The organism is Streptomyces sp. NPDC041124 (assembly GCF_055592385.1).
On record NZ_JBVIYR010000008.1, the window covers coordinates 57672 to 111498 of the forward strand.

56 protein-coding genes, 1 tRNA gene and 2 pseudogenes (2 of these 59 only partly in view) are annotated in these 53827 nt (G+C 73.4%); 29 read left to right on the forward strand and 30 right to left on the reverse strand.

The genetic code is table 11. From position 1 onward, the window contains the following. Together ACZ6A9_RS22095 and ACZ6A9_RS22100 are read left to right on the forward strand one after the other, a co-directional pair. Positions 1-298, forward strand: partial view of a MarR family winged helix-turn-helix transcriptional regulator gene (locus ACZ6A9_RS22095; protein WP_468987897.1) — the 3' portion only. Its footprint begins 149 nt before the window's first position; 298 of the gene's 447 nt are visible here — the last part of the coding sequence; its start codon lies beyond the left edge, outside the window; the stop codon is at positions 296-298. A 175-nt stretch (positions 299-473) separates the two neighbouring features. Next, on the forward strand, positions 474-1337 hold the full coding sequence (locus tag ACZ6A9_RS22100) for an esterase/lipase family protein (RefSeq protein WP_468987898.1): 864 nt from the start codon (positions 474-476) through the stop codon (positions 1335-1337). Between the two features lie 53 nt (positions 1338-1390). On the opposite strand, the gene ACZ6A9_RS22105 is transcribed toward ACZ6A9_RS22100, so the two are convergent. Then, positions 1391-2440, reverse strand: coding sequence for a lytic polysaccharide monooxygenase auxiliary activity family 9 protein (locus ACZ6A9_RS22105; RefSeq protein ID WP_468987899.1), 1050 nt, complete (start codon positions 2438-2440; stop codon positions 1391-1393). Between the two features lie 177 nt (positions 2441-2617). On the opposite strand from ACZ6A9_RS22105, the gene ACZ6A9_RS22110 reads away from it, so the two are divergent. After that, on the forward strand, positions 2618-3094 hold the full coding sequence (locus tag ACZ6A9_RS22110) for a GNAT family N-acetyltransferase (protein ID WP_468987901.1): 477 nt from the start codon (positions 2618-2620) through the stop codon (positions 3092-3094). Positions 3095-3114: 20 nt separating this feature from the next. Here the strand turns inward: ACZ6A9_RS22110 and ACZ6A9_RS22115 are convergent, their stop codons facing one another. After that, a complete protein-coding gene (locus ACZ6A9_RS22115; protein ID WP_468459744.1) occupies positions 3115-3249 on the reverse strand; it encodes a hypothetical protein in 135 nt (44 codons plus the stop codon). Positions 3250-3387: 138 nt separating this feature from the next. On the opposite strand from ACZ6A9_RS22115, the gene ACZ6A9_RS22120 reads away from it, so the two are divergent. Beyond that, complete coding sequence (locus ACZ6A9_RS22120) at positions 3388-4008, forward strand: class I SAM-dependent methyltransferase (protein ID WP_468987902.1); 621 nt, start codon at positions 3388-3390, stop codon at positions 4006-4008. A gap of 9 nt (positions 4009-4017) precedes the next feature. On the opposite strand, the gene ACZ6A9_RS22125 is transcribed toward ACZ6A9_RS22120, so the two are convergent. Both ACZ6A9_RS22125 and ACZ6A9_RS22130 read right to left on the reverse strand, forming a co-directional pair. Beyond that, the gene (locus tag ACZ6A9_RS22125) at positions 4018-4518 is read right to left on the reverse strand and encodes a ribonuclease FAU-1 family protein (protein ID WP_468987904.1); all 501 of its coding nucleotides are present in this window, start codon (positions 4516-4518) and stop codon (positions 4018-4020) included. Beyond that, positions 4499-5428: a GNAT family N-acetyltransferase gene (locus ACZ6A9_RS22130; protein WP_468987905.1), complete on the reverse strand. Its 930-nt coding sequence runs from the start codon at positions 5426-5428 to the stop codon at positions 4499-4501. The genes ACZ6A9_RS22125 and ACZ6A9_RS22130 overlap by 20 nt, the downstream gene beginning before the upstream one ends. On the opposite strand from ACZ6A9_RS22130, the gene ACZ6A9_RS22135 reads away from it, so the two are divergent. Together ACZ6A9_RS22135 and ACZ6A9_RS22140 are read left to right on the forward strand one after the other, a co-directional pair. Further along, positions 5331-5561, forward strand: coding sequence for a hypothetical protein (locus tag ACZ6A9_RS22135; protein ID WP_468987906.1), 231 nt, complete (start codon positions 5331-5333; stop codon positions 5559-5561). The two genes, ACZ6A9_RS22130 and ACZ6A9_RS22135, sit on opposite strands and share 98 nt — an antisense overlap. After that, a complete protein-coding gene (locus tag ACZ6A9_RS22140; protein WP_468987908.1) occupies positions 5536-5901 on the forward strand; it encodes a GntR family transcriptional regulator in 366 nt (121 codons plus the stop codon). The genes ACZ6A9_RS22135 and ACZ6A9_RS22140 overlap by 26 nt, the downstream gene beginning before the upstream one ends. A 103-nt stretch (positions 5902-6004) precedes the next feature. Here the strand turns inward: ACZ6A9_RS22140 and ACZ6A9_RS22145 are convergent, their stop codons facing one another. The 3 genes and pseudogenes from ACZ6A9_RS22145 to ACZ6A9_RS22155 form a co-directional block, all read right to left on the reverse strand. Then, the gene (locus ACZ6A9_RS22145) at positions 6005-6769 is read right to left on the reverse strand and encodes a DUF72 domain-containing protein (RefSeq protein WP_468987909.1); all 765 of its coding nucleotides are present in this window, start codon (positions 6767-6769) and stop codon (positions 6005-6007) included. 16 nt (positions 6770-6785) lie between these two features. Then, a complete protein-coding gene (locus tag ACZ6A9_RS22150; protein WP_468987911.1) occupies positions 6786-7880 on the reverse strand; it encodes a DUF5925 domain-containing protein in 1095 nt (364 codons plus the stop codon). A gap of 106 nt (positions 7881-7986) precedes the next feature. Further along, positions 7987-8420: pseudogene (locus tag ACZ6A9_RS22155) on the reverse strand (polysaccharide deacetylase family protein); the annotation flags it as partial. A gap of 190 nt (positions 8421-8610) precedes the next feature. On the opposite strand from ACZ6A9_RS22155, the gene ACZ6A9_RS22160 reads away from it, so the two are divergent. Next, entirely contained in the window at positions 8611-9414 is an 804-nt protein-coding gene (locus tag ACZ6A9_RS22160) for an SGNH/GDSL hydrolase family protein (protein ID WP_468987913.1), read from the forward strand. Positions 9415-9653: 239 nt separating this feature from the next. Here the strand turns inward: ACZ6A9_RS22160 and ACZ6A9_RS22165 are convergent, their stop codons facing one another. The 3 genes from ACZ6A9_RS22165 to ACZ6A9_RS22175 all read right to left on the reverse strand — a co-directional run bounded on the left by ACZ6A9_RS22165 (position 9654) and on the right by ACZ6A9_RS22175 (position 14356). Further along, complete coding sequence (locus tag ACZ6A9_RS22165) at positions 9654-11177, reverse strand: nickel transporter (protein ID WP_468987915.1); 1524 nt, start codon at positions 11175-11177, stop codon at positions 9654-9656. After that, positions 11174-12724 (reverse strand): tetratricopeptide repeat protein, encoded by a 1551-nt coding sequence (locus ACZ6A9_RS22170; RefSeq protein WP_468987916.1) that lies wholly within the window; start codon positions 12722-12724, stop codon positions 11174-11176. The genes ACZ6A9_RS22165 and ACZ6A9_RS22170 overlap by 4 nt, the downstream gene beginning before the upstream one ends. 99 nt (positions 12725-12823) lie before the next feature. After that, on the reverse strand, positions 12824-14356 hold the full coding sequence (locus tag ACZ6A9_RS22175; protein WP_468987918.1) for a DUF4331 domain-containing protein: 1533 nt from the start codon (positions 14354-14356) through the stop codon (positions 12824-12826). 117 nt (positions 14357-14473) lie between these two features. On the opposite strand from ACZ6A9_RS22175, the gene ACZ6A9_RS22180 reads away from it, so the two are divergent. The 3 genes from ACZ6A9_RS22180 (at position 14474) to ACZ6A9_RS22190 (ending at position 16359) form a co-directional block, all read left to right on the forward strand. Then, complete coding sequence (locus ACZ6A9_RS22180) at positions 14474-15142, forward strand: sigma-70 family RNA polymerase sigma factor (RefSeq protein WP_468987920.1); 669 nt, start codon at positions 14474-14476, stop codon at positions 15140-15142. Further along, the gene (locus tag ACZ6A9_RS22185; protein ID WP_468987922.1) at positions 15139-15957 is read left to right on the forward strand and encodes an anti-sigma factor; all 819 of its coding nucleotides are present in this window, start codon (positions 15139-15141) and stop codon (positions 15955-15957) included. Before ACZ6A9_RS22180 ends, ACZ6A9_RS22185 begins: the two co-directional genes overlap by 4 nt. A 126-nt stretch (positions 15958-16083) precedes the next feature. Then, positions 16084-16359 carry a hypothetical protein gene (locus ACZ6A9_RS22190; RefSeq protein ID WP_468987924.1) on the forward strand — a complete coding sequence of 92 codons (276 nt, stop codon included), beginning with the start codon at positions 16084-16086 and terminating at the stop codon, positions 16357-16359. A 177-nt stretch (positions 16360-16536) separates the two neighbouring features. Here the strand turns inward: ACZ6A9_RS22190 and ACZ6A9_RS22195 are convergent. The 4 genes and pseudogenes from ACZ6A9_RS22195 to hmgA all read right to left on the reverse strand — a co-directional run. Next, a pseudogene (locus ACZ6A9_RS22195) lies at positions 16537-16881 on the reverse strand (ABC transporter permease); the annotation flags it as partial. 10 nt (positions 16882-16891) lie between these two features. Then, a complete protein-coding gene (locus ACZ6A9_RS22200) occupies positions 16892-18094 on the reverse strand; it encodes a type ISP restriction/modification enzyme (RefSeq protein WP_468987925.1) in 1203 nt (400 codons plus the stop codon). Positions 18095-18157: 63 nt separating this feature from the next. Further along, complete coding sequence (locus ACZ6A9_RS22205; protein WP_468987926.1) at positions 18158-18907, reverse strand: GntR family transcriptional regulator; 750 nt, start codon at positions 18905-18907, stop codon at positions 18158-18160. 27 nt (positions 18908-18934) lie between these two features. Then, positions 18935-20287 (reverse strand): homogentisate 1,2-dioxygenase, encoded by a 1353-nt coding sequence (gene hmgA / locus ACZ6A9_RS22210; protein ID WP_468987928.1) that lies wholly within the window; start codon positions 20285-20287, stop codon positions 18935-18937. A gap of 176 nt (positions 20288-20463) precedes the next feature. Here hmgA and ACZ6A9_RS22215 point away from each other — a divergent pair, with 176 nt between their 5' ends. The 6 genes from ACZ6A9_RS22215 to ACZ6A9_RS22240 all read left to right on the forward strand — a co-directional run bounded on the left by ACZ6A9_RS22215 (position 20464) and on the right by ACZ6A9_RS22240 (position 28482). Then, a complete protein-coding gene (locus ACZ6A9_RS22215) occupies positions 20464-21099 on the forward strand; it encodes a hypothetical protein (RefSeq protein WP_468987930.1) in 636 nt (211 codons plus the stop codon). After that, on the forward strand, positions 21099-21716 hold the full coding sequence (locus ACZ6A9_RS22220) for a TetR/AcrR family transcriptional regulator (RefSeq protein WP_468988649.1): 618 nt from the start codon (positions 21099-21101) through the stop codon (positions 21714-21716). The genes ACZ6A9_RS22215 and ACZ6A9_RS22220 overlap by 1 nt, the downstream gene beginning before the upstream one ends. A gap of 88 nt (positions 21717-21804) precedes the next feature. Continuing rightward, positions 21805-24069: a molybdopterin oxidoreductase family protein gene (locus tag ACZ6A9_RS22225; protein WP_468987932.1), complete on the forward strand. Its 2265-nt coding sequence runs from the start codon at positions 21805-21807 to the stop codon at positions 24067-24069. Positions 24070-24522: 453 nt separating this feature from the next. Beyond that, a complete protein-coding gene (locus ACZ6A9_RS22230; RefSeq protein ID WP_468987934.1) occupies positions 24523-25884 on the forward strand; it encodes an ABC transporter ATP-binding protein in 1362 nt (453 codons plus the stop codon). Positions 25885-25991: 107 nt separating this feature from the next. Further along, positions 25992-27380: an aldehyde dehydrogenase family protein gene (locus tag ACZ6A9_RS22235; RefSeq protein ID WP_468987936.1), complete on the forward strand. Its 1389-nt coding sequence runs from the start codon at positions 25992-25994 to the stop codon at positions 27378-27380. A 16-nt stretch (positions 27381-27396) separates the two neighbouring features. Then, positions 27397-28482 carry a Zn-dependent alcohol dehydrogenase gene (locus tag ACZ6A9_RS22240; RefSeq protein WP_468987938.1) on the forward strand — a complete coding sequence of 362 codons (1086 nt, stop codon included), beginning with the start codon at positions 27397-27399 and terminating at the stop codon, positions 28480-28482. Between the two features lie 80 nt (positions 28483-28562). Here ACZ6A9_RS22240 and ACZ6A9_RS22245 read toward each other — a convergent pair whose 3' ends face one another. From ACZ6A9_RS22245 to ACZ6A9_RS22255, 3 genes are all read right to left on the reverse strand, one after another. After that, positions 28563-29519: a DMT family transporter gene (locus ACZ6A9_RS22245; RefSeq protein WP_468987940.1), complete on the reverse strand. Its 957-nt coding sequence runs from the start codon at positions 29517-29519 to the stop codon at positions 28563-28565. A 68-nt stretch (positions 29520-29587) separates the two neighbouring features. Then, positions 29588-30298 (reverse strand): ArsR/SmtB family transcription factor, encoded by a 711-nt coding sequence (locus ACZ6A9_RS22250; RefSeq protein WP_468987942.1) that lies wholly within the window; start codon positions 30296-30298, stop codon positions 29588-29590. A 158-nt stretch (positions 30299-30456) separates the two neighbouring features. Next, positions 30457-31098: a TetR/AcrR family transcriptional regulator gene (locus ACZ6A9_RS22255; RefSeq protein ID WP_190099375.1), complete on the reverse strand. Its 642-nt coding sequence runs from the start codon at positions 31096-31098 to the stop codon at positions 30457-30459. 103 nt (positions 31099-31201) lie between these two features. Between ACZ6A9_RS22255 and ACZ6A9_RS22260 the strand changes: the two genes are divergently transcribed. The 3 genes from ACZ6A9_RS22260 (at position 31202) to ACZ6A9_RS22270 (ending at position 33448) form a co-directional block, all read left to right on the forward strand. Next, positions 31202-32353 (forward strand): acyl-CoA dehydrogenase family protein, encoded by a 1152-nt coding sequence (locus ACZ6A9_RS22260; protein ID WP_468987943.1) that lies wholly within the window; start codon positions 31202-31204, stop codon positions 32351-32353. A 60-nt stretch (positions 32354-32413) separates the two neighbouring features. Then, complete coding sequence (locus tag ACZ6A9_RS22265; protein WP_189560488.1) at positions 32414-32701, forward strand: YiaA/YiaB family inner membrane protein; 288 nt, start codon at positions 32414-32416, stop codon at positions 32699-32701. 108 nt (positions 32702-32809) lie between these two features. Next, positions 32810-33448 (forward strand): TetR/AcrR family transcriptional regulator, encoded by a 639-nt coding sequence (locus tag ACZ6A9_RS22270; RefSeq protein WP_468987945.1) that lies wholly within the window; start codon positions 32810-32812, stop codon positions 33446-33448. On the opposite strand, the gene ACZ6A9_RS22275 is transcribed toward ACZ6A9_RS22270, so the two are convergent. Continuing rightward, a complete protein-coding gene (locus ACZ6A9_RS22275) occupies positions 33445-33906 on the reverse strand; it encodes a MaoC family dehydratase (protein ID WP_468987947.1) in 462 nt (153 codons plus the stop codon). The two genes, ACZ6A9_RS22270 and ACZ6A9_RS22275, sit on opposite strands and share 4 nt — an antisense overlap. Positions 33907-34039: 133 nt before the next feature. Here ACZ6A9_RS22275 and soxR point away from each other — a divergent pair, with 133 nt between their 5' ends. Next, on the forward strand, positions 34040-34516 hold the full coding sequence (gene soxR / locus ACZ6A9_RS22280; RefSeq protein WP_468987949.1) for a redox-sensitive transcriptional activator SoxR: 477 nt from the start codon (positions 34040-34042) through the stop codon (positions 34514-34516). 50 nt (positions 34517-34566) lie between these two features. Here soxR and ACZ6A9_RS22285 read toward each other — a convergent pair whose 3' ends face one another. The 3 genes from ACZ6A9_RS22285 to ACZ6A9_RS22295 form a co-directional block, all read right to left on the reverse strand. Then, positions 34567-35634, reverse strand: coding sequence for an RNA ligase (ATP) (locus ACZ6A9_RS22285; RefSeq protein ID WP_468987951.1), 1068 nt, complete (start codon positions 35632-35634; stop codon positions 34567-34569). A 157-nt stretch (positions 35635-35791) separates the two neighbouring features. Next, complete coding sequence (locus ACZ6A9_RS22290; protein ID WP_468987952.1) at positions 35792-36394, reverse strand: hypothetical protein; 603 nt, start codon at positions 36392-36394, stop codon at positions 35792-35794. A 442-nt stretch (positions 36395-36836) separates the two neighbouring features. Further along, a complete protein-coding gene (locus tag ACZ6A9_RS22295) occupies positions 36837-38090 on the reverse strand; it encodes an exo-beta-N-acetylmuramidase NamZ family protein (protein ID WP_468987953.1) in 1254 nt (417 codons plus the stop codon). A gap of 169 nt (positions 38091-38259) precedes the next feature. Between ACZ6A9_RS22295 and ACZ6A9_RS22300 the strand changes: the two genes are divergently transcribed. Both ACZ6A9_RS22300 and ACZ6A9_RS22305 read left to right on the forward strand, forming a co-directional pair. Next, a complete protein-coding gene (locus ACZ6A9_RS22300; protein ID WP_468987955.1) occupies positions 38260-39033 on the forward strand; it encodes an SDR family oxidoreductase in 774 nt (257 codons plus the stop codon). A 193-nt stretch (positions 39034-39226) separates the two neighbouring features. Then, complete coding sequence (locus ACZ6A9_RS22305) at positions 39227-39820, forward strand: TetR/AcrR family transcriptional regulator (protein ID WP_468988651.1); 594 nt, start codon at positions 39227-39229, stop codon at positions 39818-39820. 246 nt (positions 39821-40066) lie between these two features. Here ACZ6A9_RS22305 and ACZ6A9_RS22310 read toward each other — a convergent pair whose 3' ends face one another. Together ACZ6A9_RS22310 and ACZ6A9_RS22315 are read right to left on the reverse strand one after the other, a co-directional pair. Continuing rightward, complete coding sequence (locus tag ACZ6A9_RS22310; protein ID WP_468987957.1) at positions 40067-41281, reverse strand: acyl-CoA dehydrogenase family protein; 1215 nt, start codon at positions 41279-41281, stop codon at positions 40067-40069. A 6-nt stretch (positions 41282-41287) separates the two neighbouring features. Further along, entirely contained in the window at positions 41288-42310 is a 1023-nt protein-coding gene (locus tag ACZ6A9_RS22315; RefSeq protein ID WP_468987958.1) for a phosphotransferase family protein, read from the reverse strand. A gap of 197 nt (positions 42311-42507) precedes the next feature. Here ACZ6A9_RS22315 and ACZ6A9_RS22320 point away from each other — a divergent pair, with 197 nt between their 5' ends. Further along, positions 42508-43437, forward strand: coding sequence for an NADP-dependent oxidoreductase (locus tag ACZ6A9_RS22320; RefSeq protein ID WP_468987960.1), 930 nt, complete (start codon positions 42508-42510; stop codon positions 43435-43437). Positions 43438-43565: 128 nt separating this feature from the next. Here the strand turns inward: ACZ6A9_RS22320 and ACZ6A9_RS22325 are convergent, their stop codons facing one another. The 3 genes from ACZ6A9_RS22325 to ACZ6A9_RS22335 are packed head-to-tail and all read right to left on the reverse strand — an operon-like array spanning position 43566 to position 44894. Next, positions 43566-43901, reverse strand: a complete 336-nt coding sequence (locus tag ACZ6A9_RS22325) for a DUF202 domain-containing protein (RefSeq protein ID WP_468987961.1) — start codon at positions 43899-43901, stop codon at positions 43566-43568. After that, positions 43898-44290: a YidH family protein gene (locus ACZ6A9_RS22330; protein WP_468987963.1), complete on the reverse strand. Its 393-nt coding sequence runs from the start codon at positions 44288-44290 to the stop codon at positions 43898-43900. Before ACZ6A9_RS22330 ends, ACZ6A9_RS22325 begins: the two co-directional genes overlap by 4 nt. A gap of 10 nt (positions 44291-44300) precedes the next feature. Continuing rightward, positions 44301-44894, reverse strand: coding sequence for an NUDIX domain-containing protein (locus tag ACZ6A9_RS22335; protein ID WP_468987965.1), 594 nt, complete (start codon positions 44892-44894; stop codon positions 44301-44303). A gap of 253 nt (positions 44895-45147) precedes the next feature. Here ACZ6A9_RS22335 and ACZ6A9_RS22340 point away from each other — a divergent pair, with 253 nt between their 5' ends. After that, the gene (locus ACZ6A9_RS22340) at positions 45148-46098 is read left to right on the forward strand and encodes a hypothetical protein (protein WP_468987966.1); all 951 of its coding nucleotides are present in this window, start codon (positions 45148-45150) and stop codon (positions 46096-46098) included. A 66-nt stretch (positions 46099-46164) separates the two neighbouring features. Further along, on the forward strand, positions 46165-47706 hold the full coding sequence (locus tag ACZ6A9_RS22345; RefSeq protein WP_468987967.1) for an APC family permease: 1542 nt from the start codon (positions 46165-46167) through the stop codon (positions 47704-47706). 117 nt (positions 47707-47823) lie between these two features. Here ACZ6A9_RS22345 and ACZ6A9_RS22350 read toward each other — a convergent pair whose 3' ends face one another. Both ACZ6A9_RS22350 and ACZ6A9_RS22355 read right to left on the reverse strand, forming a co-directional pair. Then, on the reverse strand, positions 47824-49221 hold the full coding sequence (locus tag ACZ6A9_RS22350; protein ID WP_468987969.1) for a GntP family permease: 1398 nt from the start codon (positions 49219-49221) through the stop codon (positions 47824-47826). A 69-nt stretch (positions 49222-49290) separates the two neighbouring features. Next, entirely contained in the window at positions 49291-49797 is a 507-nt protein-coding gene (locus tag ACZ6A9_RS22355; RefSeq protein ID WP_468987970.1) for a gluconokinase, read from the reverse strand. A 137-nt stretch (positions 49798-49934) separates the two neighbouring features. On the opposite strand from ACZ6A9_RS22355, the gene ACZ6A9_RS22360 reads away from it, so the two are divergent. After that, positions 49935-50636: a FadR/GntR family transcriptional regulator gene (locus tag ACZ6A9_RS22360; protein WP_468987972.1), complete on the forward strand. Its 702-nt coding sequence runs from the start codon at positions 49935-49937 to the stop codon at positions 50634-50636. On the opposite strand, the gene ACZ6A9_RS22365 is transcribed toward ACZ6A9_RS22360, so the two are convergent. Further along, positions 50637-51011 carry a YchJ family protein gene (locus ACZ6A9_RS22365; protein ID WP_468987974.1) on the reverse strand — a complete coding sequence of 125 codons (375 nt, stop codon included), beginning with the start codon at positions 51009-51011 and terminating at the stop codon, positions 50637-50639. It lies immediately after the preceding gene. 65 nt (positions 51012-51076) lie between these two features. Beyond that, positions 51077-51161: transfer RNA gene (locus ACZ6A9_RS22370), tRNA-Leu, on the reverse strand. A 200-nt stretch (positions 51162-51361) separates the two neighbouring features. Between ACZ6A9_RS22370 and ACZ6A9_RS22375 the strand changes: the two genes are divergently transcribed. The 3 genes from ACZ6A9_RS22375 to ACZ6A9_RS22385 form a co-directional block, all read left to right on the forward strand. Further along, positions 51362-52687, forward strand: a complete 1326-nt coding sequence (locus ACZ6A9_RS22375; RefSeq protein WP_468987976.1) for a M20/M25/M40 family metallo-hydrolase — start codon at positions 51362-51364, stop codon at positions 52685-52687. 150 nt (positions 52688-52837) lie between these two features. Next, positions 52838-53071: a chaplin ChpH gene (gene chpH, locus ACZ6A9_RS22380; RefSeq protein WP_190099395.1), complete on the forward strand. Its 234-nt coding sequence runs from the start codon at positions 52838-52840 to the stop codon at positions 53069-53071. Between the two features lie 167 nt (positions 53072-53238). After that, positions 53239-53827, forward strand: the 5' portion of a protein-coding gene (locus ACZ6A9_RS22385) for a chaplin (protein WP_468987978.1). Its footprint extends 161 nt past the window's final position; only the first 589 of its 750 coding nucleotides appear in the window; the start codon lies at positions 53239-53241; its stop codon lies off the right edge, out of view.

Here is a 53827-nt window from a genome sequence, read left to right on the forward strand (position 1 = left end):
CGGCGCGACGGTCACCGACCTTGCGGCCCACCTCGGGGTGACCAAGCAGGCCGCGAGTCAGCTCGTGGACGAGCTGGTGCGCAAGGGGTACGCCGAGCGCCGGCCGCACCCCGGGGACGCGCGGGCGCGGCTGGTGGTGCTCACCGGGGAGGGGTGGGCCTGCACCCGGGCGGCCGAGGAGGCGGCGGCGGAGGCCGTCGGGGCTTGGAGTGAGGTGCTGGGGGAGCAGGAACTGCGGGCGCTGCGTGAGCGGTTGCTGCGCATCGCGCCCGGCGGGCCGATTCGTCCCACTTGGTGACGCCTTATCAGGCGGAGGCGACCGTGCACGGGTCGATGCCGGAAGTTTTTGCCGACCCGTAACTTCCACCTGTGGCTACTCACCCGTAACTTGACGAGTGAACAGCATCCTCGTGATCCGGATCACAGGGCGTAGGACCCCACCCTTCCCCCTTGACCCGCAAGGAGATCACACGATGCTGCACTGGAAGCGGGTGATCAGACCGCTGGCGGCGTTCCTCCTGGCCGCCGCGGCCGTCACCGTCCCCTCCGCCGCGACTGCCCGGGCCGCCGCCGCACCCAGCTCGGGCTGGAACGACTACACGTGCGTGCCGTCCGCCACCCATCCCCGCCCCGTCGTCCTGGTCCACGGCACCTTCGGCAACTCCGTCGACAACTGGCTGGGCCTCGCCCCCTATCTGAAGCACCGCGGCTACTGCGTCTACTCCCTCGACTACGGGCAGCTCCCCGGTGTGCCCTTCTTCCACGGCCTCGGCCCCGTCGAGAAGTCCGCCGAGCAGCTCGACGCCTTCGTCGACAAGGTGCTCGCCGCCACCGGTGCCGACGAAGCCGACATCGTCGGCCACTCCCAGGGCGGCATGATGCCCCGCCACTACCTCAAGTTCCTCGGCGGAGCGGACGAGGTGAACGCCCTCGTCGGCATCGCCCCCAGCAACCACGGCACCACGCTCGGCGGCCTCACCGCGCTGCTGCCGTACTTCCCCGGCGCCCGGGACCTGCTGAGCGAGGCCACCCCCGCCCTCGCCGACCAGGTGGCCGGCTCCGACTTCCTCACCCGGCTCAACGCGGGCGGCGACACCGTGCCCGGCGTCCGCTACACCGTCATCGCCACCCGGTACGACCAGGTCGTCACCCCGTACCGCAGCTCGTACCTGACCGGACCGGACGTGCGCAACGTGCTGCTCCAGGACCTCTGTCCGGTCGACCTGTCGGAGCACCTGGCGATCGCGCTCTTCGACCGGATCGTCTTCCACGAGGTGGCCAACGCCCTCGATCCGGCCCGCGCGAAACCCACCACCTGCGCCTCGGCGTTCAGCTGACACGTGCGGGGGCCCTGTCCGGCCTGAGCCGCCGGACAGGGCCCCCGCGTCGGTCAGCGGCCGTGCCGCCCGGTCGCCGAGCGCCGCCGCGCGGAGGCGAACAGCGCCGCCGAGCCGAGGGCCAGCGCCGCGGCACCGCCGGCCATCAGGTACGGCGTACCGGAGTCGCCGCCGGTCTCCGCGAGGTTCTGCGCGGCTCCGGCCGCCTTGGGCTGGTTGGGGGAGTCGTCGGCGTCCGGAGCCGGGTCGTCGCCCGCCGGGGCCGGCTTCGCCGAGGTGCTGGGGTCGTCGTCACCGTGCCCGTGGTTCTCGATGGTCGACTTCTCGGCGCCGTCCCTGATCTGCCGCTCGGACGGGGCGGAGGCCGTCGGTGCCGGGACCGCCGCCTCCCCGGGGGCGTCGCCGGAGCCGGAGGCCTCACCGCCGCCGGACCCGTCCCCGCCCGCCGGGGCCCCGCCGCCCGCCTCGGACCCGCCGCCGAAGGTGACGTCCGAGCACGAGTAGAACGCCTCCGGGCTGTCCGACCGCTGCCACACCGCGTACAGCAACTGCTTGCCGGAGCGCGCGGGGAGGGTCCCGCCGAACGTGTAGAAGCCGCCCGACGCGGCCGGGTCGGTGGAGGTGGCCACCGGGTTGGCCAGGTCCAGGTCGTCCCAGGCCAGCGGCTGTGACGGGTCGTAGCCGGGCTTGGTGATGTACACCGTGAAGGTCCCCTTGTGCGGGGCCGTCACCCGGTACTTGAAGGTGTACGAGCCGCTGCTCACGCTCGTCGCCGGCCAGTCGGCGCGGGCCAGGTCGAGGCCCTTGAACGCCGCGTCGCCCGCGCTGCACAGCGTGCCGTCGGCGATGAGCTCCCGGTGGCGTCCGCCGGCGTCGCCTATGCGGACGCCGTTCCAGTCGTAGAGCGCCTGGGCGCCGCCGGCCGCGACCGCCGCCTTGCACGCCGCCGACGTGGGGCTCTCCGGGCCCTCGGCGTAGCACTGGGCGACCCGGCTGACCGGGTCGCCCATCGAACCGTGCGCCGACGCCGGAGCGGCGGACAGCCCGGTCAGGGCGAGCGGGACGAGACCGGCGGCGACAGCGGCCTTGCGGCGTGCGGACATGGGGCAGCAACTCCTCGACAACGGCGGTCTGTGGAACCTTCGGGGGAATCCCGTGGGGGTGGCTCAGAAGCTAGCGGTGAGGAACCGTGAAATCGCCTGTCGAAGGCCCCGGAGGGGGATCCTTATGGCCGCGTTAAGGGAGTGCTCAGGCTGGGATCAGGTAGGTAGCGTGCGCGCATGACCGATGAGCGGATCCGCCCGGCCGTTCCCGCCGACGTCCCCGACGTGCGGGAGGTGATCGACGCGGCGTTCCGGCCGTACATCGCGCGCATCGGGCTGGTGCCGGTGCCCATGGCGGCGGACCACGCGGCGAACGTGGCCGCGGGCAGGGTGTTCGTGGCGGAAACGCCGGCGGGAGGCGCGGCGGGTGCCGCGCGGGTGACCGGTCTCGTCGTGGTCGAGCCGCGCGCGGACCACCTGTACCTGGACACCGTCGCCGTCCGCCCCGAGGCGCACGGCACCGGGGTGGGACGGCTGCTGCTGGAGTTCGTGGACGCACGCGCCCGTGTGCTCGGGCTGCCCGAGATCAGGCTCTTCACGCACGCCCTGATGGGGGAGAACCAGCGGATCTACCCGAAGTTCGGCTACGAGGCCGTGGAGCGCGGGACCACCGGGCCCTACGACCGGATCCACTACCGCAAGCGGCTGGAGTGAGTCCTGGACCGCGGGTGCGGTCAGCCGTCCGGCCACCAGGTGCGGGCGATGTCCTCGCGGACCTCGGGTCGTCCCGCGGGGCGCTCGTCGGCCTCCTCACGGACCCGGCGGGTGTCCGTCTTCCTCGGGGGCTTCTGCACGGTGACACGGCGCATGACTGCCTCCTTCAGGGTCCACCGGGTTCCGCGTTCTCACGGAGGCAGACCTTTCGGGGGAGAGTTCCCCATCGGCCCCCCGCTGTCTGTGGCGGCGGTCACGAATCGATTGTCAGTGGCAGGTGTCACCCTGGCCCCATGACCACGATCGACGGTGACGGTACCTGCACGGACGGTGTCGACTGGGACGCGCGGGCCGCCGACTTCGACGAGGAGCCGGACCACGGGCTGCGCGACCCGCGGGTGCGCGCCGCCTGGGCCGCGCGTCTGCGCGCCTGGCTGCCCGGCCCGGCCGGTGACGTCCTCGACCTCGGCTGCGGCACCGGCAGCCTGTCGCTCCTCGCGGCCGAGCAGGGGCACCGGATCACCGGTGTCGACCGGTCCCCGGCGATGGTGGCGCTCGCCCGGCAGAAGCTCGCCGGGCGGGACGCGGTGTTCCTGCTCGGCGACGCGGCGTCCCCGCCGGTCGGTGGAGAGCGCTACGACGCCGTCCTCGTCCGGCACGTGCTGTGGACCCTGCCCGAGCCCGGCCGGGTGCTGCGGCACTGGAGGGACCTGCTGCGGCCGGGCGGGCGGCTCGTCCTGGTCGAGGGGGTGTGGGGGACGGTGAGCCCGGCCGGCATACCGGCGGACCGGCTCACCGCCCTCCTGGCCCCGCTCGGCGGACGGGTGCGGGTGGAGCACCTGTCCGGGGACCCGGCACTGTGGGGCCGGGAGGTGGACGACGAGCGTTACGCGGTGCTCGCGGTCCCCGGGTGAGCCGCGGACTCAGGCGAGCAGCGTGCCGATCCCGTCCTCGCGGGCCCGGGCGTCCAGCTCGTCGAGGGCGGCCACCGCGGCGGCCGCCGCCTCGGGGTCCGTGGTGAGCAGACCGCTCGCCGCGAACTCGTCCTCGTCCAGTCGCCGTACGTCCGTGCCGTCCGCGGAGACCCACAGGTCCAGGTCGAGGTCCTCGACGACCAGCCGGCCACCGGAGAGCGCCGCCGGGCGGGTGATGTCGCAGTAGTGCCCCTTGAGGGCGCCGTCGGAGGTACGGACCTCCTTCACCGAGTACCACCGGTCGCGCCAGTAGTGCTCCGTGAAGACGTCCCCGGGCTCGAAGCGCACGAAGCCGAAGTCGCGCACGCCGCTGCCCGCCCAGGGGGCGCGCACGCTGACGCGCGTGCCGTCGTCGCCGAGCAGCTCGGCCGGGTAGCGGATCTTCATCCGCCCCGCCTTGACGAGGACGACCTCCACCCGCGCCGGTCCGTCAGCCGAGTTCGCGGACATACCGCACCTCCGTCCCGCAGATCTCGTAGCCGAACCACTGGTTGATCGCGATCATCGGCCCGTTCCCGGTGTCGTTGCCCGTGAACGCCTCCGTGTACCCGGCGGCGCGGGCCCGATGCAGGGAGTCGTTCTTGGCGAGCTTGGCCAGGCCCCGGCCGCGGTGGGCGCGGGCCGTGCCCGTCATGCCCGTGGAGTAGCGGGTGCCGCCGTCCGTGCGGGCCGCGGAGAACGCGGCGGGGCGGCCGTCGACCAGCGCCACCGTGGTCAGCTCGGCGCTGAACAGCGGGTGCCGCCAGGTCTCCGCCAGCCAGGCCTCGTAGTCGGTGAACTCGGTGTCCACATCGCTCGGCTCGTCCGCCGTGGTCTCCGCGTCCAGCTCGAACAGCGGGCGCGGATCGGCGGCGAAGGCCGAGGCCGGGCGCAGCTCCACGCCCGGCGGCGGGTCCTGGAGCGGGGGCAGGGTGCCCTTCGCCAGGTCCAGGCGGAGGAAGTGGGCGGAGCGGCTCGCCCGGTATCCGTGCGCCTCGGCGAAGGCGCGGTTGCCCGGCGCGTCCAGCACCCACGCGAGCAGCCGCGTCGCCCCGTGCGCCAGCAGGTGCTCCTCGGCGGCGCGGACCAGCAGCGTCCCGGCGCCCCGGCGGGTGTGCTCGGGGTGCACGTACACGTTGACGTTGCCCTGGCCCGGCTCGGCGCTCTCGTGGGTCAGGTGCACCTGTGCCGTGCCGATCACCTCGCCGCCGGCCACGGCCACGAGGGGCCGGTAGCGGGCGTCGGGGTGCAGCTGGGTGAGGTCGTGCGCCAGGGACTCGGGTGTGACGAGGAGGAACGGCAGCGCGGCCTGCCGGACGCGGGCGAAGCCCGCGAGGTCGGCGGGGGCGTCGGAGCGCAGATCGCGGACGGTCACTGTCATGTGGGCGCACGCTACGGGGGAAGCGGCCGGGGACGCCTCCGAATTTCGGGCCGGTGGGGGTGTTCTGGGCGGTGCGGCGGCGGGGCGGGGTGCGGGACAATCGGGCCGTGACCTTGAAGATCCATATCGATGACGGCGCACCGCCGTACGAGCAGGTGCGGGCGCAGATCTCCGAGCAGGCCCGGGCGGGGGTGCTGCCGGTGGGGTACCGGCTGCCGACGGTGCGGGGGCTGGCCGGGACGCTCGGCCTGGCGGCGAACACGGTGGCCAAGGCGTACCGGGCGCTGGAGGCGGACGGGGTGATCGAGACGCGGGGCCGCAACGGGACGTTCGTCGCCGCGGCGGGGGCGGGGGCGGCACGGGAGCTGGCGTCCGCCGGGCAGGATTACGCGGCGAGGGCGCGGCGGCTGGGGTGCTCGGAGGAAGAAGCGATGGCCGCTGTACGGGATGCCCTGCGGGCGGCCTACGAGTGAGCGCCGTCGCGGTAGGGGTCTGACCCCGGGTGCGGGTCCGTAAGGGCTGGTCGCGCAGTTCCCCGCGCCCCTGAGGGGTCGGGGTGGGCGTCGGCCGGGTGGTTCAGCGGGCTTCTGAGGGGGTGGGGGCGACGGGGAGGTGGGCTGTGTGGGCCAGGTCGGTGAAGGTCCTGGCGTTGGCGACCGCTGCCGCGTTCGGGTCGTTGTTGAAGTACGCGTGGACGTCCTCGCCCGCGGGCCAGGCCGAGGCGATGCGGTCGAGCCAGGTGCGCAGGGACTGGCGGCCGTAGAGGGGCCAGGGGTGGGCCCGGCCCTGGTGGAAGCGGACGTAACCCCAGTCGGCGGTGCGCCACAGCGGGGTCGCGGGACGGGACAGCACGTCGGCCCAGCACAGGGCGGCGCCCCGGGACTCCAGTACGGCGCGGACCTGCGGCGTCCACCAGGACGGGTGGCGCGGCTCGACCGCGACGCGGACCGACTCCGGGAAGCGGCGCAGGCACGCGTGCAGCAGCGCCGGGTCGGCCCGGAGGGTGGGCGGGAGCTGGAGGAGGACCGGGCCGAGGCGGTCGCCCAGCCCGGCCGCGCGGCACATCAGGCGCTGCACCGGCTCCTCGGGCTCGCGCAGCCGTCTGACGTGCGTCAGGTAGCGGCTCGCCTTGACCGCGACGACGAAACCCGGCGGGGTGCGCTCCCGCCAGGACACGAAGGTCTCCCGGGACGGCAGCCGGTAGAAGGCGTTGTTGATCTCGACCGTGGCGAAGTGCGCCGTGTACTCCTCCAGCCAGAGCCGCACCGGAAGACCGGCCGGATACAGCACTCCGCGCCAGTCCTTGTACTGCCACCCCGACGTGCCGACGAACAGGGTCATGCGTCCATCGAAGCACCTACAGGTACAGGCCCGCGTCCGCGTCGCCGCGCGGTTCCGGGAGCGCCGTCGGGGAGGTGCCCCGGCGCAGGGCGTACAGCTCGGCCAGCGTCGCGCCCTCGCGTCCGACGCCCTCCTCGCGGCCCAGCCAGTCCACCGCCTCGGTACGGGTCAGCCGGTCGACCTCGATCCGGGCGAGGCAGCGGCCGGGGCGGACCACGGCCGGGTGCAGGCGTTCCAGGTCCTCGTTGGTGGTGACCCCCACCAGCACGTTGCGGCCCTGGCCGAGCAGTCCGTCCGTCAGGTTGAGCAGGCGGGACAGGGCCTGCCCGGCGGTGTGCTTGGCCTCGCCGCGGATCAGCTCGTCGCAGTCCTCCAGGAGCAGCAGCCGCCAGCGGCCCTTGCCTGACCCGTCCTCCTCGCCGATCGCGATGTCCATCAGGTAGCCGACGTCGGAGAAGAGCCGTTCGGGGTCCAGGACGCAGTCGACCTGGCACCAGTCGCGCCAGGACCGGGCCAGCGTGCGCAGCGCGGAGGTCTTGCCGGTGCCCGGCGGACCGTGCAGCAGGAGCAGCCGGCCCGCGATGTCCTCGGGCGTGGTCTTCATCAGGCGGTCCATCGCGTCCGCCACCGGCGCGGTGTAGTTGGGCCGGATCTCCTCCCAGGTGCCCGCGGAGATCTGCCGGGTGGTGCGGTGCGGGCCGCGGCGCGGGGAGACGTACCAGAAGCCCATGGTGACGTTCTCCGGCTGCGGTTCGGGCTCGTCGGCCGCGCCGTCGGTGGCCTCGTCCAGGACCAGCGCCGCGAGTTCGGCGCTGATCGCGGTGACCGTGACGTCGGCGCCCCGGTTCCAGCGGGAGACCAGCAGCGTCCAGCCGTCGCCCTCGGCCAGGGTGGCGCTGCGGTCGTCGTCCCTGGCGAGCCGCAGCACCCGCGCGCCCGCGGGCAGCAGGGTCGCGCCGGAGCGCACGCGGTCGATGGTGACGGCGTGCGAGTACGGCTGCTCGCCCGTCGCGAAGCGGCCGAGGAACAGCGCGTCGACGACATCCGACGGGGAGTCGCTGTCGTCGACGTTGAGCCGGATCGGCAGGGCGTCGTGCGGTTGCGCGGACATGCCGCCATGATCGGTCACCGGGGCGCCGCGTGCACCCGGTTTCCGGGGCGCGCACCCGGCCGCCCGGTCGCGCGCCGGGTGTGTTCAGCCGCGGGGGCGGCGGACCAGCCGTGCGGCCTGCCGGGTGCATCGCGTACCCCTCGGTCAGGGCGCGGTCCCGGGCGAGGACGCGGGTGAGGGAACGCCCGTCCACCAGCCGTTCGAAGTCGGCAGTGGACGTGGACCTGCGCACCGTCACGCGCCGCAGGGCGTAGGGCCCCTGGGCGCGGCGGGCGAGGCCGTTGCCGACGGCGAGGGCCTGGGCAGCCGGTCCTCGTCGAGCCGGTCGAGCTGCGGGGGGCTGTGCCCGCCGATCTCCACACCGGCGGCGCCGAGTTCGCGCACCTGGTCCCGGTCGAGGATGGTGTCCGGTCCGCCGCCGTTGTCGTGCGGCCCGCGCAGCCAGCCGGTGGAGACGAACAGGGTGGCCGGGAATCCGTGCGCGGCCGGCACGGGCAGGGCGTGGCGGTGCACTCCCTCGTAGCCGTCGTCGAGCGTGACTTCGCGCCCTGAAGCGTCGGATGCCGGGCTTCGATCCGACGTACCCCGTTGGGGGCGTCAAGAGCCGAAAGTCCCTACGGCCTGATGTGGTCCGGGATTGAATGAGTAACAATTTTGGCATGGACACTTCCAGTCAACACGCGTAGTTGGTACGACGGTTGCGGCAGAGATCCTGCTCAAGGGAGGTTCCATGAGACGTTCCCGGCCCCTGCTCTTCCTCGGCACGCTCCTCCTCGCCGCCACCACCGCCCTCACCGGGGCCACCGCGGCCCAGGCGTCCCCACAAGCCGCCGACGGCTACGTGGCGCTGGGTGACTCCTACTCCTCCGGTGTCGGAGCCGGCAGCTACACCGCCGAGAGCGGCGACTGCAAGCGCAGCACCAAGGCCTACCCCTACCTCTGGCAGGCCGCCAACTCGCCCTCGTCCTTCGCTTTCACGGCCTGCTCGGGCGCCCGGACCACTGATGTCCTCTCCGGGCAGCTCGGCCCGCTCTCCACCTCCACCGGCCTGGTCTCGATCAGCGTCGGCGGCAACGACGCCGGATTCGCCGACGTCATGACGACCTGTGTGCTCCAGTCCGACAGCACCTGCCTCAACCGGATCGCCACCGCGCGTGCGTACGTCGAGTCGACGCTGCCCGGCAGGCTCGACAGCGTCTACACCGCGATCCGCGACCGCGCGCCGAACGCCCAGGTCGTGGTGCTCGGCTACCCCCGCTTCTACAAGCTCGGCACCTTCTGCGTCGGACTCTCCGAGACCAAGCGGAAGGCGATCAACGACGCCTCCGACCTCCTGAACAACGCCATCGCCCAGCGCGCCAGGGCGCACGGCCTCACCTTCGGCGACGTCCGCACCACCTTCACCGGCCACGAGATCTGCTCCGGCAACTCCTGGCTGCACAGCGTGGACTGGCTCAACATCGGCAACTCCTACCACCCGAAGGCCGCCGGCCAGTCGGGCGGATACCTGCCGGTGCTCGACGCGGTGGCCTGATCCGTCACTGCCCGTCGTCGTCCGGACCGGAGGGCGAAGCGGAGGCCCCGCCCGTCGGGGTCTCCGTCTCGCACGTCACCGAGAACGGCACCGTCTTCGAGGTGGTGCGCACCGGCTCACGGACCTCGACACCGATCCCGCTCCCGAAGGTCCCGCGCTCCGCTGCTCACTGCCCGGTTCTTCGGACACGGTGCCCCCATCGCCTCCAGGCGAATACACCCTTTCCTCATGAAAGTAGCTCAGCCGAGTGCGGATGCCGCCCCCCTGAACACCAGTCCGGCTCCCAGGGCCACGACGACGAACGCCGACCCCAGGGGCGCACTCCGTCGCACCAGCGCGGCCCAGGGTGCCGCCGTCCAGCGGGAGCGCCGGTCCAGCAGCCGGGTCATGCCGCTGCCGGCCCTGACGACCGCGTACCCGGCCGCGGTGAGGGTGAGGGCCAGCCCGGCGCCGTACGCGACGACGAGCAGCAGCCCGAACCAGGCCTGTCCGAGGGCGGCGGCGCCGACCAGCACCACGACGGCGGACGGACTGGGCACCAGCCCCCCGGCGAAGCCGAGCAGGATCGCGCCGCGCAGGGTGGGTGCGGCGGGATGGGTGTGGGTGTGACCGCCGTGGGTGTGCTCGATGTGGCCGTGCGGGTGCGGGTGCGGGTGCGGATGGTCATGGGGGTGGTCGTGGTCGTGGTCGTGAGGGTGCGGGTGGGTGTGCGTGGGGTGGTTTCCCTGGTCGCGGTGGCGCAGGGCACGGCGTACGAGGCTCGCGCCGGCCGCGGTGACCAGGAGGCCGCTCGCGATGCCCAGCCAGGCGATCACCGAGGGCGCGGCGGCCGAACCGGCGGTGACCAGCAGGCCCAGGGCGACCACGCCGAGGGTGTGGGTGACCGTGACCGAGGCGGCCATGGGCAGCACGTCCCGCAGGCGGGCCCTGCCCCCGCGTGCCGCCGCCGTCGCCGCCATCAGGGTCTTGCCGTGACCGGGGGCGAGCGCGTGCGCCGCCCCGAGGAACACGGCGATCAGCAGGGCGAACGCGGCGAGGCCGACGGTCAGGTCCTGCCGGGCGACCAGGTCGTCGAGCGCGCGGGTCCAGCGGTCGGCGCCGCGCGGCAGCACCGAGGAGGCCGGTGCGTCCGGCTCCTCCTCGGCCAGCGCGGGCCCGCCCGGGCGGACGCGCAGGTCCGCGGTCCTGGTGTCGGCGGGGGTGGAGAGCGACTCCTCGGGATAACGGGTCAGTTCGCGGGACAGCGAGTCCGCGGGGACGTCCGATCCGGTGAGGGTCGTACGGTCGCCCCGCGCGGTGATCTCCCGCCAGCCGGGCCCGGACGAGGCGCCCGCCTGGCGGAAGCGGACCTCCACCGGTTCGCCCTCCGGCAGGGGCGCGGTCAGCCCGCACTCCACGCGCAGGGTGTCGAGCCCGGCCTGGCCGGGCCGTACCCGTGCGCGGGCCTCGCGCACGCTCAGCGCGACCGCACGGCCGTCGACGCGCACCCCGCTGTCCCGCGCGGCGGTGGCACAGCGTTCCCGGGCCCAGGCGTCGAGCCCCCGCCGCTCGATCTCCGGCCCCGCCTGGGTGGCCGGGATCTCGGCGAGGTCCTCGACGTGGTGGACGCGGAGTTCACCGGGCGCGGCCACCAGCCCGTCGAAGCGGTTCACGGTGAAGTTGCCCAGCGGGTGCGCGCCGGCCGCGCCGGCCGGGCCCAGCGCGAGCGCGCAGGCGGCGGCGAGGACGGCGGCACCGGCGGCCACGCGACGACGGGAGGTCACCGTGCCGCCCCCAGGTCCTCGAGGGCGGCGCGGGCCGCGGCGGCGCCCACCGGTGAGAAGCCGGGGTTCAGCTCCAGCGCGGCGGTCAGGGAGTCACGGGCGGCGCGGTCGTGGCCCGCCGCCTTCTCGATCATGCCCCGGTGGTAGAGGAAGGCGGCGTTGCGGTAGCCCGTGGCCGTGGCGCGGCGGGCGAGCGGAAGGGCCTCCTGGTGACGGCCGTTGACGTGCAGCGCCCAGGCCAGGGCGTCCGCGGTGTGCACACTGTGCCGCCGGTCCCACTCCGCTCGGGCCGCGCGCAGCGCCTCACCGGCGTCCCCGTGATCGGCGGCGGCGAGCGCGGTGTCGAGGTCGACGTCGACACCGCCGACGCGGGCCAGGGAGGTCCAGGCGTCGACGAGGGCGTACTGGTCCCGCGCCTTCGCGCGGTCACCCTCGCCGCCGCGTGCCTCGTACAACTCGCCGAGGGCGACCAGCGGTCCGGGCAGCGGGGAGCGGGCGACCACCTGCTCCAGCGTCTCGACGGCCCCCGCGCGGTCACCGCTCGCGGCCTGCGCGCGCGCCCGGCCCTCGAGCGCGGGGAGATGGTCCTCGTCGGCGGCGAGCGCACGCGCGTAGTGCGTGAGAGCCGAGCCGTGATCGCCTTGGTTCCACGCCAGTTGCCCCAGTGCGGTCGCGACGTACGCCACGTCGGCGGGTGACGAGGCGCTGTCCAGGGCCCGTCGCAGGACCTCCCGCGCGGTGCGCACGTCACCGCGCAGCTCCCGCACGTAGGCGTACCGCGTGAACACGGGCACCCCGGGCCGCCTGCGGTCGGCGGTGACGGCGGCCCGCGCGGCCTCCTCGTACCGGCCGAGTTCGACCAGGGCGTCGATGCGGGAGCACAGCGCGCGCTCGCTGTAGGGGTTCTGCGCCAGGGCCCGGTCGGCGTGCTCCAGGGCGCCGGTGAAGTCGTGCCGCGCGGCGGCGAGGGCGGCCTGTCCGGCGAGGGCGGGTTCGTTGCCGGGTTCGAGGGCGAGGGAGCGCGCGAGGGCGCGCTCGGCCGGCGGGTAGCGCGACGGGTCCCCCTCGGTCCGTGCCTGCTCCACGTAGGCGGTCCCCAGGGTGGCCCACCCGCCGTGGTCGCGGGGCTGGAGCCGCAGGTGCTCCCGCAACGACCGTATCCCGGCCCCTAGATCCCCTCCGGCGAGCGCGCCGGCCGCGAACGCCCCGCCCGCCGGAGCCGCGTCCCGCGCGCCGTCCCGGCCGCCTGGGACCGCGATGCTCCCGGCGGTCAGCGCGACGGCCAGCAGGACGGCGCACGTGGCGGCGTGCAGCCCTCTCCCGCGCCGCGCGGCAGCGGCGAACCGCCGCAGCACCGCGCCCCGCCCCGCACCGCCCCGCGTGTCCTCGAGCCCGGGGCCTTCGGGTCCTGACGCCGGTGCCGGAGCCGGTTCCGCCGGGCGGTGCCCCCGGGCCGGGTGCGCGCCGGCGGCGGGCGGGCGCGGGGTCTCGGGAGGGTGTTCGTGACGGGGCGCCGCCTGTTCGCCGTCGTTCGTGGACACGGCCATGGACTCTCCTCGGTGTTCGGCGGCGCGGCCCGCGCCGTGGGGGTGGGTGGGACGGGCCGCGCCTGCTGTGGGGGACGGGCCGGGTGCCGGCCGCCGGGATCAGTACGCCCGGCTCCGCATCCGGCGCCACCACATCAGCGCCGTGCCGATCAGCAGCAGCCCGCCCGCGCCCGCACCCGCGGACGCGGCGATCAGGGTGGTGTCGTCGCCGTCCTCCGCGCCCGCCGGGCGCAGCGCGTCACCGAGCTGGTTGCGCACGTCGTTCCCGCCGTCCACGCCCTTCGCGAGCGGTCCGCGCGACCCCTCCGTCGGGTTCGCCAGGTACGGGAAGGCCGCGCCGAACTTCTTGTCGTTGGCGTCGACCGCGTCGCCCAGGTCGTTCTCCGCGCCGACCAGTTCGCCCTCGACGACCTGGAGCGCCGCGTCGATCACGTCGTCCGTCAGCCGGCGCCCGTTGGGGAAGCCGGCGTTGTCCCCGTCCAGGACGCCCAGCCGCTTCGGCTCGGCGGCCGGTTCGATCGAGGTGTTGAGGCGCAGCATCTCCGACGGCGTCACGTGCGGGGGCTGGTTGAGCCCTTCGACGCCCTTCAGGAAGACGTTCACCAGGTCCTCGCGGGGCTCCTTCGGCGCGGGGATCTTGTAAATGGCCTCGATGAGCTTCGGCAGCTCCGGCTCGGTGACGTTCTTCAGGAACTGCGCGTCGTCCTGCGGGCCGGACGCGTTGAACGTGTCCTTGTCCTTCAGCGGGTTGACGACCTCGTTCACCAGCGGGTTGCCCAGCCGGGACACCTGCACGAAGTGCCCCTCGGCGTTCTCGCGCCGCGTCGTCGACCAGATGCCGACCACCGGCTGCTCCGCCGACTCGGTGATCATGTCGGTGGGGACCTGGAGGGCGAGCGAGTTGACGTTGTAGCCCTTCAGCGTGTCGTTGCCGACCTCGGTGAGGTCCCCGCCGTACAGCAGGTCGAAGACCCGCAGGTCGAGGAAGAACGGGTCGTCGGCCTGACCGGCGAACGTCGTCGCCCCGCCGGCGAGTTCGCGTACGGCCTGCCCCCGCAGCGTGTCGTAGTCCGGCATGGAGGCCTTGCCGACGTTCGACGGCGCGACGGGGACGTCGTCCGCGACCTTGGTGCGTGACACCGCCTTGTGGTTCCTCAGCTTCAGCAGCTCGATGTCGTAGGTCTGCGTGATGTTGAGATCCGGGTCGTCCAGGGAGGTGACCGGGCCCGTGTTGTAGAGGAACGTCCTGTCGTTCTTCACATGGGTCCTGAAGGTGTAGCGGAAGAGCAGGTCGCCCTGCGCGTCACCGTCGTTGTCGATGTGGATGTCGTACTGGGCGTCCTCGGCGAACGTGAAGAAGTTCGGTCCGCCGGCCGGCTCCTCGAAGGGGATCCAGTTCGCGATGATCGTCGTCGTGTCCGGCTTGTCGGGGCTGACGAACGCGTACAGGTCCGTGTTGTCGTACTGGGGGGTGCCCGAGATCAGCGGGGCCTCCCGGTGGGAGGAGGCGGAGGCCGCCTCGGGTTCCAGCGCGGTCACGCCGGCGGCCGCGAGGCCCCCGGCGGCCAGCGCACCGCAGATCAGGGTCGCGAGACTCCTGCGCCCCGCACCGGTCCTGGAGTTAGGTGTCATGCCGTCCGTCCTCAGTGCCAACTTGCCTGACGCACTGGCATTCGGAGCGTGTGCCGAGCCGGATTGGTGGACTTCACGAAGTCGTTGCCCGCCCCCTTACGCCGTGACGCGGCGCACGTGGCATTTCTCGCCGCCGACCCGCGTTTTCGGCCCGGTGATCCGTACTTACCGTCCGGAGGCGCGCTCGCCGCGCACGCCGCGAGTGACCGGGCGGCCCGGCGGGGCCGGGAGAGGGGGAGCGCGTTGGAGGCGGACGAACTGCTGGTGCTTGTGGCCACGGGCGACCAGAAGGCGTTCGAGGATCTGTACGGGCTGGTCTCCGGCCCCGTGTACGGGTTGGTGCGGCGCGTGGTGCGCGACCCCGCCCAGTCCGAGGAGGTGGCGCAGGAGGTGCTGCTGGAGCTCTGGCGCTCCGCCACGCGGTTCGACCCGGGCCGGGGCAGCGCGCTGTCCTGGGTGCTCACCCTCGCCCACCGCCGCGCCGTCGACCGGGTGCGCAGCGCCCGCGCGGCCGGCGAACGCGAGCAGCGCGAGGCCCGGCGCGGTCACGGTCCCGCCTTCGACCAGGTCGCCGAGGAGGTCGAGGCCGGCCTCGAACGCGAGTGGGTACGCCGCTGCCTGGACCGTCTCACCACCCTCCAGCGGCAGTCGGTCACCCTCGCCTACTACGACGGCTACACCTACCGGGAGGTGGCCGAGCGGCTGTCGCTGCCGCTGGGCACGGTCAAGACCCGCATGCGGGACGGGCTGACCCGCCTGCGCGAGTGCCTGGGAGGCGCGGCATGAGTCTGTTCGGCCGACTGGGATCCCGCGGTGATCCGCACTCGCTGGCCGCCCCGTACGCTCTCGACGCCCTCGAGCCCGCCGAGCGCGTCCGCTTCGAGAGGCATCTGAGGTCCTGCGGCCGCTGCGCCGCCGAGGTGCGCGACCTCGCCGAGGACGCCGTCCGCCTCGCCTGGTCCACGGCGGCCCCCGCGCCGCCCGCGATGCGGGACCGGGTGCTGGCCGCCGTACGCACCACCGCGCAGGAGCCCGCGCCCCGGGACGGGGCCCGCGCACGGGCCCCGCGGCTGCCGCCCCATGTCTGGGGCGCCGCACCCCCGCCGCGCGTCCGGGACCGGCGCAGGTCCCCCCTGTTCGTGCCGTTCGCGACCGCGACCGCCGCGGCGGCGCTCGTCGTCGCCGCCCTCTTCGCCGTGCAAGCGGGCCGCACGCAGGACCGGCTGGACGCCGAACGCGACCGGGGACGTGAGATCGCCCACGTTCTCGCCGCCCCGGACGCCCGCGCGAGCAGCGGCCGGGACGCGCGCGGCGGCACGATCGGAGTGGTGGCCTCCGCATCGACGCGCAGCGCGGTCGTCACTCTGGGCGGATACGGCGACCCTCCGAACGGACGTGTGCGCCAGCTCTGGCTCATGGGATCGGGGGAGCGGCCGCGTTCCCTGGGGCTTTTCGAAGGCGACACGCCCCTGGTGGCCTCCGGCCTCGACACCGACGCGACGTCACTCGCGGTGACCGTCGAGCCCGGTGGAGGGTCGCCGCAGCCCACCGGCCAGCCCATCATCCAACTCGCCCTGAAAACGGTCGGATTCGGAGAGTAGTCGTCGTGGGTTCGTCAACACCCTTACAGGGAAGGTGAATCCTGTGACCTCGATACACGAGTGCTCGCACGGGGCGATAGGGTTACCCTGCCCGGGCCGGGTGGACTCGTACGGGTGGGGAGTGACATGGAACAGATAACAGTGCGCAGCAGGGCCAGGGTCCCTGCGATCACCTGCGGCGGCAGCGCCAGCAGTTCGCGCCTCGACCGGCATCTCTCGGTCCTCGGTGGACCGGCGGTCCCGCCGCGCGAGACCGCCGAGGCGACCTCGCTGATGCGTGAGCTGACCGCGCGTGAGCCCGTGCACGGCCGTGGCGCCAGGAGCGCGCGGGCCCGGACGAGCCGCGTCTCGCTCTTCGCCCCGCTGCGCCGGCTGCGCCGCTCCCTGTTCGGCAGCCGGTAGGCGCCGGCGCCGGACGGGTCCACCGTTCCGGCGCAGCGCCCCGCCCCGCCGCTGCCGTCATCCCCGCGGCAGCACGGGGGCGCCCGGCGCACCGGATCGTCCTCACGTCCCCTCGCCGGCGCCCCCGGTCCCACCCGGCAGTGACCCCGGGGCCCGCCGGCTCCTCCTCACCGCGCCTCAGCTCCTGCCGTGCGCGTACTCGCGCACGGCGAGCGGCACGAACACCGCGAGCAGCACCGCGCACCAGGCCAGTGACCCCGCGACGGGATGCGTCACCGGCCATGCCGCGCCCTGCGGTACGGGCGCGTTGCCGAACAGGTCCCGCAGTGCCGTGGCCACCGCGCTGAACGGGTTCCACCCCGCCACCGTGCGCAGCCACCCGGGCAGTCCCTCGGTGGGGATGTAGGCGCTGGACACCCGGTGCACGTCCTGGGCCGACTGGAACATGCCGGTCCTCACCCCGCCCGCCGCCGTGGCCACCAGCAGTCCCGGCACCAGGAACGACCGGTACGCGGTGCCCGGCGCCGGACGCTCAGATCAGGGCGAGCTGGCCCTCCGGCCCCTCCTCGTGCGCGTCCAGCACCGAGGCCGGGCGGCGCGCGGCGGACGGCACCGGGAAGACGCCTGCCGCGCGCAGCTCGGCCGGGGTGATCGGGCCGGGGACCGCGGAGCCCGTCAACGCCGCCAGCTGGGGGCGCAGTTCGGCCAGCAGGGCGAGGACCGTGACGAGTTCCAGGAGCTCCGAGGTCCACGTCTGGGGCCATGCGGCGGGACGGATCGCGGCCAGCGTGCCCGGCTCGCCCGGCTCGGTGCGGGCCGCGCACCACCGCTCCAGCACCCGGACACCCCCGGCCTCGAAGTCCCAGGCCGCGGGGGGCACCGGGGAGACGCGGCCCTCGTCGAACAGCAGGGCCTCCTCGTCCCGGTCGTAGCGCACGGCCGACGGCCGGGAGGGCAGCGGGGCCCGGACGTAGGGGCGACGCCCGCCCGGCAGCTTCGGACGCTCCCCGTCGCGCCGCATCAGCCACAGCATGCGCCGCCCCACCGCCACGCCCCGCTCCCAGACCTCCGGATCCGCGGTGAGCGGCACCGCGAGGCCCGCGCGTGCGGGGCGTGCCACGGCCGTCGCCCAGGCGAGGACGTCCGAGGGGGAGACGCCCTGGCCGAGCCGGGCGGCGAGGTGGTCCGTCAGGCCCGGGGCCAGGTTGGGCTCGGCCGCGCCCGGCCGGCGGTACAGCGGGCGGACGCGTCCGGCGCGGAGGACGGGCAGCAGGGACGTGGCGAGCAGAGGCGGACCGACGGGGTCGTCCGCGGCGGCACCGGCCCGCGCGGTGCCCGCCTCTACGGCGAACACCTGCCGCTCGTCCGCCACCCGCCACAACTCGGGCCGGGCCGCGTCGATCAGCCGCTGGTCGGGGATCAGCCACTGTTCGTCGAAGGGGGCGAACAGGACCCGCACGGGTTCGGGGCACGGCCCCGAGGCGCGGGCCAGCTTCCGCGTGCCGCCGCCCTGCCCGGGCAACTGCCCGACCGCCGAGTAGGGGGTCCGGGAACGCGTGGGCCGGAACAGTGCCTCGCGGTCCGGCCCGTCGGCCTTCAGCAGGGCGTCCCAGCGGGCCTTCAGGGACGCCGCGTCGGGGGCCGCCGGCCACTCCCGGCCGAGCCGCGGCGGTGCGACGGACCACGGCATGAGGTCCGCGAGCAACGGAGCGTCGTCGTGCGTCACGCTGGGCATCGTACGGCCTGGGCTCCGTCGCCGGACTCCCGCCCGCTCACCGGGGCACGGGGGTCAAGGGGATCAGGTCGCGTCCAGCGTGACCGTGAAGGAGAAGCGGTCGCCACGGTAGTGGATGACGGCCACGTCCAGCGCCCGGCCGCCGGTGTCGTAGGTGACGCCCGTGTAGTGCAGGATCGGGCTGAGCAGCGGGACCTGGAGCAGCCGGGCGGTCTCGGGGTCCGCCAGCCGCGCCTCCACCGTGTCCGTGATCCGGCTGATGTCCGCCCCGACGACGTCCCGCAGCACCTTGGTCATCGGCCACCGCACCAGGTCGTCCAGGTCGATGAGGGCGGCCAGGTCGGGTCGGACGTAGTTGCGGGCGTGGTTGGTCGGTTCACCCGTCGTCTCGTCGCTGCGCAGCCGGTGGTACGCCGGGGCCTCGCCCAGGTCCGGGAAGTACTCGGCGACCTCCGCCGGCAGCGGAGCGGGACCGTGCTCCAGCAGTTCGGTCCTCATGCCGGACTGCTGGGCCACGATCGCGTCCACCGAGCCCAGCAGCCGCACCGGGGAGCCCCGCCGGGCGTCGGGCTCGATGAAGGTGCCGCGCCGGCGGTGGCGGGTGATCAGCCCTTCGTCCTCCAGCTCCTTCAGCGCCTGCCGCATGGTCAGCACGCTCACCCCGTAGTGCCCGGCCAGTTGTTCCTCGGTGGGCAGACGCAGGGGGTCCTGCGGCGAGCGGCCGAGGATCGAGGCGCGCAGCGACTGCGACACCTGGTACCAGAGCGGCAACTTGCGATTCAGGACGATCGAATCCGGAGCGAAGGAGGTCACGGGCTATCCGTACCGGTCGGAGAACCTTCAGTGCAACGGCTGGAAGTGACGCTCGAGCCCCTGCCACACGTCGTCGTAACCCCGTTGCAGGTGTTCCGCCCGTGCCGCCTGGGGGGTCAGGGACAGCGGCCAGCGGGTCTCGAACATGAAGGCCAGACCGTCGTCGATCTTCTGCGGGCGCAGTTCGGCGGCGCTCGCCCTCTCGAAGGTCTCCCGGTCGGGGCCGTGCGCCGACATCATGTTGTGCAGCGAGCCCCCGCCCGGTACGAAGCCCTCCGCCTTCGCGTCGTACGCCCCCTCGATCAGGCCCATGTACTCGCTCATCACGTTCCGGTGGAAGTACGGCGGACGGAAGGTGTCCTCGCCCACCAGCCAGCGCGGGGCGAAGACCACGAAGTCCGCTCCGGCGAGCCCGGGGGTGTCGCTCGGGGACGTCAGCACCGTGAAGATCGACGGGTCCGGGTGGTCGTAGGAGATGGTGCCCATCACGTTGAACCGGCGCAGGTCGTAGGCGTACGGCACGTAGTTGCCGTGCCAGGCCACGACGTCCAGCGGGGAGTGGTCGTAGGTGGCCGACCAGAGGTTGCCGCAGTACTTGTTCACCACCTCCACCGGGCCCTCGACGTCCTCGTACGCCGCGACGGGCGCACGGAAGTCGCGGGCGTTCGCGAGCCCGTTGGCGCCGATCGGGCCGAGGTCGGGGAGCCGGAACGGCGCTCCGTAGTTCTCGCACACGTATCCGCGGGCGGACTCGTCCAGCAGGTCCACCCGGAACCGCACCCCCCGGGGGACCAGTGCGATGTGGCCCGGCTCCACGTGCAGCAGCCCGAACTCCGTGCGCAGCAGCAGCCCGCCCCGCTCGGGGACGATCAGCAGCTCGCCGTCGGCGTCGCTGAACACGCGGTCCATCGAGGCGTTGGCGTGGTACAGGTGCACGGCCATGCCGGTGCGCTGGGTGACGTCCCCGTTGCCGCCCAGGGTCCACAGCCCGGCCAGGAAGTCGGTGCCCTCGGCCGGCTCCGGCAGCGGGTTCCAGCGCAGCCGGTTGGGGTCGGGGACGGTCTGGGTGAAGGGCGCGGTGCGCAGCGCGCCGTTGCCCGTGCGCGCGAAGGCCGGGTGGGCGGCCGAGGGGCGGATCCGGTACAGCCACGAGCGGCGGTTCTCCGCCCGCGGTTCGGTGAACGCCGAACCGCTCAGCTGCTCCGCGTACAGCCCGAGCGGTGCGCGCTGCGGCGAGTTGCGGCCCACGGGCAGGGCGCCCGGGACGGCCTCGGAGCTGTGCTCGTTGCCGAAGCCGCTGAGGTGCTCCAGTGCTTCGGCGGTCTTGCGCGCTCCACCGTGCTCGAATGCGCTCGCGCGGGCGGTGCCCCCAACGCTCATGTTCGCTGCTCCCTCGAGGGTCCGATTCCTATGGCACACCGTAGGATTGCGATTTCCCCGGCGCAAGAGGGGCGCGCGATCCGGGCCCCCGTCCTTCCTCCTCCTCTCGGCGGATGAGCCCGAACCCGACTTCAGGGGGATACGCCGACTCGTACCGGTGTTCTACGCTCCCGGACATGACGTGGACGCGGAGCCTGATCGCCGCGCTCGCGGTCTGTGTCGTCCTGGTGGCCGGATCCGCGGGCTGCGTCTCCCGTACCGCCCAGGGGGAGGACGAGCGGGCGCCCTCACCCGCCGGCCGGCTCCTCGACGAGCGGGACCAGGAGGGGCGCCCCTACCGCGAGGTGGACGACGAGGGCGCGCCCGAGGTCGGTGTCGAGGTCGTCCCCGACGCCGGGGGCGGCTGGGACGTACGGCTGCGGGTGCGCAACTTCCGGTTCTCCCCGGACGGGGTGGCCGAGCGGGCGGTGCCCGGCCGCGGTCTGGCGCACCTCGAGGTCGACGGCCGTCGTGTCGCCCAGCTGCGCACCCCCGGGTACCACCTGGCCGGACGGCTCGTCCCGCACGGCACGCACCAGGTCACCGCGCGCCTGTACGCCGACGACGGGTCGGTGTGGGCGGTGGACGGAGAGCCGGTCGAGAGCACGGCGGACATCACGGTGTCGGACGACGGTCCGGGCGCGGAGCCCAGCGCGGAGCCGATCGCCGGAGCGGCCGTGGCGGAGCCGGCCGGCGGAGCGGTCGCCAAAGGGCCCGGCGGCCGCGGCCGTGACCCGGGGCGAGGTTCACCGGACGGTGCCGGGCGGGCATGATGAGGTCCGTGCCCGACGCGACATCGCTCCGCCGAGCGCCCGTGCAGCGGCGCAGTGCCGAACGGCTGGCCCGGATCCTCGACGCCTGCGCCGAACTCCTCGACGAGGCCGGTTACGACGACCTCAGCACCCGCGCCGTCGCCGAACGCGCCCAGGTGCCCATCGGCTCCGTCTACCGCTTCTTCGGCAACAAGCGCCAGATGGCCGACGCGCTGGCGCGGCGCAACCTCGAGCGCTTCACGGACCGGGTCGCCGAACGGCTCCGGGCCACCGGCGAGCGGGGCTGGCGGCAGGCCATGGACGCCGTGCTCGACACGTACCTGGACATGAAGCGCACCGCTCCCGGCTTCTCCCTCGTCGACTTCGGCAACCAGATCCCCGTCGGCACCCGGGCCGAGCCCAACCGCCGGGTCGCCGACCGGCTCACCGGACTGCTCGCCGCCCCTCTGGGGCGCGAGGCCGACGACGAGCTGCGCCGCACCTTCCTCATCGCCGTCGAGACCGCCGACGCCCTCGTCCAGCTCGCCTTCCGGATGGAGCCCGAAGGGGACGAGACGGTCATCGCGGAGCTGCGCGAGATGCTGCGCGCCTACCTGGCCCGGGTGCTGGACCGGTAACGGCTCGCCCGGCGCCCCTCCCCAGCATCCGTACCGGTCGGTATGCTCGGCCCGTCCGTGCGTCACCGTCGCCGTACCCGGAGGACCCGTGTCCCGCACCGCCCTGCGTATCTGCCCCCTGTGCGAGGCCACCTGCGGCCTGACGCTCACCATCGACGACGGTCGCGTCACCGGCGCCCGCGGCGACAAGGAGGACGTGTTCAGCAAGGGTTTCGTCTGCCCCAAGGGCGCCGCCTTCGGCGCCGTGGACTCCGACCCCGACCGGCTGCACGCCCCGCTCGTCCGCGTCGACGGCGAACTGCGCGAGGCCACCTGGGAGGAGGCCTTCGACGCCGTGGCCGCCGGGATACGGCCCGTCGTCGAGCGGCACGGACCGCACGCCGTCGGCGTCGTCCTCGGCAACCCCAACGTCCACACCATGGCCGGGGGCCTCTACCCGCCCCTGCTGATCGCCGGGCTCGGCACCCGCAGCCTGTTCACCGCCTCGACCCTGGACCAGATGCCCAAGCACGTGTCCAGCGGACTGCTCTTCGGCGACGCGGGCCTCATCCCCGTGCCCGACCTGGACCGCACCGACCACCTGCTGCTGATCGGCGCCAACCCCCTGGAATCCAACGGCAGTCTGTGCACCGCCCCCGACTTCCCCGGCCGGTTGAAGGCACTCAGGGCACGCGGCGGCACCCTCACCGTCGTCGACCCGCGCCGCACCCGCACCGCCCGCATGGCGGACCGGCACCTCGCCGTCCGCCCCGGCACCGACGCGCTGCTCCTCGCGGCGATGGCCCACACCCTGTTCGACGAGGACCTCGTCGACCTCGGCGGGTGCGCCCCGCACGTCGACGGCCTGGACGAACTCGCCGCCGCACTCCGGGACTTCACCCCCGAAGCCGTCTGTGGCGCCTGCGACGTCGACGCGGAGACCGTCCGTACCCTCGCCAGGGAACTCGCCGCCGCCCCCACCGCCGCCGTCTACGGCCGCATCGGCAGCTGCACCGTCCCGCACGGCACCCTCGCCAGCTGGCTCGTCGACGTCCTCAACGTGCTCACCGGCAACCTCGACCGCCCCGGCGGCGCCCTCTTCCCGCAGGCCGCCACCGACCGCACCCCGCGCCCCGCCGGGCCCGGCCGCGGCTTCGCCCTCGGACGCTGGCACTCCCGGGTGCGCCGCCACCCCGAGGCCAAGGGCGAACTCCCGATGTCCGCCCTCGCCGAGGAGATCGACACCCCCACCGACGAGGGCGAGCCGGTGCGCGCCCTCGTCGCCGTGGCCGCCAACCCGGTGCTCTCCGCACCCGACGGCGACCGCCTCGACAAGGCACTCGGCTCCCTCGACTTCATGGTGAGCGTCGACCCGTACCTCAACGAGACCTCCCGCCACGCCGACGTCGTCCTGCCCCCGCCCCCGCCCGCGCAGAGCCCGCACCACGACTTCGCCTTCAACACCCTCGCCGTACGCAACCAGGTCCGCTACACCCGCCCGGCCGTGCCCCTGGAGCCCGGCCGGATGGCGGAGACCGAGATCCTCGCCCGGCTCGTCCTCGCCGCGACCGGCGGGCACGGGGCCGACCCCGCCGCCGTGGACGCCCTGGTCGTCGGCCAGACCCTCGGCAAGGCGGTGAAGGACCCGCACTCCCCGGTGCACGGCCGCGACCCGGAGGAACTCGCCGGCCTGCTCACCGGTGCGAACGGCCCCGAACGGCGCCTGGACATGATGCTGCGCCTCGGCCCGTACGGCGACGGCTTCGGTGCCCGGCCCGACGGGCTCACCCTGGAGAAGCTGCTCGCCCACCCGCACGGCATCGACCTCGGCCCGCTGCGCCCGCGTCTGCCCCAGCCGCTGAAGACCCGCAGCGGAAAGGTGGAACTGCTGCCCGCCCCGATCGCCGCCGACCTCCCGCGCCTGCGCGCCGCCCTGGACGAACGCCCCGGCGGACTGGTCCTCGTCGGCCGCCGCCACCTGCGCTCCAACAACAGCTGGATGCACAACGTGCCCGCCCTCACCGGCGGCTCCAACCGCTGCACCCTGCACGTGCACCCGGACGACGCCGAACGCCTCGGCGTACAGGACGGGCAGCCGGTCCGTGTGAAGGGCGCCGGGGGAGAGGTGACGGCCCCCGCCGAGGTCACCGACGCCGTGCGCCCGGGCGTGGTGAGCCTGCCGCACGGCTGGGGCCACGACCGCCCCGGCACCCGCATGCGACACGCGGCCACGGACCCCGGGGTCAACGTCAACCAGCTCCTCGACGGCAGCCTCCTCGACCCGCTGTCAGGCAACGCCGTACTCAACGGGGTACCCGTCGAACTGGCTCCGCCGAGCGCACCCGTGCCCGGGACGTCCGGCGCCCTGACCTGAGCGGAGCCGCCCTCGGGCGCCGCCCGGCACACCCTCCTCAAGCCCGGTGGAGGGCCGGCCGTCCGGCTGCGTGCCCACGCGCGACCGTCATCGGTGCCGGACGGCCGGCCGCGTGGCGACCGCGGGGCGTCCCGGTTGCCGGGATGCCGCGGTCGCACACCCGTACGGGGCGGTCCGTGGCGTCCGCCCGCGCGGTGGCGGTCCGGGAGGCCCCGTCCGGACGCTTCTGCGGCCCGTCCGCGGGGACGGCCGTCACGCCGCACGGGCGTGACGGCGCCGAATCCAAGCGTCCGCTTTCTCACGGACCGGACGGAAGTGCCGGGATCCCGTCCAGCGTCTTCCCCCGGGCGCCTACTTTCCGTTAGCTTCCGTGACTCACGCGCCCCGTACGACCCGCACGAGGCGTCCGACCGCGGAGCGCCAGCGCCCTGATGAGCCCCCGGGGGCACCCTCATGACACGCGCCATCTCCCTGCACGACGTGAGCAAGGCCTACACGCGGGGCGCCCGCGTGGTGGACCGCCTGTCGCTGGACATCGCCCCCGGCGAGTTCCTCGTGCTGCTCGGCCCCTCCGGCTGCGGCAAGTCCACGGTGCTCCGGATGATCGCCGGGCTGGAGGACATCGACGAGGGCCGGCTGTTCCTCGACGGCGAGTACGGCAACGACCTGCCCCCAGCCGACCGCGACATGGCGATGGTGTTCCAGAACTTCGCCCTCTACCCGAGCATGACCAGCCGCGACAACATCGGCTTCCCCCTGCGCATCGAGGCCCCCGGCACCGACCCGGCGCCACGCGTCGACGCCACCGCCCGCATGCTCGGCATCGAGGACCTGCTCGACCGCTTCCCCGGGCAGCTCTCCGGCGGGGAACGCCAGCGCGTCGCGATGGGCCGCGCCATCGCCCGCCATCCCTCCGCCTTCCTGATGGACGAGCCGCTGTCCAACCTCGACGCCAAGCTCCGCAACCACCTGCGCGCCGAGATCGCCCGGCTCACCCGCGAACTGGGCGTCACCACCGTCTACGTCACCCATGACCAGTCCGAGGCGATGTCGCTGGGCGACCGGGTCGCCGTCCTGCGCGGCGGCGTCCTCCAGCAGGTCGGCAGCCCCCGCGCGGTCTACGCACTGCCGGAGAACGTGTTCGTCGCCGCCTTCATCGGAACCCCGCGCATCAACCTGCTGCGCGGTCTGGTGCGCGCCCCGCTGGACGGGGCGATGACCATCAGCCTGGGCAAGCAGTTCCTGCGGCTGCCCGAACCGCTCTCCCTCGACCATCAGTTGCTGCGCGTACAGCAGGGCCGCGAGGTGATCGTCGGCCTGCGCTCGGAGGCCGTACGGATCGCCAAACCGGCCGCCGCCCGCACCGGGGAGGTGGCGATCACCGGCCTGGTGGAGCACCTGGAGTTCCAGGGTCACGAAGTGCTCGTCCACTTCAACACCGGCTCCCGCCCCGCCCTCGTCCCCGAACTGGAGGCCCCGCGCCCCGCGCCCGGCCGCCCCGCCCGGCGCCGCCGCCGCGAGGGCGGCACGGTGCTGGAGCGGTTGCGGGAACGGGCGGGGGCGCTGCGGGCGGGCCCCGTGGTGACCCTCGACGCGACCGACGCCCCCGAGGCGTCCGGCCGGCCGGACCCCACCTCCGCCTCCGCCGAGCCGCGCCTCCCGGGCGACCTCATCGTCCGCACCACCCCCGACATCCGGCTCCGGCACGGCATGCAGGTGCCGCTCCTGGTCGACCTCGCGCACCTGTTCGTCTTCGACCAGCACGGCCGGCGGATCTGCCCCAGCCCCGACCGGCTGCCCGACCTGGAGGAGTGACCGGGACGCGCGGGCCTCCCCCTGGCGCCGGAAAACTATCATCGCTAGTTTAGGTGCCGGACGACTCGAGCAGTCGCACACCGACGCCCGCCCCCGGAGGAAGCGCGATGAAGGCACACGACGGCATGTACATCGACGGCACCTGGCGCCCCGCGGCGGGAACCGGCGTGATCGAGGTCGTGAACCCGGCCGACGAGCAGGTGATCGCCACCGTCCCCGCGGGCACGGTGGAGGACGTCGACGCCGCCGTCCGCGCGGCCCGGGCCGCCCTCCCGGCCTGGGCGGCCACCCCGCCCGCCGAGCGTGCCGCCCGCCTCACCGCACTCCGCGACGTGCTCCTCGCCCGCCAGGACGAGATCGCCGAGACGGTGACCGCCGAACTCGGCTCCCCCCTGAAGCTCTCGCAGGCCGTCCACGCCGGCGTACCGGTCGCGGTCACGGGCTCGTACGCGGAGCTCGCGGCCACGTACGCCTTCGAGGAGAAGGTGGGCAACTCGACGGTCTTCCACGAGCCCGTCGGAGTGGTCGGGGCGATCACCCCCTGGAACTACCCCCTCCACCAGATCGTCGCCAAGACCGCGCCCGCCCTCGCGGCCGGCTGCACCCTCGTCGTCAAGCCCGCCGAGGACACCCCGCTGGTGGCCCGGCTCTTCGCCGAAGCCGTCCACGAGGCCGGTGTCCCCGCCGGTGTGTTCAACCTCGTCACCGGTTTGGGCGCGGTGGCCGGCCAGGCCCTCGCCGAGCATCCGGACGTCGACCTGGTCTCCTTCACCGGCTCCACCGCCGTCGGCCGCCGGATCGGCGCGATCGCCACCGGGATGGTGAAGCGGGTCGCCCTGGAACTCGGCGGCAAGTCCGCCAACGTCATCCTGCCGAGCGCCGACCTCGCCCGCGCGGTCAACGTCGGCGTCGCCAACGTGATGTCCAACTCCGGCCAGACCTGCAGCGCCTGGACCCGCATGCTGGTCCACCGGGAGCGGTACGACGAGGCCGTGGAACTCGCCGCGGCCGCCGCCGGCAAGTACGGCGACCGCATCGGCCCCGTGGTCAACGCCAGGCAGCGCGACCGGGTGCGCGGCTACATCGAGAAAGGTGCCGCCGAGGGCGCCCGGATCGTCGCGGGCGGCCCCGACGCCCCCCGCGACAAGGGCTACTGGGTCCGTCCCACCGTCTTCGCCGACGTCACCCCTGAGATGACCATCGCCCAGGAGGAGATCTTCGGCCCCGTCCTGTCCGTGCTGCGCTACGACGACGAGGACGACGCCCTGCGCATCGCCAACGGGACCGTCTACGGCCTCGCCGGCGCCGTCTGGGCCGGGGACGAGGCGGAGGCGGTCGCCTTCGCCCGCCGGATGGACACCGGCCAGGTCGACATCAACGGCGGCCGCTTCAACCCCCTCGCGCCCTTCGGCGGTTACAAGCAGTCCGGGGTGGGCCGGGAGCTCGGCGCACACGGCCTGACCGAGTACCTCCAGACCAAGTCCCTCCAGTTCTAGGGGAGTCGTCACCATCATGGCCGTACGTGCCGCCGTCCTGCCCGCTGTCGACGCCCCGCTGGAGATCACCGGGATCGACCTGCCCGAGCCCGGCCCCGGCCGGGTCCGCGTCCGGCTCGCCGCCGCCGGCGTCTGCCACTCCGACCTGTCCCTGTCCAACGGCACCATGCGCCTGCCGGTCCCCGCCGTCCTCGGACACGAGGGCGCCGGCACGGTCGTCGCCGTCGGCGAGGGCGTCACCCGTGCCGCGCCCGGCGACCGCGTGGTCCTCAACTGGGCCCCGTCCTGCGGCGCCTGCCCGGCCTGCGCACGCGGCGAGGTCTGGCTCTGCGCCAACGCCCTGGCCGGCGCCGCCGAGGTGCACGCCCGCCGCGCCGACGACGGCACCGACCTGTACCCCGGGCTGAACGTCGCGGCGTTCGCCGAGGAGACGGTGGTGCCCGCCTCGTGCGTGCTGCCCGCCCCGGACGGCGTCCCGCTCACCGACGCCGCCCTGCTGGGCTGCGCCGTGCTCACCGGCTACGGCGCCGTCCACCACTCCGCCCGGGTGCGGTCCGGCGAGACGGTCGCCGTGTTCGGGGTCGGGGGAGTGGGCCTCGCCGCCCTCCAGTCGGCCCGCATCGCGGGCGCGTCCACCGTCGTCGCGGTCGACGTCTCGCCGGAGAAGGAGGAACTCGCCCGGTCCGCCGGGGCCACCGACTACCTCGTCGCCTCCGACACCACCGCCCGCGAGATCCGTGCCCTCACCGGCAAGGAGGGCGTGGACGTGGCCGTGGAGTGCGTCGGCCGCGCGATCACCATCCGCACCGCCTGGGAATCCACCCGGCGTGGCGGCCGCACCACGGTCGTCGGCATCGGCGGCAAGGACCAGCAGGTCACCTTCAACGCCCTGGAGATCTTCCACTGGGGCCGCACCCTCTCCGGCTGCGTGTACGGCAACTCCGACCCGGCCCGCGACCTGCCGGTGCTCGCCGAGCACATCCGGGCGGGCCGCCTCGACCTGGGCGCCCTGGTCACCGAACGCATCTCCCTGGACGACATCCCGGCCGCCTTCGACAGCATGACGGCGGGCAAGGGCGGACGGGCCCTGGTCGTCTACTGACGCCGTCCGCCTGCCCATCGGGCTGCCCGGGTCACGGTTCACACCGCCACCGACGCGGTCCGCCTGCCCCGGGCCGCGGCTCACACGGTGTCCCGCACCGGGTCCGGCTCACCGGCCCCCTCCCCGGGGGCCGGGGCCGTGGCCGCGCGGGCCCGCGACCGTGACACCGCCACACCCGCGAGACACAGCCCACCGCCCGCCAGCGTGAGCGCGCCCGGTACCTCGCCGAGCGCCAGCCACGCCATCAGCACCACCAGCGCGGGAACCGCGTAGGTGGTGGCGCCCATCCGGCTCGCGGTCGTCCGCGACAGCGCGTAGGCCCAGGTGGTGAAGGCCAGCGCGGTGGGAAAGACGCCCAGGTAGACCATGTTGAGCGTGGCGGCGAGGGGCGCGTCGGCGGCCTCCCCGGCGAGCTGCCCGGCGAACGGCAGACAGGCCACCGCCCCCACCAGACACCCGTACGTCGTCACCTGCAGCGGGCTCGCCACGCCCAGCGCCGGCTTCTGTGCGACGACGCCCGCCGCGTACGCCACGGCCGCCAGCAGACACAGCACCACCCCCAGCACCGACGAGCCGCCCTCGCCCGACATCGACAGCCCCACGATCACCGCGCCGGCGAAGGACACGGCCATCCCCGCCAGCAGCCGGGGCGGCATCGTGTCCCCGAGCAGACGGGCGCCGAGCAGGGCGATCAGGAGGGGCCCGACGTTCACCACCAGCGCGGCCGTACCGGCGTCGACCTGCTGCTCGCCCCAGTTGAGGGCCACCATGTAGAACCCGAACCAGAGCAGCCCCGAGATCAGGATCCCCGGCCACGCCGCCCGGGGCGGCAGCCCTTCCCGCCGCAGCAGGCTGATCGCCACCAGCGTCAGCGCCCCGGCCAGCAGCCGCCCGAGCGCGAGCGCCCCCGGCGAGTACGCCGCGCCCGCACTGCGGATCGACACGAACGCGGAGGCCCACAGCACGACGGTCACGGCGGCCGCACCGGCCGCGAGGATGCCGGCGCGGGAGGCGGGAGGAGGAGGGGTGTTCATCATGCTCCGGAGGCTGGGAGGGGAAGGGAATGGGGAAGGGGCGGGACGCCCGCGGGTTTCGGACGGGCCGGTCACCGCAGGGCCGCCGCTTCGACACCGAGCAGCTCCGACAGCGCCCGCTCGCCGGCCTCCGTCACCTTCACCGCCCGCTCGGAGCCGATGCGCACGCACCACCCCGTGTCCAGGGCGTGCCGGCACAGGGCGGCGCCCGCCACCCCGGCGAGGTGGGGACGGCGTTCCGTCCAGTCCAGGCAGGCGCGGGCCAGCGGGCGGCGCCCCGGGCGGTCGAGGCCGATGCCGGCCTTCCCGAACCAGCGCAGTCCCGCGTCGGTGAGCGCGAAACCGGTGTCCTGGAGCAGCAGCCCCCGCGCGGTGAGGGCGTCGGTGACGGCGGTGCCGAGCCGCCCTGCGAGATGGTCGTAGCAGGTGCGCCCGCGGGCCATCGCCGCCCCCGCGCCCGACTGCCGCAGCGTGCGGGGCCGTTGGGCGGCGCCGGGGGCGACCTGGGCGGCCAGGTCCTCCACCAGTTGGGCGACGCGCGCGTCGGCCAGCCGTACGTACCGGTGCCGCCCCTGCCGCTCCTCGGTGAGCAGCCCGCCCGCGACCAGCTTGCCCAGGTGCTCGCTCAGCGTGGACGCGGCCACCTGGCAGTGCCGGGCCAGCTCGCCCGCCGTCCAGGCCCGCCCGTCCAGCAGCGCCAGCAGGCACGCGGCCCGGGTCTCGTCGGCGGCCAGCGAGGCGAGCCGCGCCAGCCCGGCTGCCCGGGCGTCTGTGGTCCTCATGCGTCCCAGGATGAGGTACGGACACTTCGGCCCTCGCCGAAGCGTGCGGTGTACCCGGTCGCGGGCTGGGGCATCCCGGGACGGCCGGGCGAAAGGCCCGGGGTCCTGGCGGCGGGCGAGGCGCGGGCCGGGCGCTCGCCCTCCGGGACCGGGGCCGCTCAGGCGCCGGTGCGGAGCCGCTCGTACTGCTGGGCCAGTCCGTCCAGAAGCGCGGCCAGCCCCGTCTCGAAGGCCCGCTCGTCGATCTTCTCCTGCTGGTCGGCGAGCAGGTGGGCCTGCCCGAGGTGGGGGTAGTCGGCGGGGTCGTAGGCGCTGGCGTCGTCGACGAAGCCGCCCGCGAAGGAGCCCAGCGCGGAGCCCATGATGAAGTACCGCATCAGCGCGCCGATGGAGGTGGCCTGCGCGGGCGGCCAGCCCGCCTCGACCATCGCGCCGTAGGCCGCGTCGGCCAGCCGCAGCGCCGCCGGACGGCGCCCCGGGCCGCGGGCCAGGACCGGCACGATGTTCGGGTGCTCGCGCAGCGCGCCGCGGTAGGAGACCGCCCAGTCGTGCAGCGCGGTCCGCCAGTCCCTGCCGTCCTCGAACATCGACAGGTCGACCAGCGCGCTCACCGAGTCGGCCACCGCCTCGAGGATCTCGTCCTTGGTGCGGAAGTGGTTGTAGAGCGAGGGCCCGCTCACCCCCAGCTCCGCGGCGAGCCGGCGCGTGGAGACGGCGGCCAGGCCCTCCGCGTCCACGAGCGCGCGGGCCGTCTCGACGATCCGGTCGGTGCTCAGCAGGGGCTTGCGCGGTCGGGCCATGGCGCACATAGTAGGACCGCGACAAGAAACTAGCAGTGCTAATTTAACGGTGCACGGTCTGGTGGCGTGCACGGCAAGCGGATCTCACGTGGGGTGACTCGGAATGGACCTGGAGCTGAGTGACGAGCAGGAGGCCGTCCGCCGGCTCGCCCGGGACTTCGTGGAGCGCGAGGTCGCGCCCCACGCCGCCGCCTGGGACCGCGCCGAGGAGGTCGACCGCGGCATCGTCGCCAAGCTCGGCGAGGTCGGCTTCCTCGGGCTGACGGTCGACGAGGAGTACGGCGGCTCGGGCGGCGACCACCTCGCCTACTGCCTGGTCACCGAGGAACTCGGGCGCGGGGACTCCTCCGTGCGCGGCATCGTCTCCGTCTCCCTCGGCCTGGTCGCCAAAACGGTCGCCGCCTGGGGCAGCGAGGAGCAGAAGCGCGCCTGGCTGCCGGGGCTCACCTCCGGCGCGTACGTCGGATGCTTCGGCCTCACCGAGCCGGGCACCGGCTCCGACGCCGGCAGCCTCACCACCCGCGCGGTGCGCGACGGCGACGACTACGTCATCAGCGGCACCAAGATGTTCATCACCAACGGCACCTGGGCCGACGTCGTCCTGCTCTTCGCCCGCTCCACCGACGCCCCCGGCCACAAGGGCGTCTCCGCCTTCCTCGTCCCCACCGACACCCCCGGCCTGACCCGCCGCACCGTCCACGGCAAGCTCGGCCTGCGCGGCCAGGCCACCGCCGAACTCGTCCTCCAGGGCGTGCGCGTCTCCGCCTCGGCGATGCTGGGCGAGGAGGGCAAGGGTTTCTCCGTCGCCATGTCCGCCCTCGCCAAGGGCCGGATGTCGGTCGCGGCCGGCTGCGTCGGCATCGCCCAGGCCGCCCTGGACGCGGCCGTGCGCTACGCGGGGGAGCGCGAGCAGTTCGGGAAGTCCATCGCCCGGCACCAGCTGGTGCAGGAGCTGATCAGCGACATCGCCGTGGACGTCGACGCCGCCCGGCTGCTCACCTGGCGGGTCGCCGACCTGATCGACCGCGGCCGGCCGTTCGCCGTGGAGTCCTCCAAGGCCAAGCTGTTCGCCTCGGAGGCGGCCGTCCGCGCCGCGAACAACGCCCTGCAGGTCTTCGGCGGGTACGGCTACATCGACGAGTACCCGGTGGGCAAACTCCTGCGCGACGCGCGCGTGATGACCCTGTACGAGGGCACCAGCCAGATCCAGAAGCTGGTCATCGGCCGTGCCCTGACCGGGGTTTCCGCCTTCTGAGTACGTGTCTGAGTAGCCGGGCGGATGTGGCCCCGGCCACGCCCGCCGATCCTTGTCGCCATGAGCGACACACCCGTCAAGCAGCAGAGCACGGCCGCCTTCTACGGTCAGGCCGTGGCGTCCTTCGGAGTGGCCATGGGGGCCACCGCGGTCGGCATCTTCAACCTGGAGACCGACGCCTGGGTCCGCGCCTTCCTCGGTATCGCGGTCCTCTACCTCGTCACGTCCGCCTTCACCCTGGCCAAGGTCATCCGTGACCGCCAGGAGGCCGGGCAGATCGTCAACCGGGTCGACCAGGCCCGCCTGGAGAAGCTGCTCGCCGAACACGACCCGCTGCAGAAGCTGTGACGCCGCGCCCGGCCCCTCCGGCCCGGCGCACGATCCACCGCACCGGCGCTAAGCGCTCGCTCACCCTTGCCGGTATGGTGTTACCCCTGCCAGCGAATGAGGTGAGCGATGAGTACGGCGGAGGAGACGGCCGGCGGTGAGGCGCAGCCGTGGGGTGAGGTGACGCCCGACGCGGCCCGACGGCTGCTGCTCGCCGCCGTGGAGGCGTTCGCGGAGCGCGGCTACCACGCCACGACGACCCGCGACATCGCGGGCCGCGCCGGGATGAGCCCGGCCGCGCTCTACATCCACTACAAGACCAAGGAAGAGCTGCTCCACCGCATCAGCAGGATCGGCCACGAGAAGGCCGTGGCGATCCTGCGCACGGCGGCCCGCACCGAGGGCACTCCGGCCGAGCGGCTCGCGGACGCGGTCAGCTCCTTCGTCCGCTGGCATGCGGGCGGCCGCACCACCGCCAAGGTGGTGCAGTACGAACTCGACTCGCTCGGGCCCGACGCCCGCGCGGAGATCCTCGGCCTGCGGCGCCAGGTCGACGCCGAGGTGCGCGGGATCATCGAGGAGGGGGTGCGCTCCGGCGACTTCGACGTCGCCGACGTCCGGGGCACCACCCTCGCGGTGCTCTCCCTGTGCATCGACGTCGCCCGCTGGTTCAACGTCGACGGGCCCCGCACCCCCGAGGAGGTCGGCGAGCTCTACGCCGACCTCGTCCTCAGGATGGTGGGGGCCCGGGGGCGCGGCGCCGCCTAGAGGTAGTAGCGGGCCACCGACTCGGCCACGCACACCGGCTTGTCGCCGCCCTCGCGCTCCACGGTGAACGCCGTGGTCACCTGGACGCCGCCCGCCACCTCGTCCACGGCGGTGATGGTCGCGGTGGCGCGCACCCGGGAGCCGACCGGCACCGGAGCGGGGAAGCGCACCTTGTTGGTGCCGTAGTTGACGCCCATCTTCACGCCCTCGACGGAGATGAGCTGCGGGCCGAACAGCGGCAGCAGCGACAGCGTCAGGTAGCCGTGCGCGATGGTCGTCCCGAACGGCCCCGCCGCGGCCTTCTCCGGATCGACGTGGATCCACTGGTGGTCCCCGGTGGCGTCGGCGAACAGGTCGATCCGCTTCTGGTCGACCTCCAGCCAGTCGGTGTGTCCCAGCTGCTCGCCCACCGCCGCCTTCAGGTCGTCGACGGACGTGAAGATCCTCGGCTCTGCCATGTCCCGGCCTCTCGCGTCTCACGTAGTCGCAGGCGCATCCGTGCGCGCATGCCTAAGCAACTGCTTAGCATGGTCGGCCCGGGGGGCACTGTCAACGGACGCGGGCGCGAACGGGGTGGGTAGGGTGCGAGGAGTGCAACGGATTCCCGAGAAGATTCACGAGCTCACGGTCGGCCAGCTCTCCGCCCGCAGCGGCGCCGCCGTCTCCGCCCTGCACTTCTACGAGTCCAAGGGCCTGATCCGCAGCCGCCGCACCCCCGGCAACCAGCGCCGCTACACCCGCGACACGCTGCGCCGGGTGGCCTTCATCCGCGCCGCCCAGCGCGTCGGCATCCCGCTCGCCACGATCCGCGCGGCGCTCGCCGAACTGCCCGAGGAGCGCACCCCCACCCGGGACGACTGGGCGCACCTGTCCGAGACCTGGCGCTCCGAGCTGGACGAGCGCATCCGGCAGCTCAACCGTTTGCGCGACCACCTCACCGACTGCATCGGCTGCGGCTGCCTCTCACTGGACAGCTGCGTCCTGTCCAACCCGGACGACGTCGCGGGAGAGCGCCGCGCCGGGTCACGGCTCATGGCCGAGAAGGACGGACGGAAGGAGGACCACTAGGACCGGACGCGGGCGGCGGGCGACGCCGCCCGCGCACCCGCGTGCCCCGCTCACTCGTACTCGGTGCCGCCCTTGCGGGTCAGATAGGCCGGGCTCACGGCCTTGGCTATCGCGCGGCCTCCGGTCACCGGGCTGCGCCGCTCGACTACCGGCCGGATCACCACACCCTCCCGCAGGTGCAGCCCGCGCCCGGACACCGTCTCCCGGCCACTGGCGATCTCCAGCACCCGCTCACTGTCGTACGGGCCGGAGAACAGCCGTGGCACCAGGGGCAGCCGGCCCTCCAGCAGCGCCGCGGCGTCCAGCCAGCGCACCCGGCCGTCGATCTCCGCGGACACGTCGAACACCGCGTACCCGAGGGTGTCGCGCCGCCCGTCCGCGCCGTACGCCAGGTCCTGCACACCCGCGCCGTACACCTCGCCGAAGACACCGACCCGCCGCGCGCCCAGGCGGGCGGCGAGCTCGGCGGCGGCCTCGGTGACACCGTGGGCGCGCACCGCGCGCCAGTACAGGTTGCGCGGGTCCTCCTTCAGCGCCAGCGACCTGGAACCGAACCCCTTGGAGGAGACGTACACCCGGCCTTCCTCGGCGGAGTACGTCAGCAGACAGGCCGTACCGTGCAGCTTCTCGGTGAGCACCACGGGCTCGCCCGGGGCGAAGATGTCCGGGTAGCGCTGGATGTTCTCGATGTCGACCCACGGGAGCAGGTCCGGCGCGGACTCCACCTCGCCGCTCATGGTCGGCGGGACCGGCGGCACCCACTTGGTGACGCCCAGCAGCTCCGCGAAATCGGTGCCTTCGGCGGCGGCCCGCACCAGGTCGGTGTCCGCGAGCGCCTTCGGCCGGCACACGATGCCCTGCGACAGCTCACCGCGCAGCCGGATCGCCTTGACCCGGTCGTGGTCCTTGCCCGCCAGACGCCCGGTCAGTCCCAGCTCCTCGATCAGTCCGGCCGGCAGCACGGACTGCTCGGGGATGTACACGGCCACGTCACCGGTGCGGTAGGCGCCCTTGGCGACGACGGCCCGGTACAGGCCCACCTGGGCCAGTTCGAGGGCGTCGGCGCCCGGGTGGTCGTGGACGGTCAGGACTTCGGCGGTGACACGCAGCGTCGACATCGGACAGCTCCCAGGGTTCTCAGGCGCGTTTCATCGCCCTCCACTGTCCGTGCCGCAAATCCCTGGAACGAGCCATTTACCGCCTGCTACCGTCCCCGGAGCCGTCGGGGGTGCGGCATCCCCTGCGCACCCCCACGCTCCCGTTGCTCCCTGCCCCTCAGGCCGACACCAGCAGCCTCATCCGGCGGGCGTCCGCCACGGCCCCGGGGGTGAGCACGGGGCGCGGCACCAGGATCCCGCAGTCCGTGCAGACCGGGCCCGTCGAGGGCTCGTGATCCAGGTCGTGACGCCACATGAGCCGTTCCCCCCGGCACACGGGGCAGGCCGTACCCGGCTCGCGCTCCAGCGCGGCGATCAGCCGCCGCAGCACCTCGGCCAGTGGCTCCCGCGGGTGCACCCGCGGATCGTCGCACCAGGCCACACCGAAACCGCCCCAGGTCAGCCGGTGCCAGTCGTCCACACTGCCCGGCCTGCGCAGCCCGTCGTGCTTCTCCTTCCTGCGCCGCTTGGCGAACTCCCTCTCATAGGCGAGCCAGACCGCCCGGGCCTCCTCCAGCTCGTCCAGTGCGGCCACGAGCCGCACCGGGTCGACGGAGCGGTCCTCGGGATCGAACCCGGCTCGCGTACACAGATGGTCCCAGGTCGCCCTGTGCCCGTAGGGAGCGAACCGCTCGAGGCACTTGCGCAGCGAGTAGCGCCGCAGTGCCAGATCACACCGTGGATCTCGGACCTGTCTCGCCAGACTCCGGAAACCGGCCATCCTCCTGCACCTCCGTCACACCTGCACCTGTAATCCGGTCACTTCGGCGTCGTCGAACGGACGTCGCCGAATAGACGTATCGACACGCGATTCGGCTCCATCCCTTTCCGGTGGCCCCCTCAGCCGGCCGCGGTACTCGCTGGCCAACTCCTCCGGCGCGCACTTCAGTTGTGGTCGTCCACGGGGGCGCCGACGGCTCCGCGCTCCGTACCCTCCCCGCAGAGGAGGAACTCTCCCTCGTCAGTCTGAGAACTCCCCGCGGCTTCCCCGGGTTCCTGAAGAACCGGCCGATATGCACACCGCTCACCGATCCGAGGGCCCGATGCGCCGGACGGCGCCGGCCGGAGCGGTGACACCGCAGCTCACCGGGGGTGCCGGCGATCCCACGACATGCGACGGCGGCGGGTCGCCGACCGCGACCCGCCGCCGTCCACCCCGCCACTCAGCGGTAGAGCAGGTACTCCCGCCGCACCCTCCGGAACTCCGCCAGCTCCTCCTGCCAGCCGCCGGCCACCTCGTCCGTGTCCGCGCCCGCGTCGATCATCGTGCGCACGAGCGTGGAGCCGGTGAGCTTGTCGATCCAGTTGTCCGACCGCCAGGCGAAGCCGCTCCACGACCGCTTCGCGGTGATCAGCAGTCCGATCCCCGTACGTACCGGGTCGAACACCTCCCGGTCGTGCACATGAAGCTGCACGCCCCCGATGGTCCTGCCCTGGAACTTGGAGAACGTCGGCGCGAAGTACGCCTCGCGCAAGCGCACCCCCGCCAGGCCCAGCCCGTTCGCCGCGGCCGCCCAGGCCCCGCCGATCCCGTCCGCGCCCAGCAGCTCGAACGGCCGGGTGGTGCCGCGCCCCTCCGACAGGTTCGTGCCCTCGAACAGGCACGTCCCGGAGTACACCAGCGCCGTCTCCGGCGTCGGCATGTTCGGGCTCGGCGGCACCCAGGGCAGCCCCGAGGCGTCGTAGAAGTCCGACCGCTTCCAGCCCGACATCCCCACGGTCTCCAGCGCCACCGGCGCCTCGAGGAACTCCCCGTTGAACAACCGCGCCAGCTCCGCCACGGTCATCCCGTGCGCCTGCGCGACGGGTTTGCGCCCCACGAAGGTCGCGAACTCCTCGTGCAGCACCGGACCCAGCGCGGCCCGCCCGGTCACCGGGTTGGGCCGGTCCAGGACCACGAACGACAGGCCCGCGAGCCGAGCCGACTCCATGCAGTCGAACAGCGTCCAGATGTAGGTGTAGAACCGCGCGCCGACGTCCTGGATGTCGAAGACCACCGTGTCCACGCCGGACGCGGTGAAGATGTCGGCGAGTTCCTGACCGCTCTTCAGATACGTGTCGTAGACCGGCAGACCGGTCGCCGGGTCGTCGTGGCGGCCCTCGGAACCGCCCGCCTGCGCGGTGCCCCGGAACCCGTGCTCGGGACCGAAGACGGCGATCAGGTCCACCCGGTCGTCGGCGTGTATGACGTCGACGATGTGCCGCGCGTCCCGGGTGATGCCGGTCGGATTGGTGACCACGCCCACGCGCCGGCCGTCGAGCAGCGCGTAACCGTCCGCGGCGAGCCGTTCGAACCCGGTGCGCAGCCTGCGGCCTTCCCCGTGCGGCGCACCCGCGGACGCGGCGGCAGCCGGTGCGGCGGAGGCCGCGACCGCGGCCGTCGTGGTGGCGAGCAGGCTCCGTCTGGACAGTTTCATACGGTGACCTCCGTGATCGCGGCGGGTGTCATGCACACGCACGCTAGCGCGCGCGGCCGGTCCCGGGAACGAACCGCACCGACCCCACGCCGCAGACCTCTTCCACCGGGCATACCGACCGGTTAGTCTGGCGGCCGGAAACCGCTGGGAGCCGCGTCGAAGGAGTCCGATGGTGCAAGCCGAGCAGGGTGCGAAGGTGGTCGTCACGGGCGCCGGGGGCGGCATCGGAGCGGCCATCGCCCGCCGCTTCGCCGCCCGGGGAGCGCAGGTCGTCGTCAACGACCTGGACGCCGGCCGCGCGAAGGCCGTCGCCGACGGCATCGGCGGCATCGCGCTCCCGGGCGACGCCTCCGCGATCGTCGAGGAGGCCCGCGCGGCACTCGGCGGGACGATCGACGTCTACTGCGCCAACGCGGGCGTCGGCCGCGACGGCGGGCGGCCCTCGGAGCCCCTCGACGAGCAGGGCTGGGCCCTCTCCTGGGACGTCAACGTCATGGCGCACGTCCGCGCGGCGCACGCACTGCTGCCGGACTGGCTGGAGCGCGGCAGCGGCCGCTTCGTCTCCACCGTCTCCGCCGCCGGACTGCTCACCATGATCGGCACCGCCCCCTACAGCGTCACCAAGCACGGCGCCTACGCCTTCGCCGAGTGGCTGTCCCTCACGTACCGCCACCGCGGGCTGAAGGTCCACGCGATCTGCCCGCAGGGGGTGCGCACGGACATGCTCGACGCCACCGGCAGCGCGGGCGAGCTGGTCCTCAAGCCGACGGCCATCGAACCGGACGACGTCGCCGACGCCCTCTTCCGCGGCATCGAGGAGGACCGCTTCCTGATCCTCCCGCACCCCGAGGTCGCCGAGTACTACCGGGCCCGCGCCACCGAACCGGACCGCTGGCTCTCCGGCATGAACCGCCTCCAGCAGCACTGGGAGGCGACCGGCTGACGGTCCGCCCCGCGCCGGACCGGACCCGGTGGTGCCCGTCGCGACGCCGGCGGGAGACCGGCCGTCCGCGCGGAACCGCGTCCGGCGCAGAGCCTGCCGTACGCGCCGGGAGCGGACAGTGGGAAGATCCTTGGTCGGGAACCGCGTTCCCCGGCCGACGACTGACAGTGACACGGAAAGGCGGGTGGCGACAGTGCCCAGGACGACGGACGGCGACGGGACTCCCGTGCCGCGGCGGCTCCTGGCCGCCGCCACTCGGCTCTTCGCCGAGCAGGGCTACGACCGCACCTCGGTCCAGGAGATCGTCGAGGCGGCCGGCGTCACCAAAGGGGCGCTGTACCACTACTTCGGCTCCAAGGACGACCTGCTGCACGAGGTGTACGCGCGCGTGCTGCGCCTCCAGCAGGAACGTCTGGACCGCTTCGCGGACGCCGACGAGCCGATCGAGAAGCGGCTGCGCGGCGCGGCGGCCGACGTCGTCGTCACCACGATCGAGAACCTCGACGACGCGTCGATCTTCTTCCGCTCCATGCACCACCTCAGCCCCGAGAAGAACAAGCAGGTCCGTGCCGAGCGCCGCCGCTACCACGAACGCTTCCGCGCGCTGATCGAGGAGGGCCAGCGGGAGGGCGTCTTCTCCACGGCCACCCCGGCCGACCTCGTGGTCGACTACCACTTCGGCTCCGTGCACCACCTGTCGACCTGGTACCGCCCCGACGGCCCGCTCAGCCCCCGGCAGGTCGCCGACCACCTCGCCGACCTGCTGCTGCGCGCCCTGCGGCCCTGACCCCGGCCCGGCTACCCGGCGGAGGCTGCCCGGAGCAGCGCGGGCGTCCGAGAGTGACCGACAGCCGCATGGGCCGGCACACCGTCCGCCGCCACCCGCGCGCGGGCGGCCCGCAAGGTCCCCGGCGCGGTCCGTCCCGGCCGTGAAGGCCCGGCAGGGCCCGGCAGGCCCCGTCCCGTGCCGGCCTCCCGGCCGGAGGCCTGACGGCACCCTCACCGGTCCCGTCAGGCTTCGCTCCCAGCCTCCCTACAGGTACTTCTTCATCTCCCGGCGCGCCAGCGACCGCTGGTGCACCTCGTCCGGCCCGTCGGCGATCATCAGCGTGCGGGCACCGGCGTACAGCTCGGCCAGCGGGAAGTCCTGGCTGACCCCGCCCGCCCCGTAGAGCTGGATCGCCCGGTCCAGGATGCCGACCACCGTGCGCGGGGTGGCGATCTTGATGGCCTGGATCTCGGTGTGCGCGCCCCGGTTGCCGACGGTGTCCATCATCCAGGCCGTCTTCAGCACCAGCAGCCGCAGCTGCTCGACCGCCACCCGCGCGTCGGCGATCCAGTTCCGCACCACGCCCTGCTGCGCCAGCGCCTTGCCGAATGCGTCCCGGGCCACCGCGCGGCGGCACATCAGCTCGATGGCCCGCTCCGCCATGCCGATCAGCCGCATGCAGTGGTGGATCCGGCCCGGCCCGAGCCGGGCCTGCGCGATGGCGAAACCGCCGCCCTCCTCGCCGATCAGGTTCGACACCGGCACCCGCGCCCCGTCGAAGATCACCTCGGCGTGTCCGCCGTGGTAGTGGTCCTCGTAACCGAACACCTGCATGGCGCGCTCGATCCTGACACCCGGGGTGTCGCGCGGGACGAGGACCATGGACTGCTGACGGCGGATGTCCGCCCCGTCCGGGTCGGTCTTGCCCATCACGATGAAGATCCGGCAGTCCGGGTGCATGGCTCCGGAGATGTACCACTTGCGTCCGGTGATGACGTACTCGTCGCCGTCCCGCTCGATGCGGGTGGTGATGTTGGTGGCGTCCGAGGACGCCACGTCCGGCTCGGTCATCGCGAACGCCGAGCGGATCTCACCGGCCAGCAGCGGCTGGAGCCACTGCTTGCGCTGCCGCTCGTCGCCGAACTGCGTCAGCACCTCCATGTTCCCGGTGTCCGGCGCCGCGCAGTTGGTCACCGTCGGCGCGATCTGCGGGGAACGGCCCATGATCTCGGCGAGCGGGGCGTACTGGAGGTTGGTGAGGCCGGCACCGTACTCGGAGTCGGGCAGGAACAGGTTCCACAGCCCCTGCCGGCGGGCCTCGGCCTTCAGTTCCTCCACGACGGGGACGTTGTCCCACGGCGAGTCCAGCGCGGCGCGCTGCTCGTGGACGACCTGCTCGGCCGGGTAGACGTACTCGTCCATGAAGGCGAGGAGCCTGGCGCGCAGCTCCTCGGTGCGCGCGTCGAACGCGAAGTCCATGCCGTGTCAGCCTTCCTGAAGCGTGGTCAGACCGTGCTCGATGAACACCGGGACCAGATCGCCGATGCGGTCGAAACCGCGCCCGACCGTCTGGCCCAGCGTGTAGCGGTAGTGGATGCCCTCCAGGATCACGGCGAGCTTGAACCAGGCGAACGCCGTGTACCAGGACACCGCGGAGACGTCGCGCCCCGACCGGGTGGCGTACCGCTCGATCAGCTCGGCCGGAGTGGGGTGGCCCGGGGCCTCGGCGGTGGTCGAGACGGGGGAGTCCGGCATGCCCAGCGGGCTGCTGTACATCACCAGCAGCCCGAGGTCGGTCAGCGGGTCGCCGAGGGTCGACATCTCCCAGTCCAGGACGGCCCTGATCCTGTCGTCCTCGCCGATCAGCGCGTTGTCCAGGCGGTAGTCGCCGTGCACCACGGTCGGCGCGGGGGAGCCGGGCAGCTCGCGGCCGAGCGCGGCGTGCAGCTCGTCGATGCCGGCCAGCTCCCGGTTGCGCGAGGCGTCCAGCTGCTTCCCCCAGCGCCGCAACTGCCGGTCCAGGAAACCCTCGGGGCGGCCGAAGCCGGCCAGTCCCACCTCACCGGGCTCGACGGCGTGCAGCTCGACGAGCGTGTCCACCAGGCTGAGCACGGCGTCCCGGGTGCGCTCGGCGCCGAGCGGGGCGAGCTGCCCGGCCGTGCGGTACGGGGTGCCCTCGACGAACTCCATGACGTAGAAGGGCGCCCCCAGCACCTCCTCGTCCTCGCACAGCAGCACGGGGCGGGGTACGGGCACGGCGGTCGGGTGCAGCGCGCTGATCACCCGGTGCTCGCGCTTCATGTCGTGCGCGGTGGCCAGCACATGACCCAGCGGGGGCCGCCGTACGACCCATCGCGCGTGGCCGTCCGAGACCGCGTACGTGAGATTCGACCTGCCGCCCTCGATCAGCCGGCCGGTGAGCGGGCCGTTCACCAGGCCGGGCCGCTCCCGTTCGAGCAGGCCGCGCAGCCGGTCGAGATCGAGTCCGGGCGGGTGGTCGGGGCTCATCGTCGCTCCTCCGGGCGGGAAACAGTACCCGCTCATGATGCCGACCGGTCGGTATGCCGTCCAGAGCGGCGGCGAAACGTGACCGGGCCCACGATAGGCGCTCACGGCACGCACCGGCCGTCCCGCGTGCCACGCGAATGGCGTGTACCGCGCGGTCCGGCTTGCACGGCGCGCGCCGAACCCGGAGGGTCGGAGGCATGAAGGCGATCAGCTACGCACGGTACGGCGGCCCCGAGGTGCTCGAACTCGGTGAGGTCGACGATCCCAAGGTAGGTCCCGACGCGGTACTGGTGAAGGTACGGGCGGCGGCCGTCAACCCGGTCGACTGGAAGTGCCGCGAGGGCTACCTCGACGCGATCCTCCCGGCGGTCTTCCCGGTGGTCCCGGGCTGGGACGTCTCGGGCGTGGTCGTCCAGCCGGGCCCGGCCGTGCCGGAGTTCTCCGTCGGCGACGAGGTGATCGGGTACGTGCGCGCGGACGTCCTCTCCGGGGGCACCTTCGCCGAGTACGTGGCCGCCCCGGTGCGCACCCTCGCGCGCAAGCCGGACAGCATGTCCTTCGAGGAGGCGGCCGGCCTCCCCCTGGCGGGTCTGACGGCCCTCCAGATGCTGCACCGCGTCCTCGGGGTGAAGCGGGGCGAGACGGTCCTGGTGCACGCCGCGGCGGGCGGGGTCGGGTCCATCGCCGTCCAGCTCGCCGTCCACCTCGGCGCCCGCGTCATCGGCACGGCGAGCGAGCGCAACCACGACTTCGTCCGCGGACTCGGCGGGGAGCCGGTGAGTTACGGCGCGGGCCTGGCCGAGCGGGTACGGGAACTGGCTCCCGGGGGAGTGGACGCGGTGTTCGACTCGGTGGGCCAAGACGCCCTGCGGGCCTCCGTGAACCTCCTCGCCCCCGAGGGCCGCCTGGCCTCGATCGCCGACCCGGAGGTGGTGAGCCTCGGCGGCCAGTACTGGTTCGTCCGCCCCGACCCCCAGGACCTCCAGCGCCTCTCCGACCTGGCGGACCAGGGCGTCGTCACCGTCCACGTCTCGGAGACCTTCCCCCTGGAACGCGCGGCGGACGCCCACCGCCTGAACGAGGAGGGCCGCACCCGCGGCAAGATCGTCGTCAGGGTGAGCGGCTGAGCCCGTCCGGCGTCCGGGGGCGAGGCCGTTCAGGCCGAAAAAGGGGTCTGGGGGCACCGCCCCCGGGACGGGAAGGGAAGGGGCGGCGAGGGCGGAAAACCCTCCGGGTACGACACCCGCGCCCCACCTCACCCCGCCCCGACCAGCACCGCCCCGCACACGGCCATCGCCACCGTACAGATCACCGCCCCCACCGCGTACGACGTGGCCGGCGCCCCCGGTGCACCCACCGCCGCCAGCCCCCGGATCCGCCGGTGGGCGATCCACAGGAACCCCAGCCACCACGCACAGCACACCGCGCACGCGACGACCCCGCCCGCCGACAGCCCACCTGTCGACGCCGCCCTCAGCGCCAGCGCGACCACCACCGTGCCCGACAGCGTCGTACGCCGCCACGCCAGCCGGGTCCGCTCGGGCTGCAGCCCGGGATCCCGGCCGGCCCCTCGGGCGGCCGCACCGCTCACCCCTCCCACCCGAAGAGCACCACCACGACCATCGCGACGGCCACCACCGCCACCACCGCGCTCAGCAGCGCCGGGAACCGTGACACCGGCAGGTCCTCACCCCGCCGCATCGCCCGCTCGCACCGCACCCAGTGACTGACCGCCCGCAGCGCGCACAACGCGCCCGCGGCGAGCAGGGCCAGCGCGAGGCCGACCCGCCACCCCCACCGCAGGTCCGGCAGGAACTGGTCCACGGCGAACCCGCCGCCGATCAGCGCGAGCGCGGTACGCACCCAGGCGAGGAACGTCCGCTCGTTCGCCAGCGAGAACCGGTAGTCGGGCGTCGTGCCCTCCCGCCGTACTTCCGCCGGCGCGAACCACAGCCGGACGTTCCGCGCGAAATCGATCACGTACGAAACCCTACCGACCGCCTGACCCGCCCGCCCCGCCCGGACCCCCCGCCCCGCCCGGACCCCCTGCCCCGCCCGGACCGCCCCGCCCGTCCGCCCGCCACTCCCTGAGCCGCTCGTACGCCGCCAGCCCGTCCGGCACCCACTCCCACCCGCCCGCGCCCAGCCGCCGTTCCACCTCGTCCTCCGGCAGGAACGCGTGCCAGGCCACCTCCTCCGCCTGCGGCCGCACCGGCCGCTCGCAGCGCACCTCGTACACCGCCGACCACCAGGTGCGGCCCGCCCCGTCGTCGTACAGGAACTTGAACAGGTACGCGGGGCGCGGCAGTCCGCTCACCCCCAGCTCCTCCTCGGCCTCCCTCAGCGCCGCCTCGTCGTAGCCCTCGCCCGCCCCGACCACACCGCCGACGAACATGTCGTACAGCGACGGGAAGACCTGCTTGGCCGCCGTGCGGCGATGGACGAAGAGCCTCCCCCCGGCGTCCCGGACCAGCACGAAGACGCATCGGTGGCGCAGCCCCCGGGCGTAGGCCTCGCCGCGCGGTGACCGCCCGACCACCCGGTCGTCCGCGTCGACGATGTCGATGATCTCGTCAGCACTCATCGGACCATCAAAGCAGCGCACCACCCGCCGGCCGACACCCGGCGCTCACGATGGGGGCGTCCACCGGAGTCACACAAGTTGCCTCTTCGTGACCGGAGTTGACGCGTGTAACACCTCGGATGCCCTTGACGTGATCCGATGGCTGACGGTTTGCTGTCCGTGATCAGCCCATGGCTGTCGGCAGCCGACCACTGCCGCACCGACCACCCGCCGTGGGCCGAGCCACAAGAAGAGCGCGTGAGGAAGTCCCGCGGTGCCCCCACCCCCGCCTCCCCTCGGCCGTTCCCGCAAACGCGCGGCACAGGCTTTCGACGAAGCTCTCGACGACGCCGAACTCGCCGCCGCGCGGGCGGCGCTGGCGCAGGGCCGATGGCAGACCACCCGCTCCCTGCTCGGCCGGACGGGGGACGACTGGGACCGCCGGGGCCACCGGATCACGGTGCTCGCCCGGGAGTCGTACTGCGCCGCCTGGGCTCGTGAGTGGCTGCTCGCCGAGCCCGGCTCCGCCGACGCCGCCCTGCTGCTCGCCCTCGCCGGGGTGCGGCGCGCGCTGCGGGGCAAGGAGAAGCCCGCCCGCGTCCGCGAGGACTGCCTGCGGTCCGCGGAGCTGCGGCCCGCCGACCCCACCCCGTGGCTCGGTCTGCTCCTGCTGGAGTGTGCCCGGGGCGCGGAGGGGGACGTGGTCCGGATCTTCGAGCAGGTCCGCTCCCGGCACGCGGACCACCACCACGCCCACCACCTGGTGGTCGGCTGGCTCGCGGAGCGGCGCGTGGAGGCCGGCCCCGACCCGCTGCACGAGGTGTACGACTTCGCCGGCTGGGCGGCCGAGCAGGCGCCCGCCGACTCGCCGCTGGCGATCCTGCCGGTCATCGCGCACGCCGAGCGCTACCGGACCCTGGCCGCCGCCGGGCAGGTACCCGCCGACCCGGTCGCCTCCGGCCACTGGGTCGGCCGCCGCGCCCGCCAGGTGATGAAGGCCGCCTTCGACTGGTGGCTGGAGTGGGAGCACGAGGAACATCCGCGCCGGCTGGTCGACCTGAACTTCCTCGCCCACGCCAAGGTCTGCGAAGGCCGGGGCGCCGAGGCCGCCGCCCTCTTCCACCGCATCGGGGACCACGCCGCGCCGGCCCCCTGGTCCTACCCCGACCGCGATCCCCTGACCGCCTTCCGCACCGCCCGCGCCGCCGTACTGGGCACGGCCTGACCCGGTACGACACCGCGACGCCCCCGCACCCGCCGCAACCACCACCGACCCGAGGACGGTCTCGAGATGACGACGGACAGTTCGAGCAAGAGCAGAGCCGCGGCCGACGGCATCAGTACGTTCAAGGGGCAGGAGCGTGCCCTGCGCGCCGACCGCCTCGGCACCGGGGGCCTGCTGCTCTCCGTGCTCGCCGCGACCGCCCCCCTCATGGTGGTCGCTGGTGTCATGCCCACCACATTCGCGGTGATGGGCATCGTCGGCCAGCCGCTGCTCTTCGTGGTCCTCGGCGTCGTGCTGGTCCTCTTCAGCCTCGGGTACGCCGAGATGAGCCGGCACGTCCACAACGCGGGCGCCTTCTACGCCTACATCTCCCGGGGGCTCGGCGGAACAGCGGGCGCGGGCGCCGCCATGGTCGCGCTCGTCGCCTACAACTCCCTCCAGGTCGGCATCTACGGCATCTTCGGGTTCGAGGTCTCCGGCCTCTTCGCCACCTACGCCGACATCGAGATCGCCTGGTGGATACCCTCGCTGGTGGCCGTCCTGGCCGTCGGCGCACTGGGCTGGCTGAAGATCGACGTCAACGCCCGCGTCCTCGGCGTCCTGCTGGTCGTCGAGGTGCTGCTGGTCGTCGTCTTCGACATCGCCGCCATCGCCGACCCCGGCAAGGAGGGCCTGTCCCTGCACGCCTTCAACCCGGACACGCTCACCGGCGCCGGCGTCGGCACCGCCCTGTGCTTCTGCATCGCGGCGTTCCTCGGCTTCGAACAGGCCCCCGTGTACGCGGAGGAGACCAGCAGGCCGCACGTGCTCGTGCCGCGTGTGATGTTCCTCGCCGTCACCGGCGTCGCCGTCTTCTTCGCCATCAGCAGCTGGGCGCTCACCGTCGCCACCGGTCCGGCCGCGATCGTCGGCACCTCCCGGGAACAGAGCGCGGGCCTGCTGTTCTTCCTCACCGAGGAACGGCTCGGCGGCACCTTCACCGACGTCCTGCACCTCCTCTTCGTGACCGGCATGTTCGCGGCGATGCTCAGCTTCCACAACGTCGTCGCCCGGTACGCCTTCGCCATGGGCCGCGAGGGCCTGCTGCCCGCCGCCTTCGGCCGCACCACCGGCACCAGCGGCGCCCCCGGCACCGGCTCGCTGCTGCAGACCGTCATCGCCGCCGTGCTGGTCCTCGTCTTCGCGCTCACCGACGACAAGCCCACCGGTGACCCCACCGCCCCGGTCCTGCACCTGTTCACCTGGGGCGGCAACATCGGCGCGCTCGGCGTGATCGTGCTGATGGCCATCGCCTCCCTCTCCGTCGTCGTCTTCTTCGTCCGGCGCGGAGCGGCCGGCGCACAGGCGTGGCGCCTGATCACCTCGGCGCTGGCGGGCATCGCCCTGGTGGTGATCGCGGGCTACACCGTCAAGGACTTCGACGTGCTGGTCGGGGCCGGCCCCGACTCCTCCCTGAGCTGGGTCCTGCCCGGCGTCATCGGGCTCGCCCTCGTCGTCGGCCTGGTCCAGGGAGCGCTCCTGCGCGCCCGGGCCCCCGAGACGCACGCCCGCATCGGACTCGGCAACGAGGCCTTCCAGCTCGACCAGGAGGCCGAGCGCACCCCGTGACCCCGGCACCGGGGGAGGCGGATCCCGCCCGCGCGTCCCGGCACGACGAGCGGGCCCCCGCGCCTCACGGAGGAGGAGCGGGGGCCCGTACACGCCGAGGGGAGGCGGGGCGGCCGGCTAAATGATCAGTGACAGCAGCAGCACCAGCGCACCGGCGACCACCGAGATGATCGTCTCCATGATCGACCAGGTCTTGATGGTCTGACCGACGGTCAGCCCGAAGTACTCCTTCACCAGCCAGAAACCGGCGTCGTTGACATGGCTGAAGAACAGCGAACCGGCCCCGATGGCCAGCACCAGCAGGGCGGCGTGCGTGGTCGACATGTCGGCCGCGAGCGGCGCCACCAGACCGGCCGCAGAGACGGTCGCCACGGTCGCCGAGCCGGTCGCCAGCCGGATCGCCACCGCGATCAGCCAGGCCAGCAGCAGCGCCGGGATGGACCAGTCCTCGGAGATGTCCAGGATCATCCGGCCCACACCGGTGTCGATCAGCGTCTGCTTGAAGCCGCCGCCCGCGCCGACGATCAGCAGGATGCCCGCGATCGGCGCCAGGGACTTCTCCACCAGCGAGGAGATCCGCTCCCGGCTGAACCCGGCGGGCACACCGAGGGTGAAGATGCCGACGAGGACGGCCGCGAGCAGGGCGATCAGCGGGGAGCCGACCACGTCGAACACCCGCTGCACCGAGTTCTCGGGATCGTCGATCACGATGTCGACCAGTGCCTTGGCCAGCATCAGCACGACCGGCAGCAGGATCGTGGCCAGCGTCGGGCCGAAGCCGGGACGCCTCTCCAGTTCCTCCGAGGGCCGCTGCGGGATCATCCGCTCCGGCGCCGGGACGTCCACCCAGCGGGCGGCGTACTTCGAGAACAGCGGACCGGCGATGACCACCGTCGGTATGGCGATCAGCACGCCCAGCGCCAGCGTCACACCGAGGTTGGCGTCGACCGCGTCGATCGCGACCAGCGGACCGGGGTGCGGCGGCACCAGACCGTGCATCACGGACAGACCGGCGAGCGCCGGGACGCCGATGCGCATGAGGGAGTAGTTGCCGCGCTTGGCGACCATCAGCACCACCGGGATCAGCAGCACCACGCCGACCTCGAAGAACAGCGGCAGGCCGATGACCGAGGCGATCAGCACCATCGCCCACGGCATCGCGCGGCCGCTCGCCCGTTCGAGGATCGTGTCGACGATCTGGTCGGCGCCGCCGGAGTCGGCGAGCATCTTGCCGAGGATCGCGCCGAGGGCGATCAGGACGCCCACACCGGCGACGGTGGAGCCGAGCCCGGCACTGAAGCTGGTGATCACCTCGTCCAGCGGCGCCCCGGCGAACGCGCCGAGCGCCAGCGACCCGATGGTCAGGGACAGGAAGGCATGCAGTTTGAACTTGGTGATGAGCAGGACGATGACGGCGATACCCGCGAGGACGGCGATGCCCAGCTGAGCGTGTCCGGCCGAGGTGATCGCCTCGGGTGCGTCCGCTGCCAGCATCTCGACGCTGAGTCTGGTCACGGTGGTTCCTTGTGTGTACGGGGTGGGGGGAGTCTCCGGGGCCGAGGGCGCCCCGGGGGGACGCGGGGACTAGGGGGTGACGCCGAGGGCGGCGGCCGCCCGTGCGGTGATCTCCTCGGGGCTGCCCGCCACGTCCACCGCGACCCCGGACTCGTCCTGCTCCAGCGGCTGGAGCGTGGCGAACTGGGAGTCGAGCAGCGCCGTGGGCATGAAGTGCCCCTGCCGGTGCGACATCCGGTCCTCGATGAGCGCGCGGTCACCCGTGAGGTGCACGAAGACCACGCCGGGCGCGGCATCCCGCAGCCGGTCCCGGTACGACCGCTTCAGCGCCGAGCAGCTCACCACTCCGCCGCGGCCCGCCCGCCCGTGCGCCCAGGCGCCGATGGCGTCCAGCCAGGGCCACCGGTCGTCGTCGGTGAGCGGGGTGCCGGCCGTCATCTTGTCGATGTTGGCCCGCGGGTGGAAGTCGTCGCCCTCGGCGTAGGGGACGTCGAACCGGGCGGCGAGCAAGGAACCGATGGTCGTCTTGCCGGTGCCCGCGACGCCCATCACCACGACGACATGGGGGGTGTTCATCGCTGCCTCACTGTCTGATGTCTTCGTCGACACGTGATGTCGACGCAACTGAAGCGCATGAGATACGACGAATTCAAGAGTGTGTGACATATAAGTCTGACTTTTTGTTCGCGTGACCCGCCCCGTACTCTGAGTGCATGAGCACCACGGGCCGCGGGCTGCACGGCCGGGTACTGGACACCCTCGGCCCCGAGATCACCGCAGGCGCATACCCGCCCGGCAGCGTGCTGCGCACCGACGAACTCGCCCAGCGCTTCGACGTGTCGCGGTCCGTGATGCGCGAGGTGGTCCGCGTCCTGGAGTCCATGCACCTGGTCGAGTCCCGGCGCCGCGTCGGCGTGACGGTCCTGCCGGCCCACGAGTGGAACGTGTACGACCCCCAGGTCATCCGCTGGCGCCTGGCCGGCACGGACCGCCCCCGGCAGTTGCGCTCCCTCACGGTCCTGCGCTCGGCGATCGAACCGGTCGCGGCCGGCCTGGCCGCGCGCAACGCCACCGCCGAGCAGTGCGCCGAACTCACCGAGTGCGCCCTCGGCATGGTCGCCCACTCACGCGGTCACCGGCTGGAGGGGTACCTCTTCCACGACATGGCGTTCCACCGCGTCATCCTGACCGCCTCCGGCAACGAGATGTTCGCCCGCCTCGGCGACGTGGTCGCCGAGGTCCTGTCCGGCCGCACCCACCACGACGTGATGTTCGAGGACCCCGACCCGGCCGCCGTCACCCTGCACGTCCGGCTCGCCGAGGCGGTCCGCGCCCGCGACGCCGCCCGTGCGGAGCAGCTGACCCGCGAGATCACCGAGGGCGCCCTCCAGGAACTGGACATCCTCGCGCCCTAGCTAGTCCAGGAACTCCCCGTCCACGTACACCCACGCCCCGCCGACCCGCTCGAAGCGGCTGCGCTCGTACAGCGAGCCGCCCCGGTAGGAGGCCCGGAAGGTCACCGTCCCGGTCGAGTGGAACGCCGACCCGGCGACGGTCTCCAGGATCTCCAGCCCGGTCCAGCGCATCCCCGTGTCGAAGTCGATCCGTTCCGGCCGCGTCCCCGGGTGCCAGGTCCGCAGCAGATACGCCCCGTCCTGCCGCACGAACGCGCAGTACCGCGACCGCATCAGCCGCTCGGCGGTGGGCGCGGCGGCGGTACCGCCGTGGAACCGGCCGCAGCACGCCTCGTACGCCTCGGGCCGTCCGCAGGGACAGGAACGAGCGGTCATGGTCACCCTCCGCCGACAACGCCGTGAGGGCCACGACCTCGCGGTCGCGGCCCTCACGCTTCATGTGTCCGAGGGGGGACTTGAACCCCCACGCCCGATAAAGGGCACTAGCACCTCAAGCTAGCGCGTCTGCCATTCCGCCACCCGGACAAGGCGTCTGTCGCGCGGGTTTCCCCCCGCGGCGACGAAGTAAACATTACCAGGTGTTCCGGGGTGGCCGATCACCCCGCCCGGCCGGGGCGTCGTGCGAACGGTGTGTGACGGGCCGGGCCGGGGCTTGGGGAGCGCCCGGAGGGGAGAGAGGATGAGCGGGACCCACCAGCCGGAACACCAGCAGCGGGAGGAAGCGCGTGAGCGAGACGGGCACGGCCAAGGGCGTCACCGGTGAGGACGAGGTCGTGGACCTCTGCCGCGAGCTGATCCGGATCGACACCAGCAACTACGGCGACCATTCGGGCCCCGGCGAGCGCAAGGCGGCCGAGTACGTCGCCGAGAAGCTCGCCGAGGTGGGACTCGAGCCCAAGATCTTCGAGTCGCACCCGGGGCGCGCCTCGACGGTCGCCAGGATCGAGGGCGAGGACCCGTCGCGGCCCGCGCTGCTCATCCACGGCCACACCGACGTCGTACCGGCCAATGCGGACGACTGGACCCACCACCCCTTCTCCGGCGAGATCGCCGACGGATGCGTGTGGGGACGCGGAGCCGTCGACATGAAGGACATGGACGCGATGACCCTCGCGGTCGTCCGCGACCGGCTGCGCAGCGGACGCAAGCCGCCCCGCGACATCGTGCTGGCGTTCCTCGCCGACGAGGAGGCGGGCGGCACGTACGGCGCCAAGCACCTGGTGCGCGAGCACCCCGAGCTGTTCGAGGGCGTCACCGAGGCGATCGGCGAAGTCGGCGGGTTCTCCTTCACCGTCAACGAGAAGCTGCGCCTCTACCTCGTCGAGACCGCCGAGAAGGGCATGCACTGGATGCGGCTCACCGTCGACGGCACCGCCGGCCACGGCTCGATGACCAACGACGACAACGCCATCACCGAGCTGTGCGAGGCCGTCGCCCGCCTCGGCCGGCACACGTGGCCGGTCAGGGTCACCAAGACGGTACGGGCCTTCCTGGACGAGCTGTCCGACGCGCTCGGCACCGAGCTCGACCCGGAGAACATGGACGAGACCCTCGCCAGGCTCGGCGGCATCGCCCGCATGATCGGCACCACCCTGCGCAACTCGGCGGCGCCCACCCAGCTCGGCGCCGGCTACAAGGTCAACGTCATCCCCGGCCAGGCCACCGCGCACGTCGACGGCCGCTTCCTGCCCGGGTACGAGGAGGAGTTCCTCGCCGACCTCGACCGGATCCTCGGCCCGCGCGTCAGGCGCGAGGACGTGCACTCCGACAAGGCGCTGGAGACCGACTTCGACGGCCGCCTCGTGGACGCCATGCAGACCGCCCTGCGCGCGGAGGACCCGATCGCGCGGGCCGTGCCGTACATGCTCTCCGGCGGCACCGACGCCAAGTCCTTCGACGACCTCGGCATCCGCTGCTTCGGCTTCGCACCGCTGAAGCTGCCCCCGGAGCTGGACTTCGCGGGCATGTTCCACGGGGTCGACGAGCGGGTGCCGGTGGACGGCCTGAAGTTCGGTGTGCGGGTGCTCGACCGTTTCCTGGACGCCTCCTGAGGCGGTGGCCCGGCAGCCAAGATTCGGGCAGGCGTGCGGAGTTGACCGGGACGAGTGAATGCGACCATAAGCTCGTAGCCTCATTACTTCCTCCTCGTTACCCGTGATGTGATCCGCGACTTTGGATCGCTTTGCCAACAAGGAGGAACAATGCTCAAGAAGGTCGTCGCCGTCGCCGCTGCCACCGGTGGTCTGGTTCTCGCGGGCGCGGGCATGGCCGCCGCCGACTCGGGCGCCCAGGGTGCCGCCGTGCACTCCCCGGGTGTCATTTCCGGCAACGTCATCCAGGCCCCGATCCACATCCCCGTGAACGTGTGCGGCAACACGATCTCCGTGATCGGCCTGCTGAACCCCGCCTTCGGCAACACCTGCGTCAACGCCTGACGTCGTGTCTCGCCCTGTGGGGCACGCCCACTGAGGGCTCGAGCCCGTCGGCCCCGGAGCGCACGCCATGCGCTCCGGGGCCGACCGGTCTTTCGAAACGTCGGAAACCCCGGGAGAGCGGCCGCACGCCGATTCCCGGCACCAGGTCGAAGGCAGGAATTCATCACATGCGACACGTCACCCGCAAGGGTCTGATGACCATGGCGGCCGCCACGGGTGTGCTCGCCGCCGCGGGCGGGGCCGCCCACGCCCACTCCGGTCCGACGGGCACCGCCGCCGGATCACCCGGTGTGCTGTCCGGGAACACCGTGCAGGCGCCGGTGCACGTGCCGGTCAACGTCTGCGGCAACACGGTCAACGTCGTCGGTGCCCTCAATCCGGCCGTGGGCAACTCCTGCGCCAACGAGGGCGGCGCCTCCGCCACGGGCGGCGGGTACGGCGGCTCGGGCAGCCATGACGGCTCGGGCGGTCACGGCGGATCGACCGCCGGCGCGCACACGAGCGACTCGCCCGGCGTGGGATCCGGCAACCAGATCCAGGTCCCGGTCCACGTCCCGGTGAACGTCTGCGGCAACAGCGTCGACGTCCTCGGCGCCGGCAACGCCACCGCGGACAACGACTGCGCCAACGGCGACACCGGTCACCAGACGCCGGACCGGCCCGGCGACCCCGGCGATTCCGGCAGCCCCGAGCAGCCGGACAGCCCCGGCGACGAGCCGGACACCCCGGGCGACCGCACCCCGCCCGGCTCCCCGG

Excerpts from the sequence above, each read along its gene's own strand:
- ACZ6A9_RS22145 (WP_468987909.1), bottom strand. The coding sequence starts at position 6,769 with ATGACCCTGTTCGTCGGCACGTCGGGGTGGCAGTACAAGGACTGGCGC.
- ACZ6A9_RS22290 (WP_468987952.1), bottom strand. The coding sequence starts at position 36,394 with ATGGCCGGTTTCCGGAGTCTGGCGAGACAGGTCCGAGATCCACGGTGT.
- ACZ6A9_RS22365 (WP_468987974.1), bottom strand. The coding sequence starts at position 51,011 with ATGACCGCTCGTTCCTGTCCCTGCGGACGGCCCGAGGCGTACGAGGCG.
- ACZ6A9_RS22220 (WP_468988649.1), top strand. The coding sequence starts at position 21,099 with ATGAGGTCCGTGCCCGACGCGACATCGCTCCGCCGAGCGCCCGTGCAG.
- ACZ6A9_RS22245 (WP_468987940.1), bottom strand. The coding sequence starts at position 29,519 with ATGATGAACACCCCTCCTCCTCCCGCCTCCCGCGCCGGCATCCTCGCG.
- ACZ6A9_RS22250 (WP_468987942.1), bottom strand. The coding sequence starts at position 30,298 with ATGAGGACCACAGACGCCCGGGCAGCCGGGCTGGCGCGGCTCGCCTCG.
- ACZ6A9_RS22260 (WP_468987943.1), top strand. The coding sequence starts at position 31,202 with ATGGACCTGGAGCTGAGTGACGAGCAGGAGGCCGTCCGCCGGCTCGCC.
- ACZ6A9_RS22355 (WP_468987970.1), bottom strand. The coding sequence starts at position 49,797 with ATGAACACCCCCCATGTCGTCGTGGTGATGGGCGTCGCGGGCACCGGC.
- ACZ6A9_RS22345 (WP_468987967.1), top strand. The coding sequence starts at position 46,165 with ATGACGACGGACAGTTCGAGCAAGAGCAGAGCCGCGGCCGACGGCATC.
- ACZ6A9_RS22240 (WP_468987938.1), top strand. The coding sequence starts at position 27,397 with ATGGCCGTACGTGCCGCCGTCCTGCCCGCTGTCGACGCCCCGCTGGAG.
- ACZ6A9_RS22120 (WP_468987902.1), top strand. The coding sequence starts at position 3,388 with ATGACCACGATCGACGGTGACGGTACCTGCACGGACGGTGTCGACTGG.
- ACZ6A9_RS22170 (WP_468987916.1), bottom strand. The coding sequence starts at position 12,724 with ATGGCCGTGTCCACGAACGACGGCGAACAGGCGGCGCCCCGTCACGAA.
- ACZ6A9_RS22105 (WP_468987899.1), bottom strand. The coding sequence starts at position 2,440 with ATGTCCGCACGCCGCAAGGCCGCTGTCGCCGCCGGTCTCGTCCCGCTC.
- chpH (WP_190099395.1), top strand. The coding sequence starts at position 52,838 with ATGCTCAAGAAGGTCGTCGCCGTCGCCGCTGCCACCGGTGGTCTGGTT.
- ACZ6A9_RS22125 (WP_468987904.1), bottom strand. The coding sequence starts at position 4,518 with ATGTCCGCGAACTCGGCTGACGGACCGGCGCGGGTGGAGGTCGTCCTC.
- ACZ6A9_RS22360 (WP_468987972.1), top strand. The coding sequence starts at position 49,935 with ATGAGCACCACGGGCCGCGGGCTGCACGGCCGGGTACTGGACACCCTC.
- ACZ6A9_RS22265 (WP_189560488.1), top strand. The coding sequence starts at position 32,414 with ATGAGCGACACACCCGTCAAGCAGCAGAGCACGGCCGCCTTCTACGGT.
- ACZ6A9_RS22310 (WP_468987957.1), bottom strand. The coding sequence starts at position 41,281 with ATGGACTTCGCGTTCGACGCGCGCACCGAGGAGCTGCGCGCCAGGCTC.
- hmgA (WP_468987928.1), bottom strand. The coding sequence starts at position 20,287 with ATGAGCGTTGGGGGCACCGCCCGCGCGAGCGCATTCGAGCACGGTGGA.
- ACZ6A9_RS22150 (WP_468987911.1), bottom strand. The coding sequence starts at position 7,880 with ATGTCCGCGCAACCGCACGACGCCCTGCCGATCCGGCTCAACGTCGAC.
- ACZ6A9_RS22300 (WP_468987955.1), top strand. The coding sequence starts at position 38,260 with ATGGTGCAAGCCGAGCAGGGTGCGAAGGTGGTCGTCACGGGCGCCGGG.
- ACZ6A9_RS22100 (WP_468987898.1), top strand. The coding sequence starts at position 474 with ATGCTGCACTGGAAGCGGGTGATCAGACCGCTGGCGGCGTTCCTCCTG.
- ACZ6A9_RS22160 (WP_468987913.1), top strand. The coding sequence starts at position 8,611 with ATGAGACGTTCCCGGCCCCTGCTCTTCCTCGGCACGCTCCTCCTCGCC.
- ACZ6A9_RS22285 (WP_468987951.1), bottom strand. The coding sequence starts at position 35,634 with ATGTCGACGCTGCGTGTCACCGCCGAAGTCCTGACCGTCCACGACCAC.
- ACZ6A9_RS22190 (WP_468987924.1), top strand. The coding sequence starts at position 16,084 with ATGGAACAGATAACAGTGCGCAGCAGGGCCAGGGTCCCTGCGATCACC.
- ACZ6A9_RS22130 (WP_468987905.1), bottom strand. The coding sequence starts at position 5,428 with ATGACAGTGACCGTCCGCGATCTGCGCTCCGACGCCCCCGCCGACCTC.
- ACZ6A9_RS22110 (WP_468987901.1), top strand. The coding sequence starts at position 2,618 with ATGACCGATGAGCGGATCCGCCCGGCCGTTCCCGCCGACGTCCCCGAC.
- ACZ6A9_RS22235 (WP_468987936.1), top strand. The coding sequence starts at position 25,992 with ATGAAGGCACACGACGGCATGTACATCGACGGCACCTGGCGCCCCGCG.
- ACZ6A9_RS22215 (WP_468987930.1), top strand. The coding sequence starts at position 20,464 with ATGACGTGGACGCGGAGCCTGATCGCCGCGCTCGCGGTCTGTGTCGTC.
- ACZ6A9_RS22275 (WP_468987947.1), bottom strand. The coding sequence starts at position 33,906 with ATGGCAGAGCCGAGGATCTTCACGTCCGTCGACGACCTGAAGGCGGCG.
- ACZ6A9_RS22200 (WP_468987925.1), bottom strand. The coding sequence starts at position 18,094 with ATGCCCAGCGTGACGCACGACGACGCTCCGTTGCTCGCGGACCTCATG.
- ACZ6A9_RS22175 (WP_468987918.1), bottom strand. The coding sequence starts at position 14,356 with ATGACACCTAACTCCAGGACCGGTGCGGGGCGCAGGAGTCTCGCGACC.
- ACZ6A9_RS22320 (WP_468987960.1), top strand. The coding sequence starts at position 42,508 with ATGAAGGCGATCAGCTACGCACGGTACGGCGGCCCCGAGGTGCTCGAA.
- ACZ6A9_RS22270 (WP_468987945.1), top strand. The coding sequence starts at position 32,810 with ATGAGTACGGCGGAGGAGACGGCCGGCGGTGAGGCGCAGCCGTGGGGT.
- ACZ6A9_RS22185 (WP_468987922.1), top strand. The coding sequence starts at position 15,139 with ATGAGTCTGTTCGGCCGACTGGGATCCCGCGGTGATCCGCACTCGCTG.
- ACZ6A9_RS22115 (WP_468459744.1), bottom strand. The coding sequence starts at position 3,249 with ATGCGCCGTGTCACCGTGCAGAAGCCCCCGAGGAAGACGGACACCCGC.
- ACZ6A9_RS22255 (WP_190099375.1), bottom strand. The coding sequence starts at position 31,098 with ATGGCCCGACCGCGCAAGCCCCTGCTGAGCACCGACCGGATCGTCGAG.
- ACZ6A9_RS22335 (WP_468987965.1), bottom strand. The coding sequence starts at position 44,894 with ATGAGTGCTGACGAGATCATCGACATCGTCGACGCGGACGACCGGGTG.
- ACZ6A9_RS22295 (WP_468987953.1), bottom strand. The coding sequence starts at position 38,090 with ATGAAACTGTCCAGACGGAGCCTGCTCGCCACCACGACGGCCGCGGTC.
- ACZ6A9_RS22315 (WP_468987958.1), bottom strand. The coding sequence starts at position 42,310 with ATGAGCCCCGACCACCCGCCCGGACTCGATCTCGACCGGCTGCGCGGC.
- ACZ6A9_RS22230 (WP_468987934.1), top strand. The coding sequence starts at position 24,523 with ATGACACGCGCCATCTCCCTGCACGACGTGAGCAAGGCCTACACGCGG.